Origin of the sequence: Streptomyces sp. NBC_00287, from assembly GCF_036173105.1 — a bacterium.
Lineage (GTDB): Bacteria > Actinomycetota > Actinomycetes > Streptomycetales > Streptomycetaceae > Streptomyces.
The window spans coordinates 4,782,614-4,840,284 of sequence record NZ_CP108053.1; the positions used below are offsets into that span (position 1 = coordinate 4,782,614).

General features: G+C 68.7%; 49 protein-coding genes and 2 tRNA genes (2 of these 51 running past the window's edge). 29 read left to right on the forward strand and 22 right to left on the reverse strand.

Annotation, left to right across the window (positions count from 1 at the left end):
• On the reverse strand, positions 1–25 hold the 5' portion of the coding sequence (locus OHT76_RS21815) for a single-stranded DNA-binding protein (RefSeq protein WP_328872530.1). Its footprint begins 575 nt before the window's first position; 25 of the gene's 600 nt are visible here — the first part of the coding sequence; its start codon is at positions 23–25; its stop codon lies beyond the left edge, outside the window.
• Between the two features lie 80 nt (positions 26–105).
• On the reverse strand, positions 106–396 hold the full coding sequence (gene rpsF, locus OHT76_RS21820) for a 30S ribosomal protein S6 (RefSeq protein ID WP_005482942.1): 291 nt from the start codon (positions 394–396) through the stop codon (positions 106–108).
• 264 nt (positions 397–660) lie between these two features.
• On the opposite strand from rpsF, the gene OHT76_RS21825 reads away from it, so the two are divergent.
• The 3 genes from OHT76_RS21825 (at position 661) to OHT76_RS21835 (ending at position 3,381) form a co-directional block, all read left to right on the forward strand.
• The gene (locus OHT76_RS21825) at positions 661–975 is read left to right on the forward strand and encodes a hypothetical protein (RefSeq protein WP_328872531.1); all 315 of its coding nucleotides are present in this window, start codon (positions 661–663) and stop codon (positions 973–975) included.
• A gap of 178 nt (positions 976–1,153) precedes the next feature.
• On the forward strand, positions 1,154–2,275 hold the full coding sequence (gene femX, locus OHT76_RS21830; protein WP_328872532.1) for a peptidoglycan bridge formation glycyltransferase FemX: 1,122 nt from the start codon (positions 1,154–1,156) through the stop codon (positions 2,273–2,275).
• Between the two features lie 74 nt (positions 2,276–2,349).
• The gene (locus OHT76_RS21835; protein WP_328872533.1) at positions 2,350–3,381 is read left to right on the forward strand and encodes an alanine racemase; all 1,032 of its coding nucleotides are present in this window, start codon (positions 2,350–2,352) and stop codon (positions 3,379–3,381) included.
• A gap of 104 nt (positions 3,382–3,485) precedes the next feature.
• On the opposite strand, the gene OHT76_RS21840 is transcribed toward OHT76_RS21835, so the two are convergent.
• Positions 3,486–4,994 carry a glycosyltransferase family 87 protein gene (locus OHT76_RS21840; protein ID WP_328872534.1) on the reverse strand — a complete coding sequence of 503 codons (1,509 nt, stop codon included), beginning with the start codon at positions 4,992–4,994 and terminating at the stop codon, positions 3,486–3,488.
• A gap of 135 nt (positions 4,995–5,129) precedes the next feature.
• On the reverse strand, positions 5,130–7,835 hold the full coding sequence (locus OHT76_RS21845) for a transglycosylase domain-containing protein (protein ID WP_328872535.1): 2,706 nt from the start codon (positions 7,833–7,835) through the stop codon (positions 5,130–5,132).
• Between the two features lie 355 nt (positions 7,836–8,190).
• On the opposite strand from OHT76_RS21845, the gene OHT76_RS21850 reads away from it, so the two are divergent.
• The 4 genes from OHT76_RS21850 (at position 8,191) to OHT76_RS21865 (ending at position 11,955) form a co-directional block, all read left to right on the forward strand.
• Positions 8,191–8,874 carry a PadR family transcriptional regulator gene (locus OHT76_RS21850; RefSeq protein ID WP_328872536.1) on the forward strand — a complete coding sequence of 228 codons (684 nt, stop codon included), beginning with the start codon at positions 8,191–8,193 and terminating at the stop codon, positions 8,872–8,874.
• 44 nt (positions 8,875–8,918) lie between these two features.
• A complete protein-coding gene (locus OHT76_RS21855) occupies positions 8,919–10,001 on the forward strand; it encodes an inositol-3-phosphate synthase (protein WP_328872537.1) in 1,083 nt (360 codons plus the stop codon).
• A 90-nt stretch (positions 10,002–10,091) separates the two neighbouring features.
• On the forward strand, positions 10,092–11,354 hold the full coding sequence (locus OHT76_RS21860) for an MFS transporter (RefSeq protein WP_328872538.1): 1,263 nt from the start codon (positions 10,092–10,094) through the stop codon (positions 11,352–11,354).
• Between the two features lie 124 nt (positions 11,355–11,478).
• Entirely contained in the window at positions 11,479–11,955 is a 477-nt protein-coding gene (locus OHT76_RS21865; RefSeq protein WP_328872539.1) for an LppU/SCO3897 family protein, read from the forward strand.
• A 149-nt stretch (positions 11,956–12,104) separates the two neighbouring features.
• Here OHT76_RS21865 and OHT76_RS21870 read toward each other — a convergent pair whose 3' ends face one another.
• A complete protein-coding gene (locus tag OHT76_RS21870) occupies positions 12,105–12,509 on the reverse strand; it encodes a hypothetical protein (RefSeq protein ID WP_328872540.1) in 405 nt (134 codons plus the stop codon).
• A 186-nt stretch (positions 12,510–12,695) separates the two neighbouring features.
• Positions 12,696–14,144 (reverse strand): CCA tRNA nucleotidyltransferase, encoded by a 1,449-nt coding sequence (locus OHT76_RS21875; protein WP_328872541.1) that lies wholly within the window; start codon positions 14,142–14,144, stop codon positions 12,696–12,698.
• A gap of 212 nt (positions 14,145–14,356) precedes the next feature.
• Here OHT76_RS21875 and OHT76_RS21880 point away from each other — a divergent pair, with 212 nt between their 5' ends.
• From OHT76_RS21880 to trxA, 7 genes are all read left to right on the forward strand, one after another.
• Positions 14,357–16,726, forward strand: coding sequence for a DUF6049 family protein (locus OHT76_RS21880; RefSeq protein ID WP_328872542.1), 2,370 nt, complete (start codon positions 14,357–14,359; stop codon positions 16,724–16,726).
• 44 nt (positions 16,727–16,770) lie between these two features.
• Positions 16,771–19,035 (forward strand): murein biosynthesis integral membrane protein MurJ, encoded by a 2,265-nt coding sequence (gene murJ, locus OHT76_RS21885; RefSeq protein ID WP_328872543.1) that lies wholly within the window; start codon positions 16,771–16,773, stop codon positions 19,033–19,035.
• Positions 19,036–19,153: 118 nt separating this feature from the next.
• Positions 19,154–20,854, forward strand: coding sequence for a protein kinase family protein (locus OHT76_RS21890; RefSeq protein WP_328872544.1), 1,701 nt, complete (start codon positions 19,154–19,156; stop codon positions 20,852–20,854).
• 106 nt (positions 20,855–20,960) lie between these two features.
• Positions 20,961–21,659: an RNA polymerase sigma factor SigM gene (sigM, locus tag OHT76_RS21895; protein ID WP_328872545.1), complete on the forward strand. Its 699-nt coding sequence runs from the start codon at positions 20,961–20,963 to the stop codon at positions 21,657–21,659.
• Positions 21,656–22,570, forward strand: a complete 915-nt coding sequence (locus OHT76_RS21900; protein ID WP_328872546.1) for an anti-sigma factor family protein — start codon at positions 21,656–21,658, stop codon at positions 22,568–22,570. The genes sigM and OHT76_RS21900 overlap by 4 nt, the downstream gene beginning before the upstream one ends.
• Before the next feature lie 182 nt (positions 22,571–22,752).
• Positions 22,753–23,721, forward strand: coding sequence for a thioredoxin-disulfide reductase (gene trxB, locus OHT76_RS21905; protein WP_328872547.1), 969 nt, complete (start codon positions 22,753–22,755; stop codon positions 23,719–23,721).
• A 40-nt stretch (positions 23,722–23,761) separates the two neighbouring features.
• On the forward strand, positions 23,762–24,094 hold the full coding sequence (gene trxA / locus OHT76_RS21910) for a thioredoxin (RefSeq protein WP_186287959.1): 333 nt from the start codon (positions 23,762–23,764) through the stop codon (positions 24,092–24,094).
• Positions 24,095–24,173: 79 nt separating this feature from the next.
• On the opposite strand, the gene OHT76_RS21915 is transcribed toward trxA, so the two are convergent.
• From OHT76_RS21915 to rpmH, 9 genes are all read right to left on the reverse strand, one after another.
• Positions 24,174–24,791, reverse strand: coding sequence for a GNAT family N-acetyltransferase (locus OHT76_RS21915; RefSeq protein ID WP_328872548.1), 618 nt, complete (start codon positions 24,789–24,791; stop codon positions 24,174–24,176).
• A gap of 318 nt (positions 24,792–25,109) precedes the next feature.
• Positions 25,110–26,213, reverse strand: a complete 1,104-nt coding sequence (locus tag OHT76_RS21920; protein ID WP_328872549.1) for a ParB/RepB/Spo0J family partition protein — start codon at positions 26,211–26,213, stop codon at positions 25,110–25,112.
• Positions 26,210–27,283, reverse strand: a complete 1,074-nt coding sequence (locus OHT76_RS21925) for a ParA family protein (RefSeq protein WP_328876591.1) — start codon at positions 27,281–27,283, stop codon at positions 26,210–26,212. Before OHT76_RS21925 ends, OHT76_RS21920 begins: the two co-directional genes overlap by 4 nt.
• 280 nt (positions 27,284–27,563) lie before the next feature.
• On the reverse strand, positions 27,564–28,280 hold the full coding sequence (gene rsmG, locus OHT76_RS21930; protein WP_328872550.1) for a 16S rRNA (guanine(527)-N(7))-methyltransferase RsmG: 717 nt from the start codon (positions 28,278–28,280) through the stop codon (positions 27,564–27,566).
• A 128-nt stretch (positions 28,281–28,408) separates the two neighbouring features.
• A complete protein-coding gene (locus OHT76_RS21935) occupies positions 28,409–28,921 on the reverse strand; it encodes a Jag family protein (protein ID WP_015659255.1) in 513 nt (170 codons plus the stop codon).
• Positions 28,922–28,936: 15 nt separating this feature from the next.
• Positions 28,937–30,208 (reverse strand): membrane protein insertase YidC, encoded by a 1,272-nt coding sequence (gene yidC / locus OHT76_RS21940; RefSeq protein WP_328872551.1) that lies wholly within the window; start codon positions 30,206–30,208, stop codon positions 28,937–28,939.
• Between the two features lie 3 nt (positions 30,209–30,211).
• Positions 30,212–30,565, reverse strand: a complete 354-nt coding sequence (yidD, locus tag OHT76_RS21945) for a membrane protein insertion efficiency factor YidD (protein ID WP_328872552.1) — start codon at positions 30,563–30,565, stop codon at positions 30,212–30,214.
• Positions 30,562–30,933, reverse strand: coding sequence for a ribonuclease P protein component (gene rnpA, locus OHT76_RS21950; RefSeq protein WP_328872553.1), 372 nt, complete (start codon positions 30,931–30,933; stop codon positions 30,562–30,564). The genes yidD and rnpA overlap by 4 nt, the downstream gene beginning before the upstream one ends.
• A gap of 21 nt (positions 30,934–30,954) precedes the next feature.
• Entirely contained in the window at positions 30,955–31,092 is a 138-nt protein-coding gene (gene rpmH, locus OHT76_RS21955) for a 50S ribosomal protein L34 (protein WP_015659252.1), read from the reverse strand.
• A 363-nt stretch (positions 31,093–31,455) separates the two neighbouring features.
• Here rpmH and dnaA point away from each other — a divergent pair, with 363 nt between their 5' ends.
• The 9 genes from dnaA (at position 31,456) to OHT76_RS22000 (ending at position 44,083) form a co-directional block, all read left to right on the forward strand.
• Positions 31,456–33,396 (forward strand): chromosomal replication initiator protein DnaA, encoded by a 1,941-nt coding sequence (gene dnaA, locus OHT76_RS21960; RefSeq protein WP_328872554.1) that lies wholly within the window; start codon positions 31,456–31,458, stop codon positions 33,394–33,396.
• A gap of 858 nt (positions 33,397–34,254) precedes the next feature.
• The gene (gene dnaN / locus OHT76_RS21965; RefSeq protein ID WP_328876592.1) at positions 34,255–35,385 is read left to right on the forward strand and encodes a DNA polymerase III subunit beta; all 1,131 of its coding nucleotides are present in this window, start codon (positions 34,255–34,257) and stop codon (positions 35,383–35,385) included.
• 131 nt (positions 35,386–35,516) lie between these two features.
• Positions 35,517–36,392, forward strand: a complete 876-nt coding sequence (gnd, locus tag OHT76_RS21970) for a phosphogluconate dehydrogenase (NAD(+)-dependent, decarboxylating) (protein WP_328872555.1) — start codon at positions 35,517–35,519, stop codon at positions 36,390–36,392.
• A 39-nt stretch (positions 36,393–36,431) separates the two neighbouring features.
• Positions 36,432–37,553 (forward strand): DNA replication/repair protein RecF, encoded by a 1,122-nt coding sequence (gene recF / locus OHT76_RS21975; RefSeq protein ID WP_328872556.1) that lies wholly within the window; start codon positions 36,432–36,434, stop codon positions 37,551–37,553.
• The gene (locus OHT76_RS21980) at positions 37,550–38,080 is read left to right on the forward strand and encodes a DUF721 domain-containing protein (protein WP_328872557.1); all 531 of its coding nucleotides are present in this window, start codon (positions 37,550–37,552) and stop codon (positions 38,078–38,080) included. Before recF ends, OHT76_RS21980 begins: the two co-directional genes overlap by 4 nt.
• 376 nt (positions 38,081–38,456) lie before the next feature.
• Positions 38,457–40,520 (forward strand): DNA topoisomerase (ATP-hydrolyzing) subunit B, encoded by a 2,064-nt coding sequence (gene gyrB / locus OHT76_RS21985; RefSeq protein ID WP_328872558.1) that lies wholly within the window; start codon positions 38,457–38,459, stop codon positions 40,518–40,520.
• A 42-nt stretch (positions 40,521–40,562) separates the two neighbouring features.
• Complete coding sequence (gyrA, locus tag OHT76_RS21990) at positions 40,563–43,154, forward strand: DNA gyrase subunit A (RefSeq protein ID WP_328872559.1); 2,592 nt, start codon at positions 40,563–40,565, stop codon at positions 43,152–43,154.
• 17 nt (positions 43,155–43,171) lie between these two features.
• Positions 43,172–43,897: a DUF3566 domain-containing protein gene (locus OHT76_RS21995; protein ID WP_328872560.1), complete on the forward strand. Its 726-nt coding sequence runs from the start codon at positions 43,172–43,174 to the stop codon at positions 43,895–43,897.
• A 112-nt stretch (positions 43,898–44,009) separates the two neighbouring features.
• Positions 44,010–44,083, forward strand: a tRNA-Ile gene (locus OHT76_RS22000).
• A gap of 197 nt (positions 44,084–44,280) precedes the next feature.
• On the opposite strand, the gene OHT76_RS22005 is transcribed toward OHT76_RS22000, so the two are convergent.
• Entirely contained in the window at positions 44,281–48,249 is a 3,969-nt protein-coding gene (locus OHT76_RS22005; RefSeq protein WP_328872561.1) for an nSTAND1 domain-containing NTPase, read from the reverse strand.
• A 428-nt stretch (positions 48,250–48,677) separates the two neighbouring features.
• Here OHT76_RS22005 and OHT76_RS22010 point away from each other — a divergent pair, with 428 nt between their 5' ends.
• Together OHT76_RS22010 and OHT76_RS22015 are read left to right on the forward strand one after the other, a co-directional pair.
• Positions 48,678–49,892, forward strand: a complete 1,215-nt coding sequence (locus tag OHT76_RS22010) for an amidohydrolase family protein (RefSeq protein WP_328872562.1) — start codon at positions 48,678–48,680, stop codon at positions 49,890–49,892.
• Positions 49,893–49,942: 50 nt separating this feature from the next.
• Positions 49,943–50,137, forward strand: a complete 195-nt coding sequence (locus OHT76_RS22015) for a ferredoxin (RefSeq protein WP_328872563.1) — start codon at positions 49,943–49,945, stop codon at positions 50,135–50,137.
• Here OHT76_RS22015 and OHT76_RS22020 read toward each other — a convergent pair.
• From OHT76_RS22020 to OHT76_RS22030, 3 genes are all read right to left on the reverse strand, one after another.
• Positions 50,110–50,889 (reverse strand): glycosyltransferase family 2 protein, encoded by a 780-nt coding sequence (locus OHT76_RS22020; protein WP_328872564.1) that lies wholly within the window; start codon positions 50,887–50,889, stop codon positions 50,110–50,112. The two genes, OHT76_RS22015 and OHT76_RS22020, sit on opposite strands and share 28 nt — an antisense overlap.
• Positions 50,886–51,470, reverse strand: coding sequence for a UTRA domain-containing protein (locus tag OHT76_RS22025; protein ID WP_328872565.1), 585 nt, complete (start codon positions 51,468–51,470; stop codon positions 50,886–50,888). Before OHT76_RS22025 ends, OHT76_RS22020 begins: the two co-directional genes overlap by 4 nt.
• Positions 51,471–51,588: 118 nt before the next feature.
• Positions 51,589–51,945, reverse strand: a complete 357-nt coding sequence (locus OHT76_RS22030) for a DUF6344 domain-containing protein (protein WP_328872566.1) — start codon at positions 51,943–51,945, stop codon at positions 51,589–51,591.
• 329 nt (positions 51,946–52,274) lie between these two features.
• Here OHT76_RS22030 and OHT76_RS22035 point away from each other — a divergent pair, with 329 nt between their 5' ends.
• Positions 52,275–52,403, forward strand: coding sequence for a DLW-39 family protein (locus OHT76_RS22035; RefSeq protein ID WP_003999697.1), 129 nt, complete (start codon positions 52,275–52,277; stop codon positions 52,401–52,403).
• 97 nt (positions 52,404–52,500) lie between these two features.
• Positions 52,501–53,856, forward strand: a complete 1,356-nt coding sequence (locus tag OHT76_RS22040) for a hypothetical protein (protein WP_328872567.1) — start codon at positions 52,501–52,503, stop codon at positions 53,854–53,856.
• A gap of 85 nt (positions 53,857–53,941) precedes the next feature.
• Here OHT76_RS22040 and OHT76_RS22045 read toward each other — a convergent pair whose 3' ends face one another.
• Both OHT76_RS22045 and OHT76_RS22050 read right to left on the reverse strand, forming a co-directional pair.
• The gene (locus OHT76_RS22045) at positions 53,942–55,240 is read right to left on the reverse strand and encodes a serine/threonine-protein kinase (RefSeq protein ID WP_328872568.1); all 1,299 of its coding nucleotides are present in this window, start codon (positions 55,238–55,240) and stop codon (positions 53,942–53,944) included.
• Between the two features lie 208 nt (positions 55,241–55,448).
• Positions 55,449–55,997, reverse strand: a complete 549-nt coding sequence (locus OHT76_RS22050) for a helix-turn-helix domain-containing protein (RefSeq protein ID WP_328872569.1) — start codon at positions 55,995–55,997, stop codon at positions 55,449–55,451.
• Between the two features lie 183 nt (positions 55,998–56,180).
• Between OHT76_RS22050 and OHT76_RS22055 the strand changes: the two genes are divergently transcribed.
• Positions 56,181–56,253: transfer RNA gene (locus OHT76_RS22055), tRNA-Ala, on the forward strand.
• 160 nt (positions 56,254–56,413) lie between these two features.
• On the opposite strand, the gene OHT76_RS22060 is transcribed toward OHT76_RS22055, so the two are convergent.
• The gene (locus tag OHT76_RS22060) at positions 56,414–57,112 is read right to left on the reverse strand and encodes a DUF5324 family protein (protein ID WP_328872570.1); all 699 of its coding nucleotides are present in this window, start codon (positions 57,110–57,112) and stop codon (positions 56,414–56,416) included.
• A gap of 277 nt (positions 57,113–57,389) precedes the next feature.
• Between OHT76_RS22060 and OHT76_RS22065 the strand changes: the two genes are divergently transcribed.
• Positions 57,390–57,671: the 5' portion of a peptidylprolyl isomerase gene (locus tag OHT76_RS22065; protein ID WP_328872571.1), read on the forward strand. Its footprint extends 246 nt past the window's final position; 282 of the gene's 528 nt are visible here — the first part of the coding sequence; its start codon is at positions 57,390–57,392; its stop codon lies beyond the right edge, outside the window.

The window sequence follows — 57,671 nt, forward strand, 5'->3', positions numbered from 1 at the left end:
CCGTGATGACGGTCTCGCCTGCCATGGGGGAACCTCTCGGCGGGTTTGCTGCTGGCTGCTTGGTGCTGCTGCTACTCGGATCCCGAGATCAGCTGAGCGGGATGCTCAGTGGGTCTCGGGGCGGAGGACCTTGGTCCGGAGGACCGACTCGTTCAGGTTCATCTGGCGGTCGAGCTCCTTGACGACCGCAGGCTCGGCCTGCAGGTCGATGACCGAGTAGATGCCCTCGGGCTTCTTCTTGATCTCGTACGAGAGACGACGACGGCCCCAGGTGTCGACCTTCTCGACCTTGCCGTTGCCCTCACGGACGACGGAGAGGAAGTTCTCGATCAGGGGGGCGACAGCGCGCTCCTCCAGATCGGGGTCGAGGATGACCATCACCTCGTAGTGACGCATGTGGAACCCACCTCCTTTGGACTCAGCGGCCACGGTCGTTCCGTGGCAGGAGGGTCGTGATGCGTACGCAACGGTATCCGCCGCCACTGACAATCGGGGTCCCCTCTCGGGAGCCCCGGTCGTGACATGGGCAGACACTGCTGCAGACGGTACAGAGTACCCGCACACCCGCTTCCGGTTGAAATCCGGCCGTGAGCGCCGACAATCTGGATACATCGGGTGTGTATGGCGCTACGATGCGCCGCCTTCCGCAGGAGGTGCCCTATGGCACAGACAATGCGACCCAACACCGTCGGAGGCCTCTTCGCCACGGACGGAAAGCCCCACCCGCTCCAGGACACCCTGCTCGCGGTGACCCTGGTGCTGGGGATCACGTCTTTCGTCACGGCGATGTTCCACGACCTGCATCTGCTCAGCTCCTGGACCGGCCTGGTGGGGCTCGCCACCGGTGCCTACGGCCTGTGGGTCTCGGAGACGACGCGGGAGCGCTTCGGCCTGATCCTGGGTCTGGGCGCCTCGGGCGTCGGCTTCTTCCTGGGCATGGCGCACGGCGGTCTCTTCGGCGGGGTCGTTGGCTGACGCCATAGACACCGTCCTCGGACGCCTCTGACACCACCGCACAGCGCCTCGGCGGCCGACAGGCCGGGGCGAAGCTTCCGTACGCCCAGCCGGGGCGCTCGCGAGGCGCAGTAGGCTTCGGCGCGAGAGCCGGAGCCCCTGAACCCATGGGGACACACCAGCCCGAGGAGCGCCCCGAATGAGCCTGACCCTGAGGACGATCAGTCGCGAGCAGCATCTGGCATACATCCAGAGCCTGCCGGCGGCGAGCCACATGCAGGTTCCGGCCTGGGCCGACGTCAAGGCGGAGTGGCGCTCCGAGAGCCTCGGGTGGTTCGACGACCGCACTGGTGAGATGGTCGGCGCGGGCCTGGTCCTCTACCGCCAGCTGCCCAAGATCAAGCGCTACCTCGCCTATCTGCCCGAGGGCCCGGTTATCAACTGGTTCGCGCCAAATCTGACCGACTGGCTGGAACCGATGCTCGCGCACCTCAAGCAGCAGGGTGCCTTCTCCGTGAAGATGGGCCCGCCGGTGATCATCCGGCGCTGGGAGGCCAACTCCATCAAGCAGGGCATCCAGAACCCCGACGTGAAGCGGCTGCGCGACATCGAGGCCGACTTCATCGAGCCGCGCGCCTTCGAGGTCGCCGACAAGCTGCGCCGTATGGGCTGGCAGCAGGGCGAGGACGGCGGCGCCGGCTTCGGCGACGTCCAGCCCCGCTACGTCTACCAGGTGCCGCTGGCCAACCGCTCCCTGGAAGAGGTCCACAAGAACTTCAACCAGCTGTGGCGCCGCAACATCAAGAAGGCCGAGAAGGCCGGTGTCGAGGTCGTCCAGGGCGGCTACCACGACCTTGAGGAATGGCAGCGGCTGTACGAGATCACGGCCGTGCGCGACCACTTCCGGCCCCGCCCGCTGGGGTACTTCCAGCGCATGTGGACGGCCCTCAACACCGAGGACCCGAACCGCATGCGGCTGTACTTCGCCCGGCACAACGGCGTGAACCTGGCCGCCGCGACGATGCTGGTGGTCGGCGGGCACGTCTGGTACTCCTACGGCGCCTCCGACAACATCGGCCGTGAGGTCCGGCCCTCGAACGCGATGCAGTGGCGGATGCTGCGCGACGCCTACGCGCTCGGCGCGACCGTCTACGACCTGCGGGGCATCTCCGACTCGCTGGACGAGTCCGACCACCTCTTCGGCCTGATCCAGTTCAAGGTGGGCACGGGCGGCCAGGCCGCCGAGTACCTCGGCGAGTGGGACTTCCCGCTGAACAAGCTGCTCCACAAGGCGCTCGACATCTACATGTCGCGCCGCTGAGCCACGGGCATTTGCTTCGATAGCTTCCATACCTCTGATACACCGCAGCCACCCGAAAGGTTCCAGGTCCGGCCATGGCGCTCACGCTCTACGTCGACACCGCGCGCTGGCGGGCGCACCACAAGCACGTGCAGGAGCAGTTCCCGGGCCTCGTCCCGGTCTGCAAGGGCAACGGCTACGGCTTCGGGCACGAGCGCCTCGCCGAGGAGGCCACACGGCTCGGCTCGGACGTCCTCGCCGTGGGCACGACGTACGAGGCCGCGCGCATCAAGGACTGGTTCGGCGGTGACCTGCTGGTGCTGACGCCGTACCGGCGCGGCGAGGAGCCGGTGCCGCTGCCGGACCGGGTCATCCGCTCGGTGTCCTCGATCGACGGCGTGTACGGCCTCGTGGGGGCCCGGGTGGTCATCGAGGTGATGTCCTCGATGAAGCGGCACGGTGTGAGCGAGCAGGACCTGCCGCAGCTGCACTCCGCCATAGAGAACGTCCGCCTGGAGGGCTTCGCCATCCACCTGCCGCTGGACCGCACCGACGGCTCGGACGCCGTCGAGGAGGTCATCGGCTGGATGGACCGGCTGCGCGCGGCGCGGCTGCCGCTGCACACGATGTTCGTCAGCCACCTCAAGGCCGAGGAACTCGCCCGGCTCCAGCAGCAGTTCCCGCAGACCCGCTTCCGCGCCCGCATCGGCACCCGGCTGTGGCTGGGGGACCACGAGGCCACGGAGTACAGCGGCGCGGTCCTGGACGTCACCCGTGTCTCGAAGGGCGACCGCTTCGGCTACCGGCAGCAGAAGGCGGCCTCCGACGGCTATCTGGTCGTCGTGGCGGGCGGAACGTCGCACGGGGTGGGTCTGGAGGCCCCCAAGGCGCTGCACGGCGTCATGCCGCGCGCCAAGGGCGTCGCCCGGGCCGGTCTCGCCACCGTCAACCGGAACCTTTCTCCGTTCGTCTGGGGCGGCAAGCAGCGCTGGTTCGCCGAGCCGCCGCACATGCAGGTCTCCATCCTGTTCGTGCCGTCGGACGCACCGGAGCCGAAGGTCGGCGACGAGCTGGTGGCCCATCTGCGCCACACCACCACCCAGTTCGACCGCATCGTCGACCGCTGATCCACCCTCCCCAGGGCAACAGAAAGGCCGTGCACGGGTTTTCCCGCGCACGGCCTTCGGCGTTCTCCAGCCCCTGCGTCTACGGCCCTTCGGACCGCGTTCGCTCAGAGCGAACGGTCCTCCACCCCCGGGCTGCCCCATTCCACCTGCGGCCCGTCGAAGTGGGCCGCGTGCTTGGGCGGATGGGCCGCGGCGCCGAGCACGAAGACATCCTCCGCCCCGTCGAGCACACCGCCCGAGGGGTCGTCGTCGCCCGCCCGGCGCACCACGTCCCGCTCGGGCATGAGGATGTCGCGGACGATCACGGCGCACAGGTAGAGCGTGCCCAGCAGATGCACGCCGATGGCCCAGTGGTAGCCGTCGGTCGGCAGTCCCTTGTGGGCGTCTCCGCTGGTCGTGTACGCGAGGTACATCCAGATCCCGAGGAAGTACGCCACCTCGCAGGCCTGCCAGATCAGGAAGTCCCGCCACTTGGGCCGGGCCAGCGCGGCCAGCGGGATCAGCCACAGGACGTACTGCGGTGAGTAGACCTTGTTGGTGAGGATGAACGCCGCGACGATCAGGAACGCGAGTTGTGCAAAGCGCGGCCGGCGCGGAGCGGTCAGGGTGAGCGCGGCAACACCGGCGCAGCACAGCAGCATCAGCAGCGTGGCAAGCGTGTTGACGGTGTCGGTGCTGAGCGGGTTGTCGGAGTTCTGGGCCAGGATCAGCCAGAAGGAACCGAAGTCGACGCCCCGCTCCTGGCTGAACGTGTAGAACTTCGACCAGCCGTCGAAGGCGAGGAGCATCACCGGGCCGTTCACGACCACCCAGGCGACGGCCGTACCGCCCAGCGCCTTTCCGAACTCCCGCCATTTGCCCGCACGCCAGCACAGCACGAACAACGCGCCCAGCAGCAGGACGGGATAGAGCTTGGCGGCCGTGGCGAGCCCCAGGAGGACGCCGAAGGCGAGCGGACGGCTCCGTGCCCACATCAGCATCGCGGCGGCCGTCAGAGCGACGGCCAGCAGGTCCCAGTTGATGGTCGCGGTCAGCGCGAAGGCCGGTGCCAGCGCGACCAGCAGGCCATCCCAGGGGCGCCGGGCATGCGTGCGGGTCACACAGACGGCGATGACGGCCGCGCAGGCCATCAGCATCCCCGCGTTGACCATCCAGTACCACTGCTCCTGGTCCTGGATGCTGCCGCTGCCCGGCGTGAGCCAGGAGGCCACTTCCATGAACACACCGGTCAGCACCGGGTACTCGAGGTACTCCATGTCGCCGGAGAGCTTGTCGAAGTACGGCACCAGGCCGTCGGCGAAGCCGCGCCCCTGGTACAGGTGCGGGATGTCGGAGTAGCAGGCGTGCGTGTACTGCGAGCTGGCGCCGAAGAACCAGGCGCCGTTGTAGCAGGGCGCCTTCTGGACCAGGCCGAGGGCGAACATACCGATCGCCACGAGCGCGATGACCCGCACCGGGGTCCACCACGACGTCCCCAGCAGGGCACGCCGTCCGATGGGGCCGCCGATCAGCTCACTGCCGCTGCGGGCCACCTCGTCGTCCTTGGTCGGCCGCACCGGGTCCGGCTCGTGCACGCTCGATTGCGTCGTCTCTGCACTGGGCATGGGGCACATCCTGCCGTACGCGCCTGGGTATACGCCGTGGGCCGCCGCACCTGTTCGGTGCGGCGGCCCATGTTTCACGTGAAACACCCTCGCCGGGCGATATGGCACCCAACCGGGCGCCCACCGGATTCCCGGCCGGTCGGGCTAGCCGGTGGAGTCACTGCCTCCGAAGAGGCCTCCGTTGCCGTTGCCATTGCTGTTCCCGGTATCGCTGGTGTCCGTGGGCGTGGGGGATGTGGTCACGCCCCCGTCCGTGCCGCCGTTGTCGGTCCCGCCAGTGGTTTCCTCGCAGCCGAAGAAGCCACAGTCCGGCAGAGACTCCGAGGGCTTCGGGTTGGGCTTGGTCTTGCTCGGCGTCGGGGTCGGCGTGGGGCTGGACTCCTCCGTCTCGCTGACCGTGGGAGTCGGCGTCGGGGACGGAAGGTCGTTGATGACCTCGCCAATGGGCTCCGGAGTCGGGAAGTCCTTCGCCGGCTCGCCCTTCAGCGCCTGCTCCATGTAGTCGTGCCAGATCTCGGCCGGGAACGACGCACCGTGGATCGAGTCCTGGGCGCCCGTGCCGTACATCTTCAGGAACTTGCGGTTCTTGATGGTCTCGTCATCGGGGTACCGGAACATGCTGATCGCGGTCGACAGCTGCGGGGTGTACCCGACGAACCAGGCCGACTTGTTGCCGTCGGTGGTACCGGTCTTGCCGGCCACCTCACGTCCGGTCAGCTGGGCGTTGGTACCCGTACCCTTCTCGACCACGGTCTTCAGGACGTCGGTGACGTTGTCGGCCACCTGGGCGGTGAAGGCCTGCTGCGTCTCGTCCTTGTGCGTGTAGACCGTGCCCTCCGCGCTCTTGACCTCGGTGACGGAGTATGGATCATTCTGCTTGCCGCTGGCCGCGAACGTGGCGTACGAGCCCGCCATACGGATCGCGCTGGGCTCGGAGATGCCGATGGAGAAGGACGGGAAGGTGGTACCGGTCAGGCTGTCCGGATGGAGGCCCGCGTCTTCGGCGGCCTCCTTCACCTTGTCCAGACCGACGTCCATGCCGAGCTGCACGAAGGCGGAGTTCGCCGAGAACTGCATCGCGGTGCGCAGGTCGACCTGGTAGTTCGGCGGGTCGCCGAGCGACTCCTCACCGTCGTTGGCCTGGAGCCACTCCTTGCCCTTGTCGTCCTGCCAGACCGTCCCGTCGTAGTTCTTGATCTTGAGGTCGTTCTCGCCGCTGTACAGGCTCTTCGGGGACACCTTGGTCCGCTCGTCCTGTGGCTGTGTCTCGAGGCCTTCCGGGTCCCGCACGCCCCACTTCATGGCGGCCGCGAGGACGAACGGCTTGAACGTCGAACCGACCTGGGCGCCGGTGACATCGGCGTTGTTGGTGAAGTGCTTGGTCGCGTCCGCACCGCCGTAGATCGCCTTGATGGCACCCGTCTCCGGGTCCACCGAAGCCCCGCCGAACTGGACGTGCGTGTCCGTCTTCGGCCGCTTCTTGGGGTCGATGTTCTCCTTCTCGACCTTCTTCACCGCGGCCTCGAGCGCCTTGACCTTCTTCTTGTCGAAGGTCGTGTAGATCGAGTAACCGCCCTGCTGGAGGTCGTTCGCGGTGATGTTCGTGTTGTTGATCACGTACGCCTTGGCGAGGTCGACGAGATAGCCGACCTGGCCGCCCAGCGCGGTGTTCGAGCGAGGGTTCTGGACCGTCGGAAGATCCTTGTACTTGGCCCGCTCGGTGGGGTCGAGGTGGCCGTACTCGACCATCTTGTCCAGCGTGTCCTGCATCTGAAGCTTGGCACGCTTGCTGTTGGCCTCGGGCGTCGCGGCCGTATCGACGGAGGTCGCGCCGGCCGGGTCGTAGTAGGTGGCGCCCTTGAGCATGGCCGCGAGGAAGGCACACTGCCCGGGGTTCAGGTCGACCGAGTCCTTGTTGAAGTACGCCCGCGAGGCCGCCTGGATGCCGTAGGCACCGCGGCCGTAGTACGCGGAGTTCAGGTAACCGGCCATGATCTCGTCCTTGGAGAACTTGGCGCCCACCTTGACCGAGACGAAGATCTCCTGGAACTTACGGGAGATCGTCTGCGACTGGTCGTCCAGCATCGCGTTCTTGACGAACTGCTGGGTGATCGTCGATCCACCCTGGGTCTCGCCGCCCCGTGCCATGTTGAACACGGCGCGGGCGATGCCCTTGGGGTCGATGCCGCTGTCGGTCATGAAGGTCTTGTTCTCCTGGGAGATGACCGCGTTGCGCATCTCCTCGGGAATCTGGTCCAGCTTGACGATCTGGCGGTTCGTCTCGCCACCCGTGGCGACCATCGGGGAGCCGTCGGACCAGTAGAAGACGTTGTTCTGCGCCTCGGCCGTATCCGCCACGTTGGGGACGCCCACCATCGCGTAGCCGATGCCCGCGATGGCCACCAGGCTGCCGAAGAAGCCGATGCACAGGCCGGACACGAGCTTCCAGGAGGGCACCCAGCGGCGCCAGCCGTACTTGCCCGCGCGCGGATAGTCGATGATCCGCTTCTTCACGGGCCCCGAGGCCCGCCCGCGGCCCCGGCCGGGACCGGTCGGTCCGCCGGGAGCACCCCGTCGGCCACCGCGGCCCGGCTCGGCCGCTCTACGGCGGCCGCCCCCGCTTCTCTGGGCCGCACGCCGGGCTTCGGCGCGGCCGCCGTACGGACGCTCCTCACCACCCGGACCATACGACTCCGACCCATGGGAGCTCGTCCCATAGGAGTCGGCGGAAGACCCGGTGGCGCCTCGCGGTGCCGCGCGGCGGCCGGAGGACGAGCCGGACTGGCCGCGTCGGGCCGCGGCACGTCCGCCTTCCTGCGGCTGCGGCGGTTTGCGACGGTGCTCGCTCATCGAACGACTACTCCTCGGGCAGGCGCACCCGTGTGACGCGCCTGGAAACGGCGGCAGGTTTCCGGTCCCCCCGAAGTACGGATGTGGTCGCTTCCGCATTCACCCGTACTGCACCGGGGACGACGACGCCCCCAGACGTCACTTGGTTCCCGGTGGTGTGCATGGCGCACAGACTACGCACCGTCAAAACCCGCCTAGCCCCGAAGTTCACCCCAAATCAGGCAACTCGCTTCCCATGAATCAGTGATGTGATCCCGTTCACCTTCCTCCCTCTTGTCGCATCCGGAAGGTCGTTCTATCGTCGTGATGTATCGAGTCGATACATCAGGGCGACATAAGACGAGGAGGCGAGAGGATGAGCCGGCGTTCCGGGATCCTTGAGTTCGCTGTCCTCGGCCTGCTCCGGGAATCCCCGATGCACGGCTATGAGCTGCGCAAACGACTCAATACGTCACTGGGAGTGTTCCGTGCGTTCAGCTACGGGACCCTCTACCCCTGCCTCAAGACGCTGGTCGCCAACGGCTGGTTGATCGAAGAGCCGGGGAACGCCCCCGAGGACGCCCTCGCCGCGCCCCTCACCGGCCGCCGCGCCAAGATCGTCTACCGGTTGACGGCGGAAGGTAAGGAGCACTTCGAGGACCTGCTCTCCCAGACCGGCCCCGACGCGTACGAGGACGAGCACTTCGCCGCTCGGTTCGCCTTCTTCGGGCAGACCTCGCGCGATGTCCGTATGCGCGTGCTGGAGGGCCGTCGCAGCCGCCTGGAGGAGCGCCTGGAGAAGATGCGCGCCTCGCTGGCGCGCACCAGGGAGCGCCTCGACGACTACACGCTTGAGCTCCAGCGCCACGGAATGGAGTCCGTGGAGCGCGAAGTGCGCTGGCTGAACGAGCTCATCGAGAGCGAGCGGGCCGGGAGGGACCTCAAAGGGTCCGCCACCGGGGGTCCCGCTCAGCAGGACACCACATCTGGATCGACGGGCGGCCTGCCCCGTCCCGGGGACGACCCCGGGACGGATTCGCCCGACGACACCGCCACGTGAGAGCTCGCTTTGGGCCTCACTCGTACACACAGGGAGCAACCGGAATGGGTTCGGTTCGCGTAGCCATCGTCGGCGTGGGCAACTGCGCCGCGTCGCTGGTGCAGGGCGTCGAGTACTACAAGGACGCCGACCCGGCGTCCAAGGTCCCGGGCCTGATGCACGTGCAGTTCGGCGACTATCACGTCGGTGACGTCGAGTTCGTCGCCGCCTTCGACGTCGACGCGAAGAAGGTCGGCCTCGACCTCTCGGACGCCATCGGTGCCAGCGAGAACAACACCATCAAGATCTGCGACGTCCCGAACAAGGGCGTCACGGTCCAGCGCGGTCACACCCTCGACGGTCTCGGCAAGTACTACCGCCAGACCATCGAGGAGTCCGCCGAGGAGCCGGTCGACGTCGTCCAGATCCTCAAGGACCGCCAGGTCGACGTCCTCGTCTGCTACCTGCCCGTCGGTTCCGAGGACGCGGCGAAGTTCTACGCCCAGTGCGCCATCGACGCCAAGGTCGCCTTCGTCAACGCCCTTCCGGTCTTCATCGCCGGTACCAAGGAGTGGGCGGACAAGTTCACCGAGGCGGGCGTCCCGATCGTCGGTGACGACATCAAGTCGCAGGTCGGTGCCACCATCACGCACCGGGTGATGGCGAAGCTGTTCGAGGACCGCGGTGTCCGTCTCGAGCGCACCATGCAGCTCAACGTCGGCGGCAACATGGACTTCAAGAACATGCTGGAGCGCGACCGCCTCGAGTCCAAGAAGATCTCGAAGACCCAGGCCGTCACCTCGCAGATCCCCGACCGCGACATGGGCGAGAAGAACGTCCACATCGGTCCCTCGGACTACGTGGCCTGGCTGGACGACCGCAAGTGGGCGTACGTCCGCCTCGAGGGCCGCGCCTTCGGTGACGTTCCGCTGAACCTGGAGTACAAGCTCGAGGTCTGGGACTCCCCGAACTCGGCGGGTGTCATCATCGACGCCCTGCGCGCCGCGAAGATCGCCAAGGACCGCGGTATCGGCGGCCCGATCCTCTCCGCGTCGAGCTACTTCATGAAGTCTCCGCCGGTCCAGTACTTCGACGACGAGGCTTACGCCAACGTCGAGAAGTTCATCAAGGGCGAGGTCGAGCGCTAAAGCCGCTCAGCAAGTCTGCTCCTGCCAGGGCCGAGAAGGGTCCCCGGGTCATACGGCCCGGGGACCTTCCCGTATGTGAGGCTGAGCCCCATGTCCGTCGCCCGCGACCTGCGCATCCTGCTGCGCTTCGGCAACTTCAGGCGTCTGCTCGCCCTCCGGGTGCTCTCCCAGGGCGCCGACGGCGTCTATCAGGTCGCGCTCGCCACCTACGTCGTCTTCTCCCCCGAGAGGCAGACCTCGGCCGCCGCGATCGCCTCCGCGATGGCGGTCCTGCTGCTGCCGTACTCCCTCGTCGGTCCCTTCGCCGGCGTCCTCCTCGACCGCTGGCGGCGTCGCCAGGTCTTCCTCTACGGCAGCCTGCTGCGCGCCCTGTTGGCGACGGCGACGGCCGTGCTGATGCTCAGCCCCGTCCCGGACTGGCTCTTCTACATCTCCGCCCTGTGCGTCACCGCCGTCAACCGCTTCGTCCTCTCCGGCCTGTCCGCCGCCCTCCCGCGCGTGGTCGACGAGGAGCGGCTGGTGATGGCCAACTCCCTCTCCCCGACGGCCGGAACGCTCGCCGCGACCGTGGGCGGCGGCCTCGCCTTCGTCGTACGGCTGCTGGTGGCGGACTCCGACGCGGCCGTGGTGCTTCTCGGCGCGGCCCTGTACCTGTGCGCGGCGCTGGCCTCACTGCGGATGTCACGGGAACTGCTGGGCCCCGACCCCGAGTTGGTGCAGCCCGGACTGCGGACGGCGATCGCCGGCACAGCGCGCGATCTGGGGGCGGGCGTACGTCATCTGGCCACACCGGCCCGCCGGGAGGCAGCGTGGGCGCTCGCCACAATGACCCTGATGCGCTTCTGCTACGGCGCCCTGCTGGTGATGCTGCTGATGCTGTGCCGGTACTCCTTCTCCACGACCACGGACGACGGACTCGCCTTGCTGGGCGTGGCGTTGGGCGTCTCCGGCGCGGGCTTCTTCGCGGCGGCCGTGCTGACGCCCTGGGCGGCGCGCCGGCTCGGCCCCGGCCGCTGGATCGTGGTGTGCGCCGGCGTCGCGGCCGTACTGGAACCGGCGTTGGGGCTGCCGTTCGCCACCGTTCCCATGCTCGTCGCGGCGTTCGTCCTCGGGTTGACCACCCAGGGCGCGAAAATCGCCACCGACACGATCGTCCAGTCCTCGGTCGAGGACGGCTTCCGCGGCCGCGTCTTCTCCTTCTACGACGTCCTGTTCAACGTCGCCTTCGTCGGCGCCGCGGGAGTGGCGGCCCTGATGCTGCCGCCGGACGGCCGCTCGGTGCCGCTGGTGGTAACGGTCGCCGTTATCTACGGAGCGGTTGCGGTGGCTATGGCCCGCTTTGAACGCCGGTAAGTGTCACATCAGTGCCACAGAGCCCCTCCTGACTACTGGTGTGTCAGTGCGGCCCGATAACTTACGTGGGTCTTATGCGCGCTCCGTTCGCGTCACTCACCCATGTTCTTAGGGGGACCCCCAAGTGACCACTCCGCCGCCCCAGGGCCAGAACCCGTTCGCTCAGGGCCAGAACCCGTATGCCCAGCAGCCCCAGGGCCAGGCTCCGTACCCGCAGCAGCCGGGCTTCCCGCAGCAGGGTGCGGCCCCGTACGCCCCGGTCCCGCCGGAGCAGCCCCGCCGCAAGCTCAGCTTCAAGACGATCAAGAACGTCGTCATTGGCGTTGCTGTGGTCTCCGTTGTCATCGGCGGCTACATAGCCAGCCGGGACGACGCCAACACGGCGAAGGTCGGCGACTGCATGAGCATCTCCGACCCGGACAGCACTACCGACCCGGGCCTGGAGGTCGTGGACTGCAGCGACTCCAGCGCCAAGTACAAGGTCGCGGAGAAGAAGGAGGGCACGACGGAGTCGTGTGACCGCACCAAGTACTCGGAGTACACGGAGACCGGGGGCAGCGACGACTTCACGCTCTGCCTCTCGGACTACAGTCCCAAGTAGGCCAGCGAATCCACAGGGGCGATGTTTCACATGAAACATCGCAAGCTGCAGGTTGTGGATTGCACCCCGAGAGCACTTATTTTGGAACCCAAAGAGGGTGCGTCCGCTTGCTGACGCACCCTCAAAGGGATCGAGGCTAATTCATCCCTCTACCAGTTCGGGTTCGCAATCTTGCCACTGTTGCACAGGTTCATGATGGTGCTGCCTTCCATCCTGGCTACCTGGATCTCGGCCTTCGTGATTCCTGCGGAGTCAGAGGCATATGTGTTCCAGACTTGCATGATGTCGACACCCTCATAGTTGTGGTGCCATCCCCAGTGATGGATCGTCCCGTCGGCTCGATTCGTTACGAGGCGCACTGCAACGTGGTGACCGTCCCCCAACTGATCTTCAACCATCAGCTTGAGCGGATCTATACGGTACTTACCACTCCAGGAGAATTTGAGCCACCCCTCAGCCCCTGTCGTTGCACAGCTGTCCTCCGCAGCGGCGGCAGGCGTTGCGATGGCAGGCACCAGAAGGGCTGCAGCTACGGCAGCCAGAGCCACGGTCACGCGTCGCTTGAGAAACAAACTCCCACCCCTTCATGAAATCTTCATGATCACGTTAAGAGGTGGTCATGAACGGTTCAAGCAGGTTTCCAGACATGCCTGAATCAAGCCAGACGGTCCGCGAGGCATCCATCCCGAGCTGAACCCAGGGGTCATGTTTCACGTGAAACATGACCCCGTTTCACAGCCTCAGCTCTGCTCCTCCGCGGCCCACCACTCCTTGAGGGCGGTCACCGCGGCGTCGTGCTCCATCGGGCCGTTCTCCAGCCGCAGCTCCAGCATGTGCTTGTACGCACGACCGACGACCGGGCCCGGGCCGACGCCAAGGATCTGCATGATGTCGTTGCCGTCGAGATCCGGGCGGATCGAGTCCAGCTCCTCCCGCTCCTGGAGCTGGGCGATGCGGTCCTCCAGACCGTCGTACGCCCGGGACAGCGCGGCCGCCTTGCGCTTGTTGCGGGTCGTGCAGTCCGAGCGGGTCAGCTTGTGCAGACGGTCGAGCAGCGGACCCGCGTCCCGGACATAGCGGCGGACCGCGGAGTCCGTCCACTCCCCGGTGCCGTAGCCGTGGAAGCGCAGATGGAGTTCGACCAGCCGCGCGACGTCCTTCACCAGATCGTTGGAGTACTTCAGGGCCGTCATGCGCTTCTTGGTCATCTTCGCGCCGACCACCTCGTGGTGGTGGAACGAGACCCGGCCGTCACTCTCGAACCGCCGGGTGCGCGGCTTGCCGATGTCGTGCAGCAGCGCGGCCAGCCGGAGGGTGAGGTCGGGGCCGTTCTCCTCCAGGGCCATCGCCTGCTCCAGGACGATCAGCGAGTGCTCGTAGACGTCCTTGTGCCGGTGGTGCTCGTCACTCTCCAGCCGCAGGGCCGGCAGCTCGGGCAGGACATGATCGGCGAGACCGGTGTCGACGAGGAGCGTCAGACCCTTGCGCGGGTTCGCGGACAGGATCAACTTGTTCAGCTCGTCCCGCACCCGCTCCGCCGAGACGATCTCGATCCGCTCGGACATCTCGTTCATGGCCGTGACGACCTCGGGAGCCACCTCGAAATCGAGCTGCGCAGCGAACCGCGCGGCCCGCATCATCCGCAGCGGATCGTCGGAGAAGGACTCCTCGGGAGTGCCCGGGGTGCGCAGCACACGCTCCGCGAGGTCGCCGAGCCCGCCGTGCGGGTCGATGAACTCCTTCTCCGGCAGCGCGACGGCCATCGCGTTCACCGTGAAGTCACGGCGGACCAGGTCCTGCTCGATGGAGTCGCCGTACGACACCTCGGGCTTGCGCGAGGTCCGGTCGTACGCCTCGGACCGGTAGGTCGTGACCTCGATCTGGTAGCCGTCCTTCTGGACACCCACCGTGCCGAAGGCGATCCCGACCTCCCACACGGCGTCCGCCCACGGGCGCACGATCTTGAGGACGTCCTCGGGCCGGGCGTCGGTCGTGAAGTCGAGGTCGTTGCCGAGCCGGCCGAGCAACGCGTCCCGTACCGACCCGCCGACCAGGGCGAGTGAGAACCCGGCCTCCTGGAAACGGCGGGCAAGGTCGTCGGCGACAGGCGCGACCCGCAGCAGTTCACTCACCGCGCGGTGCTGCACCTGACTCAGGACACTGAGGTTGTCTTCGTTGGCGTTCGGCACAACAAAAGAGGGTACGTGGCCGCAACGGCCCCCTGCGCCTCCATTAAACGTGCACAAACCCGCTCCCTTTTATACGGGCACATACGGGACAGCCCGGGAGTACGAGCCGATCTTGTGGCGCAGTCCGCGGCACTTCCCCTCAGCGCGCATCGTTACCATGCGTGGACGCACATTCCGACGACCACTGACGACGACGAGGGACGGGCGAGCGCGTGGCCGAGGCGGCAGACTTCCAGGGGACGACTCCCTCACCTGCCCGTCGGTGGCTGCGGCGCACCGGGGCAGTGCTCGCCGGCGCCCCCCTGCTGGCGGGGCTGCTCCAGCTGTCCGCCGCGGCTCCCGCCGAGGCCGCCACCGGCTCCGAGACGGTCGCCGTGGCTGTTGACTCCCTCACTCCGAGCGTGCCCACGGACGGCGACACGCTGACGGTGTCCGGCACGGTGACGAACAACGGCAAGCAGGCGGTCACCGACGCCCAGGTGGACCTGCGCGTGGGCCAGGAGCTGACCACCCGCTCCGGCATCGACACCGCCGCCAAGACCACCGGCTACCAGCAGGGCACCGACGGGACGCCGGTCGGCGGGAAGTACATCGAGAAGTTCTCCAAGCTCACTCCGGGCGTCTCCGAGTCCTTCAGCATCTCCGTACCGGTCGACGACCTGGACCTGGGCGGCAACGGGATCTACCAGTTCGCGGTCTCCCTGTCCGGCGAGACCTCCGCACAGCCGTGGCCCCAGGTGCTCGGCGTCCAGCGGACCTTCCTGCCGTGGCAGCCGGACGGAGCCGACACGCAGACGAAGACGACGGTGCTGTGGCCGCTGATCTCCAGCGCCCACATGACCGCGCAGACGGGGTCGAACGAGTCGCAGACGCCGGTCTTCCGTGACAACGACCTCGCCAAGGAGCTCGCGCCGGGCGGCCGCCTGGAGCAGATGGTCTCCCTCGGCAAAGACCTCGACGTGACCTGGGTGGTCGACCCGGACCTGCTGGCCTCCGTCGACGCCATGACGCGCAGCTACCGCGTCCAGGGTGAGAACGACACCACCACCGCCGGCACCCGCGCCGATCAGGAGCTCGCCAAGCGGTGGCTCGCCGCGCTGCAGGGCGCGGTGGCGGACAACGAGGTCGTCGCGCTGCCCTTCGCCGACCCCGACCTGGCCTCCCTCGCCCACAACGGAACGGCCGTCACCGGCTCGCTGGGCCACCTCAAGGAAGCGACCGACGTCGCCGCCGACACCGTCGACTCGATCCTCCACGTGGAGCCGACCACCGACTTCGCCTGGCCCGTGGACGGCGCCGTGGACCCGTCGATCGTGAAGGTCGCCACATCCGCCGGCGCGGACAAGGTGATCGCGCGCAGCGACAGCCTGGAGGAGACGGCAGGCCTGACCTACACACCCTCCGCGGCCCGCCCCATCGGCGGCGGTACGACGGCGGTGGTCGCGGACGCCCGGCTGTCCACGCTCTTCCGGGGCGACATGACGAGGGCGTCCACCTCGACGCTCGCCGTCCAGAGGTTCCTGGCCCAGAGCCTGGCGCTCAATCTCCAGACCGACAAGCAGCGCAGCATCGTCGTTGCCCCGCAGCGCATGCCGACGGCCGGCCAGGCCCGGGCGCTGGCGGAGGCGGTGACGGCCCTCGAGGGCGGCGGCTGGACCGAGTCCCAGGACCTCACCGAGGCCGCCACGGCCAAGCCCGACCCGGGCGCGACCACCAAGGTCCCGTCGGCGTCCGACTACCCCTCCGCGCTGCGCAAGCAAGAGCTCCAGCGGTCGGCGTTCGAGCAGATCGCGGCCACCCAGGACAAGCTCGACAAGTTCAAGGTGATCCTCAGCGACGAGTCCCGGGTCGTGACCCCCTTCGGTCGCGCCATGAACCGCGAGATGTCCACGTCGTGGCGCGGCCGCGGCACCGAGGCGGCCGTCTACCGCAACGACGTGGAGACCTACCTGCAGTCCCTGGCCGACCAGGTCACCCTCATCGAGAAGTCGGAGACCAAGCTCTCCGGCCGCAGCGCCACGATCCCCGTGACCGTGCAGAACAACCTGGTCCAGGGCGTCGACAACCTGGTGCTGCGGCTCACCTCGACCAGCCCGAGGCGCCTGAAGATCGGCGGCGGCGCCTATGACGAGCAGCCGGTCACGGTCTCCGGCGGGCACGCCCAGACGGTGAAGTTCACCACCTCCGCCGAGGCCAACGGCCAGGCCGAGGTGATCGCCCAGCTCTACACGGAGGACGGGCAGAAATACGGCGACCGGGTCAAGTTCGATGTGAAGGTCACCGAGTTCACCGCCACCGTGATGCTGGTCATCGGCGGCGGCTTCCTTCTCCTCGTCCTCGCCGGCCTCCGGATGTACACGCAGCGCAAGCGCGCCGCCCGGGCGGCCGAGGAGAACGGCCCCGACACCTCGGGCGAGACCGCCGACGGTCCGGAGAACCCCGAGGGCCCCGACGACCGTCCTACGGAGGAGTCCGGATCCGGTGCCGGGGCAGCCGACCCGGAGCAGCCGAGTGACCCGTCACCGGACACCCCAGCGGAAAGCGCCGACCCGTCCGGCACGGGTGAGAGAGTGGACCGTTGAGGATGTCGTGGCCGGTGGGCCCGGGACGATGAGGTGGGGTAACCATGAACGCGCCGTACGACGGTGACCGCGGCCAGGGCGCGGGCAGCTCGGGCTACCCCGAAGGCCCGCCGCCCGAGCACGGCCAGGTGCCGTCGCAGCCCCCCGCGGACATGTACCTCCAGGACGCCTACGACCAGGACCCCTACCGCGCCCAGGACCTCTCGGCCCAGGACCCGGTCGCCGAGGCGCTCTACGACCGCGCCGCGCACCCTCCGCCCCCTCCGGGCACGTACGCGCCGCAGCAGCCGTTGTACGCCCAGCCTCAGCAGTCGCCGTACGCCCCCGACCCGAATGTGTGGGCCCAGACCCCGGCGCCCGAGCCGGACGGCGCCACCCAGTACCTGCCCTACGGCGACGACCCGCGCACCACGCAGTACGTGGGCGTCGACGACCTGGTCACCCATTCCTCCGACGAGCGCCACGAGCCCGACGCCTTCGCGCACCTGTTCAGGGACCAGCAGCAGGGCGGTCGCCCGCCCTACGAGCAGCCGTCGGTGCCGGGCCCGGCAGCGGAGCCCGGGCAGTACCAGCAGCCGCAGACGCCCGCCGCACCCCCGGCCGACGCGACCATGAACCTCGGCACCGCACCCGTACCGCCCCCGGCCTCACCGGCTTCCGCGGCTCCCGCCAAGCAGGGCGGGAAGGCCGGAGGCCTGCTGAAGTCGAGCGCGGTGATGGCGGCGGGCACGATGGTGTCCCGGCTGACCGGGTTCATTCGCTCGGCGATGATCGTGTCGGCCCTCGGTGTGGGTCTGCTCGGCGACACCTTCCAGGTCGCCTACCAGCTGCCGACGATGATCTACATCCTGACCGTCGGCGGCGGCCTCAACTCCGTCTTCGTGCCGCAGCTGGTGCGCGCGATGAAGGACGACGAGGACGGCGGTGAGGCGTACGCGAACCGTCTGCTGACCCTGGTGATGGTGGCGCTCGCCACTCTCACCGCACTCGCGATGTTCGCCGCGCCGCTCCTGGTCCGCGCGCTGTCCACCCCCGTCGCCAACAACGCCGCCGCCAACGACGTGGCGGTCACCTTCACCCGCTTCTTCCTGCCCTCGATCTTCTTCATGGGCGTCCATGTGGTGATGGGTCAGATCCTCAACGCGCGCGGCAGGTTCGGCGCGATGATGTGGACGCCGGTCCTGAACAACATCGTCATCATCGTGACGCTCGGGATGTTCCTCTGGGTGTACGGCACCGCGGAGCGCTCCGGCATGGCGGTCACCAGCATCCCGCCCGAGGGCCAGCGACTTCTCGGCATCGGTGTGCTGCTCGGCCTGGTCGTACAGGCCCTGGCGATGATCCCGTACCTGCGCGAGACGGGCTTCCGGCTGCGGCTGCGCTTCGACTGGAAGGGTCACGGCCTCGGCAAGGCGGCCATGCTCGCCAAGTGGACGATCCTGTTCGTCCTGGCCAACCAGGCGGGTGCGCTCGTCGTCACCCAGCTGTCCACCGCCGCAGGCATCGACGCCGACGTCGACGGAACCGGCTTCGCCGCCTACGCCAACGCCCAGCTGATCTGGGGTCTGCCGCAGGCCATCATCACCGTCTCGCTGATGGCCGCCCTGCTGCCGCGGCTCTCGCGCTCGGCGGCCGAGGGCGACCGCGGCGCCGTCCGGGACGACATCTCCCAGGGCCTGCGGACAACAGCGGTCGCGATCGTCCCCATCGCCTTCGGATTCGTGGCCCTGGGCATCCCGATGTGCACGCTGATGTTCGGCACCTCGGGCACCAGCGAGGCCACCAACATGGGCTACATGCTGATGGCCTTCGGCCTCGGCCTCATCCCGTACTCCGTGCAGTACGTGGTGCTGCGCGCCTTCTACGCCTACGAGGACACCCGAACTCCCTTCTACAACACGGTCATCGTGGCGGCCGTCAACGCCATCGCCTCGGCCGTCTGCTTCTTCGTCATCCCGGCCCGCTGGGCCGTCGTCGGCATGGCCGCCTCGTACGGCCTGGCCTACGCGATCGGCGTCGGCGTCGCCTGGGCCCGACTGCGCAGGAAGCTGGGCGGCGACCTGGACGGTGCGCGGGTGATGCGTACGTACGCGAGGCTCGCCATCGCCTCGATCCCGGCCGCGCTGCTGAGCGGCGCGGCCTGCTACGGCATCGCCCAGAGCCTCGGCCAGGGCGTCGTCGGCTCCTTCGCCGCCCTCCTGGCGGGTGGCGCCGTGCTGCTCGGGATGTTCTTCGTCTTCGCCCGCAAGATGCGCATCGAGGAGTTGAACTCGCTGGTCGGGATGGTCCGCGGGCGTCTGGGGCGCTGAGGCGGGGGTAAGCGCACAACCATCGTCCGCCATCGCGTGTCGTGCATAGCGGCGGACTGTGGGCACAATTGGTTTCGGCGTCTCATAGCGCGCAACGGATGGGGAGGCAGGAGCGACGGTGGCGGAACGGAGCACGGCTGCCGTCGACGTGGCAGACAACAGCGGCGACGAGCCGCTGACCGCACAGGCGGACCAGTCCACGGCCGACGGGGTGGCCAAGAATCGGGAGCGGGACACGGACACCGACGAGGCACAGGGGAGTGGCGGGACCGAGGGTTCCGGGAAGGCCTCACCACCCGAACTGCACAGCGGCCACAAACTCGCCAGACGCTACCGGCTGGAGGAGTGCGTCACCCGTCTGGACGGTTTCAGCAGTTGGCGTGCGGTGGACGAGAAGCTGCGGCGCGCCGTCGGCGTCCACATCCTGCCGGCGGACCACTCACGGGCCCGCTCCGTACTGGCTGCCGCCCGCTCCTCCGCGCTGCTCGGCGACCCCCGTTTCGTCCAGGTGCTCGACGCCGTCGAGGAGAACGACCTCGTCTACGTCGTCCACGAGTGGCTGCCCGACGCCACCGAGCTGACCACGCTGTTGTCCTCGGGCCCGCTGGAGCCGTACGACGGCTACCAGATGGTCGCCCAGGTCGCCTCCGCCATGGCCGCCGCGCACCGTGAGGGCCTCGCCCATCTGCGGCTGAACCCCAACGCGGTGCTGCGCACGTCGAGCGGGCAGTGGCGCATCCGCGGACTGGCCGTCAACGCCGCGCTGCGCGGCATCAGTTCGGACACCCCGCAGCGCACCGACACGGAGTCGATCGGCGCCCTGCTGTACGCGGCGCTCACCCAGCGCTGGCCGTACGAGAACGACGCCTACGGTCTGTCCGGGCTGCCCAAGGACGTCGGCCTGATCGCCCCCGACCAGGTACGGGCCGGTGTCCACCGCGGTCTGTCCGAGCTGTCCATGCGCGCGCTCGTCAACGACGGCGCGACCGCCTCCCGGCACGAGGCCGCGTGCACGACGCCGGAGGAGCTGGTGAAGGCGATCAGCGAGATGCCCCGCATCCGCCCGCCGGAGCCGGCGTTCACCGCACCGCCGGAGTACCAGCGCACGACGTACCAGCAGGGCACCTACGGCCGCCAGTCCCCGCACCCGGGCGCCACCCAGCCGGTCCCCGCCCCGCCGCCCCCGCTGCAGAGCCGCACGGGCAGGGCGCTGAAGTGGGCCGTCTCGGCCCTCCTCATCGCCGCCCTGGGCCTGGGCAGCTGGCAACTGGCGGACGCCCTCATGGAGCACGGCAATCCGTCGGGCGAATCGGAGCAGACGCAGACGACGGACGGGGACGACAAGAGCCCGAACAAGCCGTCGGCAGGCAAGCCGGTCGCCATCCAGGAAGCCCATGCCTTCGACCCGTACGGCGACGACGGTTCGGAGTACCCGGAAGACGTGGACAAGGTCTACGACGCCGACCCGAAGTCGTACTGGCAGACGAGCTACTACGAGGGCGCCAACTTCGGAAACCTGAAGTCGGGCGTCGGCGTCATCCTCGACCTCGGCAAGGCCCAGAAGGTCGGCAACGTGGCGGTCAGCTTCATGGGGAGTACGTCCGTCGAACTCCTTGCCGCTTCCGGTGACGACGGTGTGATGCCGACGTCGTACGAGGGCTACACCAAGGTCGCCGAGGGTTCGGGCACGACGGTGACGCTCAAGCCGGACAAGAACCTCAACTCCCGTTACCTGCTGGTGTGGCTGACCGAGCTGCCGATACAGGCCGACGACGGCAAGTGGCGCGGCAGGGTCATGGACATCAAGGTGACCAGCTGAGCGAAGGGGCCACGAACTCGTTTCTGTTGAGTTCGACTGCAGCTACTACGCTCGGAGCGATGGCTGGAGGGAGGGGACACCGTTGGGCGACGCCACGAGTGACGCCATGAGCGATCACGATCTCCTCGCTCGCCATGTCGAGGGCGACCCCGAAGCCTTCGCCGAGCTCGTACGGCGGCACCGGGACCGGCTGTGGGCCGTGGCCCTGCGCACCCTGGGCGACCGCGAGGAGGCCGCTGACGCCGTCCAGGACGCGCTGGTCTCCGCCTACCGTGCCGCCCACACCTTCCGTGGCCAGTCGGCCGTCACGACCTGGCTGCACCGGATCACGGTGAACGCCTGCCTCGACCGGGCCCGTAAAGCTGCCTCCCGGAAGACGTCCCCTGTCGATGACACCGAGCGGCTGGAGCAGCTCCTGGAGCCGCACGAGTCGGCTGCGGCACCGGCGGAGCGGAACGATCTGCATCGGCAGTTGCTGGAAGCCCTCGGCACGCTTCCGCCCGATCAGCGGGCCGCCCTCGTCCTCGTGGACATGCAGGGGTATCCCGTCGCCGAGGCCGCCCGGATCCTCGATGTCCCCACCGGCACCGTGAAGAGCCGGTGCGCGCGGGGCAGAGCCAGACTGCTGCCGCTCCTCAGTCATCTGCGGCCGGAAAACGCCGGTGGCGGCAAGAAGCCGAGCGAGCGGCGGAACCGCACGGAGGGGACATCCGTCCCACCGGCAGCGGGACCAGGTGCCGCAGGTCCGGGCGATGCCGGGCCAAGTGATTCAGCTGCTGTGAAGGGCGGAGGTGGGCGAGCGTGACGTCGACGACAGACACGGCCGGGCACCCGGAAGTCACCGAGCTCTCCGACCTCACCGAGGGCCTCCTGCCCGCCTCCCGGAGCGCGGCCGTACGACGGCATCTGGCCGAGTGCGAGCTGTGCGCGGACGTCTACGCCTCACTGGAGGAGATCCGGGGCCTGCTGGGAACCCTGCCGGGCCCACCACGGATGCCCGCCGATGTCGCGGGACGGATCGACGCAGCCCTCGCCGCGGAGGCACTGCTGAACGCCACGGCTCCCGAGGACACGAAGGCCCCGGTGCTCCTCGTCACACCCCAGGGCTCCGACGACGACACGCATGTTTCACGTGAAACATCGGTCACGGCAGGCCGTCCCTCGGGCCACGCCCGTACCTCCACCACCGGCCCCGGCCGCAAGGACCGCCGACGGGGCGGACGCCGTCGTATCGCCGTCCTCGGCACCGTCTTCACGGCGGCCGCCCTCGGACTCGGGTCCGTACTACTCGCCTCGTTCAACGACGGATCAAACGGCGGCTCCGACGGTGGCCAGTCCACCTCTGACACCTTCGCCGCGAGCACCCTGGAGCGGCAGGTCACCGATCTCCTCGCCGAGACGTCCGCGGCCGACGGCCGTACCCCGCGCAGCAGCATGGGCGTGAATTCCGCTCCCAGCTCAGACGAACACCATGTCTTCAAGCAGCCCACGGTTCCCGGCTGCGTCCAGGAAGGCATCGGGCGCAAGGACGCCGACACTGCCCTGGCGACCGAGAACGGCACCTACAAGGGCACCGAGGCGCTGCTCGTGGTGCTGCCCGACGCCTCTGATACCACCAAGGTCACCGCCTACATCGTCGCCACGGCCTGCGTGAGTGACCCCTCCGTGGGCAAGGCCGAGGTTCTGCTGACCAACACCTACACCCGCACCTCCTGAGCACCCGCTCCCGGCGCGAACGCTTCGTCTCCGCCCCGCGTGGTATGCGCTACGGTGTCGCCCCTTCGTGTGCCCGGACACAGCGGGAATGCGCGCCCCTTAGGATCCGTTGGGTGGGGTGAGAGTCCCGAAAGGGGCTCCCACCGGACCTATGACGCAGTCCAGAGACGAGGAATCAAGCCGTGAGCGACGTCCGAAACGTGATCATCATCGGCTCCGGGCCCGCCGGCTACACGGCGGCGCTCTACACCGCGCGCGCGTCGCTGAAGCCGCTGGTGTTCGAGGGTGCCGTCACCGCAGGTGGCGCCCTGATGAACACCACCGAGGTCGAGAACTTCCCCGGCTTCCAGGACGGCATCATGGGCCCCGAGCTCATGGACAACATGCGCGGCCAGGCCGAGCGCTTCGGCGCCGAGCTCGTTCCGGACGACATCGTGTCCGCCGATCTCTCCGGTGAGATCAAGACCGTCACCGACACCGCGGGCACCGTGCACCGGGCCAAGGCCGTCATCGTCGCCACCGGCTCCCAGCACCGCAAGCTCGGCCTGCCGAACGAGGACGCCCTCTCCGGCCGCGGCGTCTCCTGGTGCGCCACCTGTGACGGCTTCTTCTTCAAGGACCAGGACATCGCCGTGATCGGCGGCGGCGACACCGCGATGGAGGAGGCCACCTTCCTCTCGCGTTTCGCCAAGTCCGTGACGATCGTCCACCGCCGTGACACCCTGCGCGCCTCCAAGGCGATGCAGGACCGTGCCTTCGCCGACCCGAAGATCAAGTTCGTCTGGGACAGCGAGGTCGCCGAGGTCCAGGGCGACCAGAAGCTCTCGGGTCTGAAGCTGCGCAACGTCAAGACCGGCGAGCTCTCCGACCTTCCGGTCACCGGCCTGTTCATCGCGATCGGCCACGACCCGCGCACCGAGCTCTTCAAGGGCCAGCTGGAGCTGGACGAGGAGGGCTACCTCAAGGTCGACGCCCCCTCGACCCGCACCAACCTCACCGGTGTCTTCGGCGCCGGCGACGTGGTCGACCACACCTACCGCCAGGCGATCACCGCGGCCGGCACCGGCTGCTCCGCCGCCCTCGACGCCGAGCGCTTCCTCTCCGCCCTCGCGGACGAGGAGAAGGCCGAGCCCGAGAAGACCGCTGTCTGACCTCCACCCGCCCCACGCACCAACAGTTAAGGAGCCCGCCGTGGCCGGCACCCTGAAGAATGTGACTGACGACTCCTTCGAGCAGGACGTCATCAAGAGCGACAAGCCCGTCCTGGTGGACTTCTGGGCCGCCTGGTGCGGTCCGTGCCGCCAGATCGCGCCGTCCCTTGAGGCCATTGCCGCCGAGTACGGCGACAAGATCGAGATCGTCAAGCTGAACATCGACGAAAACCCGGGTACGGCCGCCAAGTACGGCGTCATGTCCATCCCGACGCTGAACGTCTACCAGAACGGCGAGGTCGCCAAGACCATCGTCGGCGCGAAGCCGAAGGCCGCGATCCTCCGCGACCTCGAGGACTTCATCGCCGAGTAACCGAGCAGTCGTTGTTTCACGTGAAACACGAATGGGCCAGCCCCTGAGGGGCTGGCCCATTCGCTTGCCCGAAGAGACTTCACAGCGGCCGCAGCGCCGGTTCCTTCTGTACGGCCCCCAGCAGCCGGTCCAGCGCCATCTCCACGTCTTCCTTCCAGGAGAGCGTCGTCCGCAGCTCCAGCCTCAGCCTCGGGTACGTGGGATGGGGCCGCACGGTCTTGAAGCCCACGGCCAGCAAGTGATCGGCAGGGAGCACACAGGCGGGCTCCTTCCAGCGCGCGTCCCCGAAGGCCTCGATCGCTTTGAAGCCCCGCCGCAACAGATCCTTGGCGACCGTCTGGACCATCACCCGCCCCAGCCCCTGCCCCTGATACCCCGGCATGATGAACGCCGTCATCAACTGCACGGCGTCGGGAGACACCGGGCTCGTGGGGAACGCGGTCGAGCGAGGGACATAGGCCGGAGGCGCGTACAGCACAAAGCCCACGGGGACATCGTCGACGTAGACAACCCGGCCGCAGGATCCCCAGTCCAGCAGAACGGCGGAGATCCAGGCTTCCTTCTCCAGCGCTGGAGTGCCGGCGGCTACCGCGGCCTCGCCACTGACTGGATCCAGCTCCCAGAAGACACACGAGCGGCAACGCTTGGGAAGGTCCTGAAGGTTGTCCAGCGTGAGCGGTACGAGCCGACGCCCCATGAAGGCTGATCCTCGCTTCCCTCGCCCGCTGCATCACGGGCGGCTGTCAGGGCGCTCCTTTCCCTGAGCAGGCTGCCGACGAACCCGCCGACCGCGCCCAGGCCGAGGCCCGCGCTCACCAGTCCGGTCCGGCTCACCGTTCGCATGGCCCCCGCCTCCCCTAAGAGGTGCCGCCAGGTGGATGCGCCATACCGATCGCATCGTATCCACGATGCGATTCCATCGATACCGCCAGAAAGCAAAGGGCGGGCCGTGTTCCGGTACACACCGGATACGGCCCGCCCTTTGTCGGCCCACCATGGAACAAGGCCCAGGAGCTCAGTCCTCGGTGTCCTCCGCGTCGTCGTCCTCCAGAAGGCTCTTCTGGAGAGCGAGCCGCTCGCCCGGCGCGAGGGTGTTCAGGATGCGCTCAAGGTCGTCCGGCGAGGCGAACTCGACGGTGATCTTGCCCTTCTTCTGCCCCAGCTCGACCTTCACCCGCGTCTCGAAGCGATCCGAGAGCCGGGTCGCGAGATCGGTCAGCGCCGGGGAGACCCGGGCACCGGCGCGCGGCCCCTTGGCCCTCGGCGCCTTCTGAGCCCGCGAACCCATCAAGGTGACGATCTCCTCGACGGACCGGACCGAGAGGCCCTCGGCCACGACCCGGTAGGCCAGCCGCTCCTGCTCCTCCGGGTCCTCCACCGAGAGCAGCGCCCGCGCATGCCCGGCGGACAGGACGCCCGCCGCCACCCGGTTCTGGACCTTGGGCGAGAGCTTCAGCAGCCGCAGGGTGTTGGAGACCTGCGGGCGGGACCGGCCGATCCGGTCCGCCAGCTGGTCGTGCGTGCAGTTGAAGTCCTTCAGCAACTGGTCGTAGGCGGCGGCCTCTTCCAGCGGGTTCAGCTGAGCGCGGTGCAGGTTCTCCAGCAACGCGTCCAGAAGGAGCTTCTCGTCCTCCGTGGCCCGCACGATCGCCGGGATCGCCTCCAGGCCCGCCTCACGGCACGCCCGCCAGCGCCGCTCGCCCATGATGAGCTCGTAGCGGCCCGGACCCAGCTGCCGTACGACGACCGGCTGGAGCAGACCGACCTCCTTGATGGAGGTGATCAGCTCCTGCAGCGCGTCCTCGTCGAAGACCTCACGCGGCTGGCGCGGGTTCGGCTTGATGGAGTCGAGGGGGATCTCGGCGAAGTAGGCGCCCATGGGAGGCGCGGGCACCTCCGCCATGCCGTTCAGCGACGGCTCCTCGGTTTCATGTGAAACAGGCGGCAGCGCGGTCACCTTCGCCGCGGCCACGCCCCGGTCGGTGGTCAGCACCGGGACAGCCGTCGGCGACGCGGGTGCGGCACCTCCCGCGGCAATCGGGGCCGCCGTGCTGTCTGCCGGACCAGGGATCAGTGCGCCCAGGCCACGGCCCAGACCAATCCTCCGTCGATCGCTCACTGGATCCCCTCCACCATGCTCGGGTCGCTCTGTGCGCCAATGTGGGCGTGCGTCGCGTCGTAGCTGACGCCGACACCCCTCAGCGCGATTTCTCGTGCCGCCTCAAGATAGGACAGCGCCCCACTGGAACCCGGATCGTAGGTCAGCACCGTCTGTCCATAGCTCGGCGCCTCGGAGATCCGGACCGAGCGGGGAATGCTCGTCCGCAGCACCTCCTCGCCGAAGTGGCTACGCACCTCGTCCGCGACCTGGGACGCGAGACGCGTCCGGCCGTCGTACATGGTGAGCAGGATCGTCGACACATGCAGGGTGGGGTTGAGGTGTCCCCGTACCAGGTCGACATTGCGCAGCAGCTGGCCCAGGCCCTCCAGCGCGTAGTACTCGCACTGGATCGGGATCAGGACCTCCTCCCCGGCCACCAGGGCGTTGACCGTCAACAGGCCGAGGGAGGGCGGGCAGTCGATGAGGATGTAGTCCAGCGGCTGCTCGTACGCCTGGATCGCCCGCTGAAGCCGGCTCTCGCGTGCCACCAGGGACACCAGCTCGATCTCCGCACCGGCGAGATCGATCGTGGCGGGCGCACAGAAGAGACCCTCGACATCGGGGACCGGCTGGACGACTTCCGCGAGCGGCTTGCTCTCGACCAGCACGTCGTAGATCGAAGGAACTTCGGCGTGATGGTCGATTCCCAGAGCAGTGGACGCATTGCCCTGGGGGTCGAGGTCGATCACCAGGACACGAGCACCGTGCAGAGCGAGCGACGCGGCAAGATTGACGGTCGTCGTCGTCTTGCCCACACCGCCCTTCTGGTTGGCGACCACCATGACCCGGGTCTGCTCGGGCCGAGGGAGACCCTCACCGGCACGGCCGAGAGCCTCCACTGCCAGTTGGGCAGCACGACCGATGGGAGTGTCGTCCATCGGGGGCGGTGTTTCACGTGAAACATCCTCCCCCATCGACTCGGTACGGGGACCGGGGACCGGATCGGTCATCGGTCCCGCGATGTTGGCGTCGGACCGCAAGGATTCACTCTCCTCGACTTCAGGCTCGCAATGAACAGAGCCTCCCATGTCTTCGGGGTCGTGAACCAGTGAGCCCTGGTGTTCTGTGGAGAAATCCACCTCTGTGGACAACTCCGTTACCTCTCCGAGTGACCCGAGAGGCTTCCGGTCGCGCGGTTCGGCCGCGGCGCGGCCCCGGCTGATGATGCCGTGCAGCAATGAGCGACGTTTCACGTGAAACACGATGCACAGCAGCCGAGGCCGATCTGTCGCCGACACTCCGGCATGCATAGGTTTGGCAGCTTGTGTGGAGTACGTCTCGTCCTCAGGACGGATCAGCAGCCACGGATCAGCGCCGCCGACGTGCCCGTCCCGTACGGGCCGCCTTCGCCCGCTTCGCCGCGAAGCGCACACCACCGGGGCTCTCCCCGACCTCAACCCGCACCACCGTCGAGAGCGGGTCCACAACGCCCTCACCGACATGCAGAACGGAAGTCCCCACCGCGCCGAGCTTGCTCAGGGCCGTCGCGGCGCTCTTCAGCTCCTCCTCGGCGGTGTCGCCCTTGAGCGCGAGCATCTCCCCGTAGGGACGCAGCAGCGGAATGCCCCACGCAGCCAGACGGTCCAGCGGGGCCACGGCCCGTGCCGTGACCACATGGACCGGCTGGAGGGTGCCCATGACCTCCTCGGCACGGCCACGGACGACCGTCACATGGTCCAGGCCCAGCAGCTCGACCACCTCGGTCAGGAAGGTCGTCCGCCGCAGCAGCGGCTCCAGCAGCGTGATCTTCAGGTCCTCCCGGACCAGGGCCAGCGGAATGCCGGGCAGCCCCGCACCGGAGCCGACATCGCACACCGTCACACCCTCGGGCACGACCTCCGAGAGCACGGCGCAGTTCAGCAGATGCCGCTCCCACAGCCGGGGCACCTCACGCGGCCCGATCAGACCGCGCTGCACACCCGCCTCCGCGAGCAGCTCCGCGTATCGGACCGCGTCCGCGAAGCGATCACCGAATACCTCACGCGCCTGTTCGGGCGCGGGGGGAAGCTCCGCTGCCTCCGTCACGGGGGACCGTCCTTCCGTACCGCGTGGGCGCCAACCGGACGCCGACACCAGAACCACCAGAACTATCAGGCTGACAAAGTTCGGCCCCGCCTGCCGGGCAGACGGGGCCGGAGGAACGTACGGACCGGTCAGGCAGGCAGCACGACGACGAAGCGCTGCGGCTCCTCGCCCTCGGACTCGCTGCGCAGCCCCGCGGCCTTGACCGCGTCGTGCACAACCTTGCGCTCGAACGGGGTCATCGGCTTGAGCTTCACCGGCTCGCCGGTGTTCTTGACGTCGGCCGCGGCCTTGGCGCCCAGCTCGGAGAGCTCGGCACGCTTCTTGGCGCGGTAGCCGGCGATGTCCAGCATCAGCCGGCTGCGGTCGCCGGTCTCCCGGTGGACGGCCAGGCGCGTGAGCTCCTGGAGTGCCTCCAGCACCTCACCGTCGCGACCGACCAACTTCTGCAGGTCGCGGCCCCCCGAGTCGCTGATGATCGACACAGCGGCGCGGTCGGCCTCGACGTCCATGTCGATGTCGCCGTCGAGATCGGCGATGTCGAGCAGACCCTCGAGGTAGTCCGCCGCGATCTCGCCCTCCTGCTCCAGGCGGGTCAGGGTGTCTGCACCCTCGGCAGCGGCGGAGGTGGTGCCTTCCGTCACGGGATGGACTCCTTCTTACTTCTTGGACGGGGACTTGGGCCGCTGCGGGCCCTTGCGCTGTCCGGACTGGGCCTTGCTGCGGGTTCCGGAGCCGGGCTTCTGGGCGCCCTTCTTGGCAGCGGAGGGCTTGGCGTCCTCCGGAGCGTCGGACTTGGTCAGCGACGTCTTGGTGTCGGGCTCGCCGGCCACCTTCGCAGCACCGGACTGACGCCGGGACTTGCTCTGCCGCTTGGGCTGCTGGCGCTTGGGCGTCGCCGTCGTGGGCGTACCGTCCTCGGTCTCGACGGCGACAGCCGTCTCGCTCTTCAACACAGTGCCGTCGCTCTGCGCGGCGAGACCCGCCTTGTTCAAGCCGTTGATGAACTTGCGCTCGTACTCGTTACGGTCGCGGCCCTTGGCGACGATCGCCTTGACGATGACGCGCTCACTGCGCCGACGCACCTTGCCGTGGTGCGTGACGTGCTTGGTCAGACGCTCCAGGTAGGCGGACTGGGCCTTGGAGCCCGGGGTCGGGTTGTTGCGGATGACGTACATCTGCTGGCCCATGGTCCACACGTTGGTGGTCAGCCAGTAGACGAGGACACCGACCGGGAAGTTGATGCCGAAGACGGCGAACATGATCGGGAAGATGTACATCAGCATCTTCTGCTGCTGCATGAACGGCGTCTTCACCGTGGTGTCGACGTTCTTCGTCATCAGCTGACGCTGCGTGTAGAACTGCGACGCCGACATCAGGACGATCATGACCGCGGTGACGATGCGGACGGTGGTCAGCGAGGCGTCCAGCGCCGCGACGTCCGAGGAGCTGTCGGTGAACTTCGCGGCCAGCGGGGCACCGAAGATGTGTGCCTTCTGAGCGCTGTCCAGCAAGCTCTGGTTGATCGCACCGACGGTGTCGTTGTTCGCGATGCTGTTCAGCACGTGGTACAGCGCGAAGAAGAACGGCGACTGCGCCAGGATGGGAAGGCACGAGGAGAGCGGGTTGGTACCCGTCTCCTTGTACAGCTTCATCATCTCTTCGGACTGGCGCTGCTTGTCGTTCTTGTAGCGCTCCTGGATCTTCTTCATCTCGGGCTGCAGCGTCTGCATGGCCCGGGTCGCCTTGATCTGCTTCACGAAGAGCGGGATCAGGCAGATACGGATCAGAATCACCAGGGACACGATGGACAGGCCCCAGGCCCACCCGGTGTCATCGCCGAAGAGGGCGCCGTACACCTTGTGGAACTGGACGATGACCCAGGAGACAGGTGTCGTGATGAAGCTGAAGAGGCTGGCAATCGTGTCCACTAATCATGCTCCTTGGGCATGGGACGGGGTCTCTGCGGCCGGGCTCGAAGAAACATTGTCCTCGGTGGCCGTTTCGGCGGCGGAGGGCCCGCCCTTGCGTGCGCGCCATGCGCCCCGCAGCAACTCGTGCCATCTCGGGCGCTTGCGCGGCGGGACATGGTCCACACCGCCCAGCGACCACGGATTGCAGCGCAGGATGCGCCAGGCCGTGAGCGCCGTGCCCTTGACCGCACCGTGCCGGTCGATGGCTGTGTACCCGTAGTGGGAACACGACGGGTAGTACTTGCACACCGGCCCGAGCAACGGACTGATGGTCCACTGGTAGATCTTGATCAGAGCCAGCAGCGGGTACTTCATCGCGCGCCCCCTCCCAGCAGCCGCTGCAGAGCGGCGTCCAGGTCTTGGGCCAGCTGTGCATGGTCGGCGTCACCCGCACCGGGCAGCGCTCGTACGACTACCAGGCTACCGGGGGGAAACACATCGACTCGATCGCGCATCAGATGGCGAAGCCTGCGCTTCACCTTGTTGCGTACGACCGCGCCGCCGACGGCCTTGCTGACGACGAAACCCGCACGCGTCGGGGGAGCGCTCTCCCCAGGCGCGTGCGGGTCCGTGGCACCGCTACGAAAGTGGACGACGAGAGTCGGGCGCCCGGCCCGGCGTCCTCGTCGTACCGCGGTCGCGAAGTCCTCGCGCCGCCTCAGCCGGTTCTCGGTGGGCAGCACGACGGCATGACCTGACCGGGATCAGGCGGACAGGCTGGCGCGACCCTTGGCACGACGGTTCGCGAGAATCGCGCGACCGGCACGGGTGCGCATCCGCAGGCGGAAGCCGTGGGTCTTGGCGCGACGACGGTTGTTCGGCTGGAAGGTGCGCTTGCTCACTCGGGGGCTCCAGAAATTAATCGGTGGTGGCGGGTGCCGTCCTGGCTGTCACCGTGCGCCCACGAGTAGCTCGCATCACGCCCGAGTGCACCGCTTCCCGATCACCTTCAGCGATCTGTGCCCATCGGAGGCAGGCGGCAGCAGCCATCGACAACTCGACCTGGTTACGGTACGCGGGGCTACGCCATCCGGTCAAACCAGGGGGCACCGGGAGACACTATCCACAGCCTGGGGACAACAACTTGAACCGCACCCGTCGCCCTGACTACCTTGGCTGAACTCCGATTCGCCCGTCCCACCCGATTTGAATCCCGACCCGTCCCACAATCACACGTTCGTGGGACCCGTGAGAGAGCGTGCCCTGTGGCTGACGTACCTGCCGATCTTGCCGCAGTGTGGCCACGAGTACTCGAGCAACTCCTCGGCGAGGGCCGCGGCCAGGGGGTCGAGGCGAAGGACGAGCACTGGATCCGCCGCTGCCAGCCGCTGGCGCTCGTCGCGGACACCGCCCTGCTCGCCGTACCGAACGAGTTTGCGAAGGGCGTACTGGAGGGCCGTCTCGCGCCGATCGTCAGCGAGACCCTGAGCCGCGAGTGCGGCCGCCCGATCCGGATCGCGATCACCGTCGACGACTCCGCGGGCGAGCCCCCGGCCCCGCCGGCACCCCCCGCCCGCCCCCAGCAGCGCTACGAGGAGCCCGAGCTCCCCTCCGGCCAGTACGAGGGCTACGGCCGCCACCGCGGCGCCGACGGCGACGCCTACCCGGCCCGCCCCGACCAGGGCGACCAGCTCCCCACGGCCCGCCCCGCCTACCCCTCCGAGTACCAGCGCCCCGAGCCCGGCGCCTGGCCGCGCCCGCAGCAGGACGAGTACAGCTGGCAGCAGCAGCGTCTGGGCTTCCCCGAGCGCGACCCCTACGCGTCGCCCTCCCAGGACTCCTACGGCCAGGACACCTACGGCCAGCCGCAGCAGGACTACCGCCCGCAGTCGATGGACCGCCCGCCCTACGACGGCCAGCGCTCGGACTACGACGGCCAGCGTTCCGACTACGACAGTCAGCGCCCCGACTACGACAAGCCGCGCGGCGACTACGACCAGGGCCGCTCCGACTACGACCAGCGCGACGCCCGCCGGGACCTCCCCGAGTCGTCGCCCGGCCCCGGTCCGGGCCGACGGCACCGCGGACCGGGCGGCTCCTCGCTGCCCTCCTCCAGCGGTGCCCCGGGTCCCCTGGCCGCGCAGCCCGCGCCGGCGACCGGGCCCGGTGAGCCGACCGCGCGTCTGAACCCGAAGTACCTCTTCGACACCTTCGTCATCGGGGCGTCGAACCGTTTCGCCCACGCGGCCGCGGTCGCCGTCGCCGAGGCCCCCGCGAAGGCGTACAACCCCCTGTTCATCTATGGGGAGTCCGGGCTCGGCAAGACACACCTGCTGCACGCGATCGGCCACTACGCGCGGAGCCTCTACCCCGGCACGCGCGTGCGCTATGTGAGCTCGGAGGAGTTCACCAACGAGTTCATCAACTCCATCCGCGACGGCAAGGGCGACAGCTTCCGCAAGCGGTACCGCGAGATGGACATCCTGCTCGTCGACGACATCCAGTTCCTCGCGGACAAGGAGTCGACGCAGGAGGAGTTCTTCCACACCTTCAATACGCTCCACAACGCCAACAAGCAGATCGTTCTCTCCAGCGACCGGCCGCCCAAGCAGCTGGTCACGCTGGAGGACCGGCTGCGGAACCGTTTCGAGTGGGGACTGATCACCGACGTCCAGCCGCCCGAGCTGGAGACGCGGATCGCGATCCTGCGCAAGAAGGCGGTACAGGAGCAGCTCAACGCCCCGCCGGAGGTACTGGAGTTCATCGCCTCCCGCATCTCGCGCAACATCCGCGAGCTGGAGGGCGCGCTGATCCGGGTGACGGCGTTCGCCTCGCTCAACCGGCAGCCGGTCGACCTGGGCCTGACCGAGATCGTCCTCAAGGACCTGATCCCCGGTGGCGACGACGCGACCCCGGAGATCACCTCGACGGCCATCATGAGCGCGACCGCCGACTACTTCGGTCTCACGGTCGAGGACCTGTGCGGCAGCTCGCGCGGCCGCCAGCTCGTCACCGCCCGCCAGATCGCCATGTACCTGTGCCGCGAGCTGACGGACCTCTCCCTGCCGAAGATCGGCGCGCTCTTCGGCGGCCGCGACCACACCACGGTGATGCACGCGGACCGCAAGATCCGCAATCTGATGGCCGAGCGACGCTCCATCTACAACCAGGTCACCGAGCTCACCAACCGCATCAAGAACGCCTGACAGAGGCAGAGTTACGACACCGAGGGCGCCCTCCGGAGCAGATCCGGGGGGCGCCCTTCGTTGTGCCGGGGTCACCCGGTGTTCGAATAATCGCCGGGTTACGGCCACTCTCCACAGATTCGGGGACTTTCTTCCGTCCACATCCTGGGGACTGCGGAGTTGTCCAGAAAGTGTCCACAGGCTGTGCTGTTGAAAGACCATCAGCCCAGCTCAGCCGCCTGTGGATTCGTGGATGAAGGATCTCCACAGACTGTGGACAGCGAGCTGATCCACAGGGTGTGCATGAAGTTGTCCACCGGCAACCCACAGGCTGAGGCGAGTTGTCCCCAGCGATCCCCAGCTTCTCCACATCACTGTCCACTGTTCGGCAACGCGACGCGCCTTCTCACCGAGTCGAGTGAAAGGCGTCACACGAAGGTGCCGGGTTGGCCTGTGGGAAAGGTGGGTAAACCTGGGGACGGCGCTGGGGAGAACTCGCCTCACCCTGTGCACGGTGTGTGCAGAACTTTCTGTTCTCCACAGATACGCCCGGTTGTCCACTGCCTCCACCCACAGGACCGGTGGACAAAATTCCCGCTCTGAGCTGGGCAAACGTGGTTATCCACGGTTTCCACAGGCCCTACTACTACTCCCAACTAGAGAGAGCTGGGAATCCGTTTCGAAGTGGGTCCTGTGCACAACTCGCTGTCCGGCTCCCGGCTGCCCCTCGTCACGACTTGACCCCGAGAGGCACCTACTGTCAGTGCCGTGCGTCAGACTGTTCCCGGTGTCCTTCCCGTCACAGGGACCGACGACACCGAGACAGACGACGAAGCCAGGCAGGCCGAGAAGCGCCGGCAACAGCAGGAGGCGGCAACAGTGAAGATCCGGGTGGAACGCGACGTACTCGCGGAGGCCGTGGCCTGGGCGGCGCGTAGCCTCCCGGCCCGCCCGCCGGCGCCTGTCCTCGCCGGCCTGCTGCTGAAGGCCGAGGACGGCCAGCTGAGCCTGTCCGGCTTCGACTACGAGGTCTCCGCGCGCGTGTCGGTGGACGCCGAGGTCGAGGAGGAGGGCACGGTCCTCGTCTCCGGCCGGCTGCTCGCCGACATCTGCCGTGCGCTGCCGAACCGTCCGGTGGAGATTTCCACAGACGGTGTACGGGCGAGCGTGGTCTGCGGGTCCTCGCGATTCACACTCCACACCCTGCCTGTGGAGGAGTACCCGGCGCTGCCGCAGATGCCGACGGCGACTGGCACCGTTCCCGGTGAGGTCTTCGCCTCGGCCGCCGCGCAGGTCGCCATCGCCGCGGGCCGTGACGACACGCTGCCGGTGCTGACCGGTGTGCGCATCGAGATCGAGGGCGACCGGGTCACCCTGGCCTCCACCGACCGCTACCGCTTCGCGGTCCGTGAGTTCCTGTGGAAGCCGGAGAACCCGGACGCGTCCGCGGTCGCCCTGGTGCCCGCCAAGACGCTCCTGGACACCGCCAAGGCGCTCACGAGCGGCGACAGCGTGACGCTGGCGCTGTCCGGATCCGGTGCCGGTGAGGGTCTGATCGGTTTCGAGGGCGCCGGTCGTCGTACGACGACGCGTCTGCTGGAGGGCGATCTCCCGAAGTACCGCTCGCTGTTCCCGACGGAGTTCAACTCCATCGCCGTGATCGAGACCGCCCCCTTTGTGGAGGCCGTCAAGCGCGTGGCCCTGGTCGCCGAGCGCAACACTCCTGTGCGGCTGAGCTTCGAGCAGGGCGTGCTGATCCTGGAGGCCGGTTCCAGCGACGATGCACAGGCTGTGGAGCGGGTCGACGCCCAGCTGGAGGGCGACGACGTTTCGATCGCCTTCAACCCGACCTTCCTGCTGGACGGCCTGAGCGCCATCGACTCCCCGGTCGCCCAGCTGTCCTTCACGACGTCCACGAAGCCCGCGCTGCTCAGCGGCAAGCCGGCGCTGGACGCCGAGGCGGACGAGGCCTACAAGTACCTGATCATGCCGGTGCGTCTCAGCGGCTGACCTGGGCCGAGGCCGACCGGGGGTGGGTCATATGAGCGCCTATGCCCACAGTTGTGCGTGAGCGTCCGGGTTTAGGCTCGGACGTGGGTACGAAGGTGCCACTCACGCCACAGCAACCTAAGGAACAACTGATGGAGCTCGGTCTCGTCGGCCTCGGCAAGATGGGCGGCAATATGCGCGAGCGGATCCGCCGCGCAGGCCACACCGTCGTCGGATACGACCGCAACCCGGACCTCGCGGATGTCCACAGCCTGGAAGAGCTTGTGGGCAAGCTCAAGGGCCCGCGCGTGGTCTGGGTCATGGTCCCGGCGGGTGCCGCCACCCAGTCGACCGTCGACGAGCTCGCCGAGCTCCTGGAGCCCGGTGACGTCGTCGTGGACGGCGGGAACTCCCGCTGGACGGACGACGAGAAGCACGCCGAGGAGCTGGCAGCCAAGGGCATCGGCTTCGTGGACTGCGGTGTCTCCGGCGGCGTCTGGGGCCTGGAGAACGGCTACGCGCTGATGTACGGCGGCGACGCGGAGAACGTCGCCAAGGTGCAGCCGGTCTTCGACGCGCTCAAGCCCGAGGGCGACTTCGGCTCGGTGCACGCCGGCAAGGTCGGCGCGGGGCACTTCGCGAAGATGGTCCACAACGGCATCGAGTACGCCATGATGCAGGCCTACGCCGAGGGCTGGGAGCTGCTGGAGAAGGTCGACTCCGTGACGGACGTCCGGGAGGTCTTCCGCTCCTGGCAGGAGGGCACGGTCATCCGTTCCTGGCTGCTGGACCTGGCCGTGAACGCCCTCGACGAGGACGAGCACCTGGAGAAGCTGCGCGGTTATGCACAGGACTCCGGCGAGGGCCGCTGGACTGTGGAAGCCGCCATCGACAACGCCGTGCCGCTGCCCGCGATCACGGCCTCCCTGTTCGCGCGGTTCGCCTCGCGTCAGGAGGACTCTCCGCAGATGAAGATGATCGCGGCGCTGCGGAACCAGTTCGGCGGCCACGCGGTCGAGACGAAGTAACCAGCGAGAACAAGCACCGGGGGAGGTCGGCGCACCACCATGCACGTCACGCATCTGTCGCTCGCCGACTTCCGCTCGTACGCCCGGGTCGAAGTTCCGCTCGACCCGGGCGTCACCGCCTTCGTGGGCCCCAATGGTCAGGGCAAGACGAATCTCGTCGAGGCCGTCGGCTATCTCGCCACCCTCGGCAGCCACCGAGTCGCCTCCGATGCCCCCCTGGTGCGCATGGGAGCGGACCGGGCGATCATCCGGGCGCAGATCAAGCAGGGCGAGCGGCAGCAGCTGGTCGAGCTCGAGCTGAACCCCGGCAAGTCGAACCGCGCCCGGATCAACAGGTCCTCGCAGGTCAGGCCGCGGGACATCCTTGGCATCGTGCGGACGGTGCTGTTCGCGCCGGAGGATCTGGCCCTCGTGAAGGGCGACCCCGGTGAGCGCCGCCGATTCCTGGACGAGCTGATCACCGCGCGCTCCCCGCGTATGGCGGGCGTGCGCTCCGACTACGACCGGGTTCTCAAGCAGCGCAACACCCTGCTGAAGTCGGCCGCGCTCGCGCGACGGCACGGCGGTCGTTCGATGGACCTGTCCACTCTCGACGTCTGGGACCAGCACCTCGCGCGCGCGGGCGCCGAACTGCTCGCCCAGCGCATGGACCTGATCGCCGCGATCCAGCCGCTGGCGGACAAGGCGTACGAGCAACTGGCGCCCGGCGGCGGCCCGCTGGCGCTGGAGTACAAGCCCTCCGCGCCCGGTGAGGCACACACGCGTGAGGATCTGTACGGGCAGTTGATGGCCACGCTCGCGGACGCCCGCAAGCAGGAGATCGAGCGGGGCGTCACCCTCGTAGGACCGCATCGGGACGATCTGCAGCTCAAGCTGGGGCAGTTGCCCGCCAAGGGGTACGCCTCGCACGGCGAGTCCTGGTCCTATGCGCTGGCGCTGAGGCTTGCCTCGTACGACCTGTTGCGGGCCGAGGGCAATGAACCGGTGCTCGTGCTCGACGATGTCTTCGCCGAGTTGGACACGCGTCGCCGGGAGCGTCTTGCCGAGCTGGTCGCGCCCGGGGAGCAGGTGCTGGTGACGGCGGCGGTCGACGACGATGTGCCGCACGTACTGACAGGGGCGCGGTACACGGTGTCCGAGGGGACGGTGGAGCGCGTATGACTGCCGAGGAACCCAAGAAGGCCCCCGAGCCGTCCGGTGTCGACCTCGCGCGCGTGGCGTTGCGCGCGGCGAAGGAACAGGCACGCGCGCGGGGGGACGCGGCGCAGCAGAAGAAGCAGGCCCGGCGCGGCGGCGGTCTGCGCTCCGGCGCGCACTCCGACGGCCGCGACCCGATGGCGCTGGGCGCCGCCATCAACCGGCTGATCACCGAGCGCGGCTGGGAGACGCCGGCCGCGGTGGGCGGCGTGATGGGCCGCTGGCCGCAGATCGTGGGGCCGGATCTGGCGAACCACTGTGTGCCGCAGACCTACGACGAGGACGAGCGGGTGCTGGTCGTGCAGTGCGATTCCACGGCCTGGGCCACTCAGCTGCGCCATCTCGCGCCCACGCTGGTCGCCCGTCTCAACGAGGACCTGGGGCACGGCACCGTGCGGATGATCAAGGTGCTCAACCCCGGCGGCCCCGCCCGTCGCTACGGCCCCCTGCGGGCCCCGGGGAGCACCGGACCCGGCGACACCTACGGGTGACGTACGTCACGTATCAGTGGGTCGGCGTCGGCCGCGTCGTACATCTGCACGCGGTTGCGGATCCCCTTGCGCGGTCGACCTGACTCCCAAGTAGCAAAGGGTTGACACTCCGAAGCGCTGAGTGCCTCTGTGAGCCTCTTGGAGCCCCGCTCCGCATATGGGGAGTCGGGAGACGCCGGTTCAGGGCGGCACATGCGGACTCAGGTACCGGCAAACCCCCATCACTGTCGGCGCTACCGGTAGACTGGAAGCTAATCCCGCCCCATCCGTGGGGACCGTCGGGACACGCTGAGCAACGCTGATCAAGGCTTACCAACGCAACATGCCGCAGCCGCTCCGGCAACCCTCCCCCAGAGGGGGTCTCAGAGCCTGGCTTGTGCTGTGCCAGAAAGGGCGCTTCGTGGCCGATTCCGGCAACCCCAACGAGAACATCCCGTCCACCGACGCCGCTGCGAACGGCGAGGTCACCGCCTCGTACGACGCAAGCGCCATCACCGTCCTCGAGGGTTTGGACGCGGTCCGCAAGCGACCCGGTATGTACATCGGCTCGACCGGCGAGCGCGGACTGCACCACCTCGTGTACGAGGTGGTCGACAACTCCGTCGACGAGGCACTGGCCGGCCACGCGGACACCATCGAGGTGACGATCCTCGCCGACGGCGGCGTGCGTGTCGTCGACAACGGCCGTGGCATCCCGGTGGGCATCGTCCCCTCCGAGGGCAAGCCGGCCCTTGAGGTCGTGCTGACCGTGCTGCACGCGGGCGGCAAGTTCGGCGGGGGCGGCTACGCGGTCTCCGGTGGTCTGCACGGCGTGGGCGTCTCCGTGGTGAACGCGCTGTCGTCGAAGGTCGCCGTCGAGGTCCGCACCGACGGCCACCGCTGGACGCAGGACTACAAGATGGGCGTCCCCACGGCACCGCTCGCCCAGCACGAAGCCACCGCGGAGACCGGCACCTCGGTCACCTTCTGGGCCGACAGCGACATCTTCGAGACCACGGACTACTCCTTCGAGACGCTCTCGCGGCGCTTCCAGGAGATGGCGTTCCTCAACAAGGGTTTGACGATCAAACTCACTGATGAGCGCGATTCGGCGAAGGCCACCTCCGGGGCGGACGAGGCCGGTGCGGACGAGACCGCCGAGGTCAAGACGGTCACGTACCACTACGAAGGCGGCATCGTCGACTTCGTGAAGTACCTCAACTCCCGCAAGGGGGACGTGGTGCACCCGTCGGTGATCGACCTCGAGGCCGAGGACAAGGACAAGGCCCTCTCCCTCGAAATCGCCATGCAGTGGAACAGCGGCTACAGCGAGGGCGTGTACTCCTTCGCCAACATCATCCACACGCATGAGGGCGGTACCCACGAAGAGGGCTTCCGTGCGGCGCTGACGAACCTGATCAACAAGTACGCGCGCGACAAGAAGCTGCTTCGCGAGAAGGACGACAACCTCACGGGCGACGACATCCGCGAGGGTCTCACCGCGATCATCTCGGTGAAGCTGAGCGAGCCGCAGTTCGAGGGCCAGACCAAGACCAAGCTGGGCAACACGGAGGCCAAGACCTTCGTCCAGAAGGCGGTCTACGAGCACCTCAACGACTGGCTGGACCGCAACCCGGTGGAGGCCGCGGACATCATTCGCAAGGGCATCCAGGCGGCCACCGCGCGCGTGGCGGCCCGCAAGGCGCGCGATCTGACCCGTCGTAAGGGCCTGCTGGAGTCGGCTTCGCTGCCGGGCAAGCTCTCCGACTGCCAGTCGAACGACCCCACCAAGTGCGAGATCTTCATCGTCGAGGGTGACTCCGCCGGCGGCTCGGCCAAGTCCGGCCGCAACCCGCAGTACCAGGCGATCCTCCCGATCCGAGGAAAGATCCTCAACGTCGAGAAGGCGCGGATCGACAAGATCCTGCAGAACCAGGAGATCCAGGCGCTGATCTCGGCCTTCGGTACCGGAGTCCACGAGGACTTCGACATCGAGAAGCTGCGCTACCACAAGATCATCCTGATGGCGGACGCCGACGTCGACGGCCAGCACATCAACACCCTGCTGCTGACCTTCCTGTTCCGCTTCATGCGGCCGCTGGTCGAGGCCGGGCACGTGTTCCTCTCGCGTCCCCCGCTGTACAAGCTCAAGTGGGGCCGGGACGACGTCGAGTACGCGTACTCGGACCGCGAGCGCGACGCGCTGATCGAGATGGGCCGGCAGCGCGGAAAGCGCGTCCGGGAGGACTCGATCCAGCGCTTCAAGGGTCTCGGCGAGATGAACGCCGAGGAGCTGCGCATCACCACGATGGACCAGGAGCACCGCGTCCTCGGCCAGGTCACCCTCGACGACGCCGCCCAGGCCGACGACCTGTTCTCGGTCCTGATGGGCGAGGACGTCGAGGCCCGCCGCCAGTTCATCCAGCGCAACGCCAAGGACGTCCGCTTCCTCGACATCTGAGTCGGTCTCAGCTGACCGCACCAGGAAGGATCTTCACCAGCAATGGCCGACGAAAGCACCCCTGTCACCCCTGAAGAGGGCGGCGTCATCGCCCAGCGTGTCGAGCCCGTCGGGCTCGAAACGGAGATGCAGCGCTCGTACCTCGACTATGCGATGTCCGTCATCGTCTCGCGTGCGCTGCCGGACGTCCGGGACGGCCTCAAGCCCGTCCACCGCCGTGTGCTGTACGCCATGTACGACGGCGGCTACCGCCCCGAGCGCGGCTTCTACAAGTGCGCCCGTGTCGTCGGCGACGTCATGGGCAACTACCACCCGCACGGCGACTCCTCGATCTACGACGCCTTGGTGCGCCTCGCGCAGTCGTGGTCGATGCGGATGCCGCTGGTGGACTCCAACGGCAACTTCGGCTCTCCGGGCAACGACCCGGCGGCGGCCATGCGCTACACCGAGTGCAAGATGGCGCCGCTGTCGATGGAGATGGTCCGTGACATCGACGAGGAGACCGTCGACTTCACGGACAACTACGACGGCCGCTCCCAGGAGCCGACCGTCCTGCCGGCCCGCTTCCCGAACCTGCTGATCAACGGCTCGGCCGGTATCGCGGTCGGTATGGCGACCAACATTCCGCCGCACAACCTGCGCGAGGTCGCGGCCGGTGCCCAGTGGTACCTGGAGAACCCGGAGGCCTCGCACGAGGAGCTCCTGGACGCGCTGATCGAGCGCGTCAAGGGTCCGGACTTCCCGACCGGCGCGCTCGTCGTGGGCCGCAAGGGCATCGAGGAGGCGTACCGCACGGGCCGCGGCTCGATCACCATGCGCGCGGTCGTCGAGGTCGAGGAGATCCAGAACCGCCAGTGCCTGGTGGTCACGGAGCTGCCGTACCAGACCAACCCCGACAACCTCGCGCAGAAGATCGCCGACCTGGTGAAGGACGGCAAGGTCGGCGGTATCGCGGACGTCCGGGACGAGTCCAGCTCGCGCACCGGTCAGCGTCTGGTCATCGTGCTGAAGAGGGACGCGGTCGCCAAGGTCGTACTGAACAACCTCTACAAGCACACCGACCTGCAGACGAATTTCGGCGCCAACATGCTGGCGCTGGTCGACGGCGTCCCGCGCACGCTGTCGCTCGACGCGTTCATCCGCCACTGGGTGACGCACCAGATCGAGGTCATCGTCCGCCGTACGAAGTTCCGGCTGCGCAAGGCCGAGGAGCGGGCGCACATCCTGCGCGGTCTGCTGAAGGCCCTGGACGCCATCGACGAGGTCATCGCGCTGATCCGGCGCAGCGACACCGTCGACATCGCGCGCACGGGCCTGATGGAGCTCCTGGAGATCGACGAGATCCAGGCCAACGCCATCCTCGAGATGCAGCTGCGCCGACTGGCCGCCCTGGAGCGCCAGAAGATCATCCAGGAGCACGACGAACTCCAGGCGAAGATCGCCGAGTACACCGAGATCCTGGCCTCGCCGGTCCGCCAGCGCGGCATCGTCAGCGCGGAACTCGCCGCGATCGTCGAGAAGTACGGCGACGACCGCAAGACCATGCTGGTGCCCTACGACGGTGACATGTCCATCGAGGACCTGATCGCCGAGGAGGACATCGTCGTCACGGTCACGCGCGGCGGTTACGTCAAGCGGACCAAGACCGTCGACTACCGGGCGCAGAAGCGCGGCGGCAAGGGCGTACGCGGCACGAAGCTCAAGGAAGACGACATCGTCGACCACTTCTTCGTGTCCACGACCCACCACTGGCTGCTGTTCTTCACCAACAAGGGTCGCGTCTACCGCGCGAAGGCCTACGAGCTCCCCGACGCCGGCCGGGACGCGCGCGGCCAGCACGTGGCGAACCTGCTCGCCTTCCAGCCGGACGAGGCGATCGCCGAGATCCTCGCCATCCGTGACTACGAGGCGGCGCCGTACCTGGTGCTCGCCACGAAGGGCGGTCTGGTGAAGAAGACCTCTCTGAAGGATTACGATTCGCCGCGCTCCGGAGGCGTCATCGCCATCAACCTGCGGGAGCGGGAGGACGGTTCCGACGACGAACTGATCGGAGCTGAGCTCGTTTCGTCCGAGGACGATCTGCTGCTGATCAGCAAGAAGGCGCAGTCGATCAGGTTCACGGCAACGGACGACGCGCTGCGGCCCATGGGCCGTGCCACCTCGGGTGTGAAGGGCATGAGTTTCCGCGAGGGGGACCAGCTGCTCTCGATGAATGTTGTTCGACCCGGTACGTTCGTGTTCACTGCAACCGACGGTGGGTACGCGAAGCGGACTCCCGTCGACGAGTACCGCGTCCAGGGCCGCGGCGGCCTCGGTATCAAGGCCGCCAAGATCGTTGAGGACCGTGGATCGCTCGTCGGCGCGCTGGTGGTCGAGGAGACCGACGAGATCCTCGCCATCACGCTCGGCGGCGGTGTGATTCGTACGCGAGTCAACGAGGTCAGGGAGACGGGCCGTGACACCATGGGCGTTCAACTGATCAATCTGGGCAAGCGCGATGCCGTGGTCGGCATCGCACGTAACGCCGAGGCGGGGCGCGAGGCGGAGGAAGTCGAGGGCGACCTCGACTCCGACTCCGCGGAGGGCGCCGACGTCACCGGCACGGACGAGGGTGAGGCGCCCTCGGCCGAGTAGCACGAGGAGTGAGTCACGTGAGCGGAGCCACGGGCGCCGGATCGGCCGGTACCTCTACGGGTACGGACACGGACGGCGGCGGCCGTGGCTCCGCCGCGCAGACCACCGACTCACCCTCGCCCGACTCTCATGGATCCCAGGGGGGAACTGTGACGGACACCCGAGGCCCGCAGGCCCAGCAGTACGCGGGCGGCCAGGCCCCGGCGGCCCAGCAGCAGCCGGCGCAGCCCGCGCCGTCGGCGTCGCCGCTGCCCGGCGAGCGACAGCCGCAGCCCTCCTCCGGGCCCTACCACCCGCCGCAGGCCTACCCGGCGGCGGCCACCGCGGCGAGCGCGGTCCGCAGGCCGCGCACGGGAGCCCGGACGATGCCGCGCACCCGCAAGGCCCGCCTGCGCGTGGCCAAGGCGGACCCGTGGTCGGTGATGAAGGTCAGCTTCCTGCTCTCCATCGCGCTCGGTATCTGCACCATCGTCGCGTCGGCGGTGCTGTGGATGGTCATGGACGCCATGGGTGTCTTCTCGACGGTCGGCGGCACGATCTCCGAGGCGACGGGATCGAACGAGTCGAACGGCTTTGACCTGCAGTCCTTCCTGTCGCTGCCGAACGTCCTGATGTTCACGTCGATCATCGCGGTCATCGACGTCGTCCTCGCGACGGCCCTCGCCACCCTCGGCGCGTTCATCTACAACCTCTCCGCCGGCTTCGTGGGCGGCGTGGAGCTGACGCTGGCCGAGGACGAGTGAACGCCGTTTCAAACCTCTCCTGACGCCTCCCCGACAACCGATTTTGGGACTGCGCACGTCGTGCGCTAATCTTCAGGAGTCAGCGCGCGGGACACACACCGCAGAGCGCGGCGGGGCTATAGCTCAGTTGGTTAGAGCGCATCCCTGATAAGGATGAGGCCACAGGTTCAAATCCTGTTAGCCCCACAGCATGAAGACCCCCGGTCCAGCAGGACCGGGGGTCTTTGGCATTCACGAACGGCGCGGCGCATGAAAAGACCCGATCGCTGGCGACGGGGGATGCACCAGCGATCGGGCTGTGCCCCACAGTAACAAGGCTGGTTGAACGGCGGGAGGCGGCCGTTCCCTGACGGGTGGGGGTTGTGAGCGGGATCACGTTCCCGTCAGCGGTCGCACGGGGGGTCGTAGGAGAGGCGGGAGAGGTATTCGTGCCACTTCTCCTCCGTCAGGACGCCTCGGGTGGTGGCGCAGATACGGCGGACGGCTCGGTCGACGTCCAGGTTCCACAGGCGGACCGTGTCGGTGCCGCTGGAGACGCCGAGCATGTTGCTCTTGGGGCTGAAGGACAGGAAGTTGCCCGTCTTGGCGTTGGGGCTCATCGACTCGCCGATGGGGGCGGCCTCGGAGGGGGTGGCGACCTTCCACAGGCGGACCGTGTTGTCGTTGCCACCGCTGGCCAGGGTGCGGCCGTCCTGGCTGAACGTCAGGGAGACGACCGCCTCCGTGTGGCCGGTCAGCGTGGCGGCCGGGCGCCGGGTCCCGGCCGGGTCCGTGACGTCCCACAGGCGGACCGTGTCGTCGTCGCTGCCGCTCGCGATCGTGCGGCCGTCGGGGCTGTAGACGAGGACGTTGACGGGGCCCTCGTGGGCGGTGAGCGAGGAGCCGAGCGGGGTCGCGTGCCGGGGGTCGGTGGTGTTCCACAGCCGGATCGTGCCGTCTGCGCTGCCGCTGGCGAGGGTGCGGCCGTCGGTGGAGAAGGCGAGGGTGTTGACGTAGCCGTGGTGGCCGGTGAGCGGGGGGCCGTACGGGGTCGGGCGGTGCGGGTCGGAGATGTTCCACAGCTGGAGGGTGCGGTCGTCGTAGGCCGTGGCGAGGGTGCGGCCGTCAGGGCTGAACGCCAGCGCGTCGGGGCCCATGAAGCGGGTGCGCAGGGTCAGGGGCGGGCCGTAGGAGACCGGGCGGGTGGGGTCGGAGACGTCCCAGAGGTAGACCGCGCGGTTGCCCGTGAGCACCGCGAGGGTGCGGCCGTCGGGTGAGAACAGCAGGGAGCGCTGGCCGCCGTCGTCGGGCATGAAGGGCTTGTTGAGGCCCGCGGGGCGGTCCGGGTTCTGCACGTTCCACAGCCGGACGCTGCCGTCGCGGGCGGCCGTGGCGAGGACCCGTCCGTCGGGGCGGAAGGCGCCGCTGCGGCCGAACATGTCGGACGTCGGGATCGACCACAGCCGCACCTTGCTGTCGCCGCTTCCGGTCGCCAGGGTCTTCCCGTCCGGGCTGAAGCCCAGCGCGTACATCTCGCCGCTGCTGCCCGCCAGCGGCTCGCCGACCTGGGAGGGATAGGCCGGGTCGCTGACGTTCCACAGGCTCGCGGTGCTGTCCGCGCTGGCCGCGCCGAGCGTGGAGCCGTCGGGGCTGAAGGCCACCGACCAGATCGGTCCGGTATGGCCGGTCAGGGGCGAACCGAGCGAGGTGGCGCGGCCGGGGTCCGCCACGTCCCACAGGCGGACGGTGTCGTCGGCGCCGCCGCTGGCCAGGGTGCTGCCGTCGGGGCTGAAGGCGACGGAGTGCACCAGGTCCGTGTGACCGGTCAGCCGGGTGTCGTACGACGTGGGGCGGCGCGGGTCGGCGACGTTCCACAGCTGGATCGTGTCGTCGTCGCCGCCCGCGGCCAGGGTCTCGCCGTCCGGGCTGAACGCCACCGAGCGCACGGCGGCCTTGGCGCCCGTCAGGGTGCTGACGGTCTTCGGGCGGTCCGGCCCCGAGACGTCCCACAGCCGGACCGTGCGGTCCTCGCTCGCGGAGGCCAGGGTGCGGCCGTCCGGGCTGAACGCGATCAGGTAGATCGTCCCCTTGTGGCCGGTCAGGGGGGTGCGCAGCGGCTTGGGCCGGCTGGGATCCCGTACGTCCCACAGCCGGATCGTGCCGTCGTCCGCCGCGCTCGCGAGGGTGCGGCCGTCGGGGCTGAAGACCGCGCTGCTCACCCAGCTCGTATGGCCGGACAGGGGTTTGCCGAGCGGCTTCGGGCGGCCCGGGGCGCTCACGTCCCAGAGCCGGACCGTGCGGTCGTAGCTGGCGGTCGCCAGGAGCTTGCCGTCGGGGCTGAAGGAGGTGAGGTAGACGGCGCCGGTGTGGCCGAGGAGCGGAGTGGCCAGCGGGGCGTTCACGATGGAGACCAGCCGGTTGTTGGTGCCCTCGTCGTCCGGGCGCAGCCGGTGCGCCACCAGGTCGAGCTGGGCCGACAGTGACGGATCCGTGTACTGGACGCGGTCCGCCTCGGCGACCACCTGCTCGAACACGGCGTCGTTGCGCTGCTGCCAGGCCACCACCGCCGAACCGACGGCCACCAGCGCCAGCACCACCAGCGCCGACACCGCGCCCCGGCTGATCCACAGGGTGCGCCTGCGCAGCCGTACCGAAGCCGCCAGGAACTCCACCGCGCTGCGGGTCAGGAAGGTGTCGCCCGCCGACTTCGCCCAGCTGTGGGCCTGTTCCAGCCGGGAGCCCCGGTAGAGCAGGGAGGAGTCGCGGTGGGAGTCCTCCCAGGAGCGGCCGTCCTCCTCAAGGCGCTGGCGCAGCAGGTTGCCGCCGCGGTCCTCGTCGATCCACTCGCGCAGCCTCGGCCAGGCGTGCAGCAGCGCCTCGTGGGTGATCTCCACGGTCTCCGCGTCGAGGGTCACCAGTCGGGCCTGGACCAGCGCTTCGAGGGACTCCTCCGTCTTGCCGGGGTCCGTCGACTCCGCCGCCAGTTGCCGCCGGGTCCCGCGCCTTCGGGTGGCCTGGGTGTCCTCGCCGAGCCGCACCAGCCGGAGCAGCAGCAGCCGTGCCGCCGTACGGGCCGCCGGGTCGAGCCCTGACCAGGCCCGCTCGGCGGTCGCCGCGACCGCGCCCTGGATTCCGCCGGCGGCGCGATAGCCGGCCAGGGTCAGCCGGCCGGACTTGCGGCGCTGCCAGGTGGCGAGGAGGGCGTGCGAGAGGAGCGGCAGCACGCCGGCGTCATGGGCGCCGCGCGGGCCGTCGGCGCTGACCTCACGGATGATCAGTTCGGCGAGCCCGGGTTCGAGTTCGAGGCCGACCGCCTTGGCCGGGCCTGTCACCGCCTCGCGCAGCTCGGTGCCGGTCAGCGGGCCGAGCACCATGTGCCGGTGCTGGAGGGCGTCGGCGAGTTCGGGATAGCCGAGACACTGTTCGTAGAAGTCGGCGCGTATGCCGAGGACGACGAGTGCGGGGGCCGGGCCGCCGTCGGCGGCGGGCGAGGAGGCGGCGTGCAATATCTGGATGAAGGTGTGCCGATCCCGCTCGTCGGCGCAGAGGGTGAACGCCTCCTCGAACTGGTCGACGATGAGCACCGGGCGGCGGTCGGAGAAGGCTGTGATGGCCTCGCGTACGGCGGCCGCGAACTCCGGGCTGCCGGGTTCGTGTTCTGGCGCAGGGGTGGATGTTTCACGTGAAACACCGGGTGCCGCTCCGGCCAACTCGGGGATACGGCCGCTCAGCTCCGCCAGCGGATCGGCTCCCGGGACGAGCTGAAGCACGTCCCGCGCCTCACCCAGGGCGCCGTTCTGTACGGCCGTCACCAGACCGGCGTTGAGCAGTGACGACTTTCCGGCACCTGAGGCGCCGACCAGCATCAGCAGCCCGCCGGTCCGCTCGGCCGCCCGGAGCTGGTCGACGAGCGCGGCGGTGCTGCGTTCCCGGCCGAAGAACCAACGGGCGTCCTGCTGACGGTAGGAGGCAAGCCCCCGGTACGGGCAGACGCTCACCGCGGGGGGCGGCTCCTCGGCCTCCTCGGAGGCGACCGGGTCGGCCACCGCCCGCTCCCACAGCAACTGCCACTGCGGCAGGTCGTACAGACCGGGGGACACCGGCGCGGGACGAGCGCGCCGCGCCTGCGGGATCAGGACATGGAGTACGGCGGCCAGGGCGGCGAACTGTGCCGGGACGTTCTTCGCGCGTCGCCAGTCGCTGATGCGCTGTGCGGACACCCGTACCGGACGGCCCCGTTCGTCCATCCGCTGGAGCTGGACGACCGCTTCGGAGACCCGCTTGAGCGGCGGGTTGCCGGCCTCCCGGTACAGGAGCGCAAGGCGTTCCGCGAAGGCTGTGCGTGCCCCTGAGTCGGAACTCAAGGCCTCCACCCCTTACTTTCCCCGCACCTGGACGTCCGGACCGGAAAACTCACTCTATACGGCTGACCTGCGCTAAAGCCCTGTACGGAAAACCGCAGCCTCCTCCGGAAGGGCCCCAACTGGCAGGATCACACCGCGTAGCCAGTCAACCGCGCGTCGTCCGGAGAGGCTGCCGGCGTCCGCCGCCTTTGCCGCAGTGACGGAGAACGATCCCCGTCATCCGCGAGCCCGCAGACCTTCCGAGCCTTCGGTCCCCGCTCCGGCGTGGACCGACTCCAGCGCGTCGTTTGGCACCGGTCCCCGCGAGGGGAGGGACCGGTGCCGAACGACGCGGCATTCGTTCCCCCTCGCACGGCGCCTGACGCTTGCCGCTTTCACCCCGGGGCCGTACCGTCATTTCTGACGAACCGTCAGATGCGAGGCGGGAGGTAGCCGGCGTGGTCGAGGTCGTGAACGGCACCAGGGAACTGCCCAAGGTCATCAGCGTGGACGATCATGTGATCGAGCCCGCGCATCTCTTCGAGACCTGGCTTCCGGCCAAGTACCGGGACAAAGGGCCCAAACCATTCACCGCCGGGATCGGCGAGCTCGAATACGTGGGCGGGAAGTACCGGTTCACCACCGATCCGGACGGCCAGATCACCGACTGGTGGGAGTACGAGGGCGAGTTCTTCCCGTACAAGCGGATCATCGCGGCGGTCGGGTTCTCCCGGGACGAGATGACGCTGGACGGGATCACCCGTGAGCAGATGCGGCGGGGCTGCTGGGACCCCAAGGCCCGCCTGGAGGACATGGACATGAACCATGTCGAGGCCTCGCTCTGCTTTCCCACCTTCCCGCGCTTCTGCGGCCAGACCTTCGCGGAGGCCAAGGACAAGGAGGTGGGGCTCGCCTGCGTACGCGCCTACAACGACTGGATGGTCGAGGAGTGGTGCGGCGACAGTGGCGGCCGCCTCATCCCGCTCTGTCTGATCCCGCTGTGGGACATCGACCTCGCGGTCGCGGAGATCCATCGCAACGCCGCCCGCGGGGTACGGGCGGTGACCTTCAGCGAGATCCCCACCTATCTGGGCCTGCCCTCCATCCACTCCGGCTACTGGGACCCCTTCTTCGCGGCCTGCGAGGAGACCGGGACCGTCGTGAACATGCACATCGGGTCCTCCTCCCAGATGCCGGCGGCCTCCCCCGACGCGCCGCCCGCCGTCCAGGCCTCGCTGAGCTTCAACAACGCCATGGCGTCGATGATGGACTTCCTCTTCTCCGGGGTCCTGGTGAAGTTCCCACGGCTCAAGCTCGCCTACAGCGAGGGGCAGATGGGCTGGATCCCGTATGCCCTGGAACGCGCCGACGACGTCTGGGAGGAACACCGGGCCTGGGGCGGGGTGAAGGACCTGATTCCGGAGCCGCCCTCGACGTACTACTACCGGCAGATCTTCTGCTGCTTCTTCCGCGACCGGCACGGCATCGAGGCGATCGACACCGTGGGGGTGGACAACGCCACCTTCGAGACGGATTATCCGCACGTCGACTCGACCTGGCCGCACACCAAGGAGGTCGCGGCCGAGCATGTGGCGGGGCTGTCGGACGAGGTGACGTACAAGCTGATGCGCGGGAACGCCATCCGGATGCTCGATCTGCCCTTCGACCGCTGATTGACGGCCCCGCGCCAGGGGCAGTCACCCGGTGAGAGACGGGAGTGCAGATGACGAAGGTCTCCGTGGACCCCGAGCGGTGTTACGGCTCCGGCGAGTGCGTCTACCGGGTGCCGTCCGTCTTCACGGTGGCGGACGGGTTCGGGGCCGTCAGGGCGGGGCGTGAGGACAGTGGGGGCGAGCCGGAGGTGCGGGAGGCGGCGGAGCTCTGCCCGTCTCAGGCGATCGTGATCGGCGAGTCGTAGGTCCATCGGGTGGCGGCGAGCGCACGCGCGCGTGCCTCCGCCACCGCCATCCGCGCCGCCCGCTCCGCCGGATCGATGTGCGAGGCCTGGCCCGTGGCCTGCCCCTCCCACTTCCGGTACAGCAGCCCGACCTCGGCCGAGAACCAGCCGCGGCTGACCGCGTTCAGGGCGAGCAGCAGCCCGGTGTCCTCGGACGCGGGCAGCGCCATCCAGCCGCCGAGGGCGAGCAGCAGATCCCGGCGGACGCAGAGCGAGGCCGGGTGGACCTGGGCGCGGAAGTCATTGGCCCGCCAGAAGTCGAGCACCGCGCCCCGCTCGATCGGTCCCTCCTCGGGGTCGCCGGGAAAACCGGCGGTGGAACCGTCGGGCAGCAGATCCAGCACCCGCGAGGTCACCCATCCGATGCCGGGATTGGCCTCCAGCACCGCCAGATCACGGGCGAGCGCCCCCGGCGTCAGCCGGTCGTCGGCGTCCAGCACCTTCACATACGGCCCGTCCGCGTGCGCGAGCGCGATGGTACGGGCGACCCCGGGCCCGCCGGACCTGCCCTGCCGGAAGGCGACGCGGGCGTCGTCGGGGACGTACGGCGCGACGGCCTCACTCCTCCCGTCCTCCTGCACGACCCAGTGCCACTCCCAGCCCTCGGGCAGCTCCTGCGCGCACAGCGACGCGTAGGCCTCCGGCAGAAAGCGGGCCGACGGGCCGTGGACAGCGGTGACGATGATGACGCGCCGGCGCACTGCGGCACTCACCACCTTTCCAGGTGAGTGGTGAACAACAGCTCGGTGCGGTCGCCGGGCAGCGTGACAAGGGAGACCTCCACGACACGGTCATGGATGTCGTACGACGTCTTGCACAGGACCAGCACCGGGGCGCCGGCGGGCAGTTCCAGTTCCCGCGCCTCGGCGGGCGTGGGCGGACGGGCCGTGACGCGTTCCTCGACGCGGTCCACCTCGATGCCCACGGTGTGCAGTTGGTGCTGCGTGCCGCCGGGCCAGGGTTCGCCCGCCGGGTCGAGGAGGTCGGGGTTCGCCGCGATCAGGTCGCGCCGGAGATAGGACGTGATCAGGCTGAAAGGGGCGCTCTCGGCGGCGCGGCGCGTGCGGTAGGAGCGCTTGAGGAGCGGGGTGCCTACGGGGACGCCGAATACTTCCGCGAGTTCCTCGCTGGCGTCGGTGTTGTCGTACTCGGCGTGGAAGACCAGATCGGAGCATTCGAGCCCGGTGTCGTGCTCGGTGGCTCCCCTGCCGGCCCGCTCGGATCGCGGGCGGCGCACCCGGTTCTTCTCCCACTGGTGGCGCCGGCTGTCGCGGACCGCGGGCGTGCGAGGCATGGGTCCAGGCTACGACGAGGCCCGGCCACTCGATCGAGTGGCCGGGCCCGGGTTGAGGGCGGAGCTGTACGCAAGTTCGCCGGGATGGGCAGGGGGATATGGGGCGGTACGGGTCCTGTCAGCGTTGGAGCGGGATGTGCGTGTCCTCGGCCGGGGGTACCTCGGAGTCGCAGTCAGCGGCGGCCGCTTCCTCTTCCGTGTCCGCGGGCGGGCGGTGGCGGCAGCTCGGTGTCTTGCCGTGCGCCTCGGCGCGGATGCGCTGCTTCATCGTGGGGGGCAGTGACCTGGCGTAGGACCAGGCCCAGTGGGACATCGCCGGCACCGTGATCTGCGCGGTGCTGTCGCTGTTGCGGGTCGTCTCGGTCCGGGGTACGGCCGCGGCGGCGGTCGTGGTGACGAGTCCGAGCGCCGTGCACAGCGCGAGGAAGGCGGTGACGATGGCGGTCCACAGCTTCATGACCTTGTTCCGGGCCATGGCCCCTCACTTTCGGGTTGGGCGATTTGCGTACTTTCCTCATGATGTGTATGGGGGCCGCGAAGTGGTGGACCTACGCCCGTGGCGCGTCGATGTTCAGATGAACACCACTCGGATGGGTGCAAGGAGGTGGAAAAGCGGAGAAGAGCGCCCAAAGTCACCGTCTGTAGGGGTGTGATCACCCTCAGATCGGAGCGCCGAGTTCCGGTCCTACTGCGGTCCACCTGTGGGCAGTTGGGGGGTCCGCACAGGGTCACCGATCGATATCGGTCGGTGTGTATAGTCGGGCGCCAGAGGTCCCCTACGTCAACGAAAGACGAGGTCGCGCGGTGAAGAAGCTTCTCCTGGTCGCACTGGCCGCCATCGGCGGGCTCCTCGTGTACCGCCAGATCCAGGCGGATCGCGCCGAGCAGGATCTGTGGACGGAGGCGACTGACTCCGTGCCCACGGGTTCGTGAGTATCGACAACCTGATCTGAGAACAGACCCCGACCGTATTGCGGTCGGGGTTTTGTGTTGCCGATTGTGGGGGTGCCGTGCGGCCGGGGTGGGCAGGATGGGGCACGTTCCGCGGTCCGGCGGCTGGTTCGGTGACGAGAAGGGGTGGCGCGTGATGGGGCGGCGTACGGCATGGTGGCGTGCGGTGTGCCGCGTGGCCGTGGTGGGGGCGGTGCTGTGCGGAACCGGAGCCGGGGCCGGCGGGTCCGCGGTTGCGGCGGGGACGCCGACGCCTTATGCCTTCTCGCCGGACGCCACCACCGTCCCGGGCGTCGGGAGCACCGCGGACGCCGTACGGCTTGAATCCGGTCGGACGTACCGGAGCTCCCTCCCGGTGAGCGAAGACGTCTACTACCGCCTCGAGCTCGACGCCACCTCCAGCGCGTACGTCTCCGCCACCGCGGTCCCCCCGGCGGACGCCGTCGTCTCCGCCTCCGACGGGATCCGGGTGTCGGTGCAGGATGCCGACAGCCGCTCCTGCAACTCCGAGACGGAGAACTTCGGCGGCGGCAGCAGCGCACGTCCGATCACTGCCGTGGCGATGCGGGAGCGGTCCGCGACGCGTACGCGGTGCGGGGAGGCGGGCACGTACTACGTGGTCGTCGAGCGGGTGGGCACGACGACCGCCGACGATGTCGACTGGGACCTGGAACTCGCCACGTTCTCGGAGCCCCCGCTGGCGGAGGCCGCACCCAGTAGTGCCCCCGAGGCCTGGGACTCAGCCTCTCCCACGCCGCAGACGGGCGAGGCGGTACGGCGGTCCGGTGGCGCGGGGTTCGCCTCGGCCGTCTCCGTGGGGCAGGGCGTCTGGCGCTCGGATATCTCACCCGGCCAGACCGTCTTCTACAAGGTGCCGGTCGGCTGGGGGGAGCGGCCGCACGCGTCGGCCGAGCTGGCGAGTTCGGGAGAGGGCTCCCGGGTGGTCGTGGGGGCGCTGGAGCTGTCCGTCCACAACCCTGTGCGTGCGCCTCTGGACGACGTCAGTCTCAACTACAACGGCAGCCAGCGGTCCGCCTCGCTCGATCCGTTGCCGCCGGTGGCGTACGAGAACCGGTACGGGAGCACCGACCAGGTCAAGGGGATGCGGTTCGGGGGGTCCTACTACCTGGTCGTGCACCTGGGCGCGCAGGTGGCTGAGCGGTTCGGGGACGGGCCGTTCGTTTTGACGCTGCGGGTGCGGGTCGACGGCTCGAAGGGGGGCGGTCCGGTTTATGAGGGGCGGTTCCGGCCGCAGGATGTGTTCGCGTCGCCTGTGGGGGTGGGGGAGCCCGGTGTGGTGCCTTCCGGGGGCGGGGGCGCGGGGGACGACGACGCCTTGATGACGGTGGTCGCGGTGAGCGGCATCGGGGGTGGGACGGTGATTCTGGCCGTGCTCGGGGTGTGGACGGGCCTGGGGCGGCGGAGGGCGTCCTAGCGTCCTGGCGTCGGGCCGGGGGCGCCCTCGGGTCCTGGCGTCCGAGCGTCCGAGCGTCCGGTGGAGGGCGTCCTGGCGTCCGCGTTCAGATACGGGCCAGGGCCCAGAATCCCGTGGCGTAGCAGGCCAGGGCGAACAGCAGCAGGGGGATCGCGACCTTCGCGGGCGGTCCGGGGCGGCGGGCGGCCATACGGGCGGCTCGGCGGCGGGCGGTGCGGTGGCCTGTCGTCGGAGTGGGAACCTCCGGGACCTGAGCGGTGTACGAAGCAGTAGAGGCAGTTTCGGAACTCCGGTGCGGAACCGGGGTGGGGGGCTGCGTGGGGTACTGCGGGACGTACGAACGGGGGCTGGACAGGACATGGGTGGGGCCGTACGGGGATTGCTCCTGTTCCTGGAGCTGATGCTGGGGTGGTGCCTGAGGTGGCGGCAGGGGGAAGCTGCCGGTGTCCGACATGCTGGGCATGGGTTTCGGCGGGGTGGCGGGTTCCACTCCCGGCGCCTGCTTGAGCGGCCCATGGGGCCCGAACCCCTCCGGCAGCGGCCCGACTTGGTCGAAGATCTCGATGACATCATCGTCAGGGCTCGGCTGCGGCAGGAGCTCGGCCGCCGAGGCGAGCGCCTTGCGGGCCCCGGTCGCCGTGCGGAACCGCGACTCGGGATCCGGCTGCAGCAGCGTCGCCACGACCTGCCACAGCGGCTCGGGAATCCCCTTGGGCGCCCCCGGCGTGCCATGCGCCGCGAAATACTCGATGAGCGCCTTGGCATCCGGCTTGGCGCCCTCCAGCAGATACAGCGCCACCAGACCTACGGCGAACAGGTCCGCAGGGAAGTCCGGTTCCGCGCCCAGCAGTTGCTCGGGCGCGAGGTAACCAGGCGTTCCCACCACGAGGTTGGTCTCGGTCAGCCGTGGTTCGCCCAGCCGCATCGCGATGCCGAAGTCGGAAAGACGCAGCCGCGGCCGACCCGTGCCGGTGGCTTCCAGCAGCACATTGGCAGGCTTGATGTCGCGGTGCACGACGTCCTCCGCATGCACCGCGGCGAGCCCCGACAGGAGTTGGTCGAGCAGGGTGCAGACGAAGGGCGGCGGCAGGGGGCCGTAGTCGCCGACCAGATGGACCAGCGAACCGCCGGCGACCAGGTCCATGGTGAACAGGACCTTGTCGTCGTCGGCGGCCCAACTGGCGGGGGCGAGCACATGGGGGTGGTCGATCCGGAGAGCCTGCTCGCGCACGAAACGCAGCAAGGAGTGCGCGTCGCTCTGCTGGAGCACCTTGGCGGCCACATACCGGCGGCGGCGGTGATCCCAGGCGCGCCATACGGCGCCCACCCCTCCGCGTCCGATCGGGTCGACCAGTTCGTACCGCCCGGCGAAGACCTCACCCATGGCTGTGCGTCGCTCCTCCCCCTCCGCTTACCCCCCTTGCTTCCCCCTCGACGAGCGATACGACTCCCCCTCACGCCGTGAGATACCGCGCGCTGCGATTCCCTTCAGCCCTGAGGCGGGACCCCTCCCGCCGTAAGACGCGAACCCCCTCGCGTCTTACCTCCGCCTCCCCCTCCGCCGAACCCCCTCCGGCGACCGGGACGCGGGGTCAGCTCTGGTGGGACTGGTAGTGCGCGACCGCGTCGGAGGTGCGGCCCGCGCCGTACACCCGCAGGAACTCCGCGAGCTCCGGGTGCGTCGGGGCGAGAGTGTCGGCGGCATCGATGATGTCGCCGGCGGCGGCGACCGAGCGCAGCAGCGACTGGATCTCGCGGACCACCCGCTTGACCGTGGGCGCCCCCGAACTGTTCGTCGACTGTGCGGTGTTGCTGAGCACCGAGCCCCCCTGCGACTTCTTGATCTCGTCCATGCGCTCGGTGGCCTCGGCCGCACTCACACTGCCGTCCGCGACCTGCCCCGCCAGGTCCTGCAGCAGCTGCACCCGCTGCACCACGGCCGGATTGCCGATCTTCGCCCGCTGACCGCTCATCAGCTGCGACAGCATCGGTGCGGACAGTCCCAGTACCCCCGCCAGACGAGCCTGGTTCAGACCAAGATCGTCTATAAGCTTACGGAAGAGCGCCCCCAGCGGCTCCCCGTACCAGTTCCGCTGCAGTTCCCGCGCTCTCGCGGTCGCTTCCTGCTGTGCGGCGTCCATTGCGTCTCCCCATCGCTTCCCCAGAACCGCGGTTCGCTGTCGCGAACCACGCGGAGCATCTTACGGAGAGTGGTCGGCCATCGGGACCCCCAATCTTTTTGCGAGATACCCCGGGCGACCCGGTACTCTGGTTCGCGGCGCCCACCGGATGCGTGGTTCTTCCGGCTGGCCGTCACCCATCCCGGGGCCTTAGCTCAGTTGGTAGAGCGCTGTCTTTGCATGGCAGATGTCAGGGGTTCGACTCCCCTAGGCTCCACAAGTAACGCCCCTGACCTGCGGTAACGCGAGGTCAGGGGCGTTTTTGTGCGCGGTGGCCGACATCTGGCGCCGGGTTTCACGTGAAACAGCCCCGCGGGGCGGGAAACCCCCGACAGGTCTCCCGCCCCACGGGGCGCTGTGCTCAGAACGCCGTCAGCTCACGGGCGTTCCTCGCGATTCGCGGCCTCCTCGGCCTCCTTCGCCTCGACCTCCGGGTCGAGGACCGAGGGGGCACTGCCGTCCACCGAGGTGAGGTGGCCCGATTCAGGGACATCGGTCGCGGCCGGGGGCTCGACCAGCCAGTCCGGGTTGGCCTGCTTGTCCCACCACTTCCAGGCGGCGAAAGCAGCGCCCGCCAGCGCACCCGCGACCAGCAGCGCCTTCGCCAGCCGGCCGGCCCGTGCCCGGCGATCGTGCTTGCGGGCCAGCTTCTGGATCTCCTCCGGCGAGACCTGACCGCGCAACGCGGCCAACGCGGCCACACTGCGCGCCGCAGCCTCGTCCTTCATGGGCCCGGCCACCGCCACCGCATGCTCCAGCCTCGGCCGCGAATAGTCGGCCGCCTGCCGGGCAGCGATACGGGTGCGCAGAGCGGCCTCATGAGCGGCATGGTCGACCTTCGGCGGCACATGGGTGCGGGCCTGCTCCAGGCGCGGCACGACGTGGGCGTCGTACTGCACACGGGCCTGCTCAGCGGCCTGGGACACCTTCGGCGCGAGCCGTACGCGTGCCTCGTGTGCATAGTGCGTGGCCGAGTCCTTGGCTGTGCCGGCGTAGGGCGCCACCACTTCCGCGGCGTGCCGCACGCTGTCCTTCGCCGAGCCGGCTGCGGCGCGCACGCTGTCTTTGCGGGTCACGGTTCCTCCTCCTCGGTGGCGTTACGTATTTCGACTTTCCACCCTTTTAGGGATCATGCCTGTCAATGAGCCCGGGAGCATGTGAGGGCGGGCATCCGGGTCACACGGCCGCATCCGGGTCACGCAGCGGCATCCAGGTCACAGAGATGAATACAGGGCAACAGGAGCTTGTCGTCGACAATGCCACGGATCGCCGATCCGCGCCCCCGGCCCGGGGCCACTCGACCGGATTTCTGCAAGGATCGAAGACTCACCAGAAGACCAAGGAAGGCACATCGTGGCCGAGCAGCTCTACGCCACCCTCAAGACCAACCACGGCGACATCGAAGTGCGGCTGCTGCCGAACCACGCGCCCAAGACGGTGCGGAACTTCGTCGAACTCGCCAAGGGCGAGCGTGAGTGGACCAACCCCGCCACCGGCGAGCGGTCGACCGACCCCCTCTACGACGGCACGATCTTCCACCGGGTGATCAGCGGCTTCATGATCCAGGGCGGCGACCCGCTGGGCAACGGCATCGGCGGCCCCGGCTACCAGTTCGGGGACGAGTTCCACCCCGAC

Coding starts and splice junctions, on each gene's coding strand:
- rpsF (WP_005482942.1), bottom strand. CDS start 396: ATGCGTCACTACGAGGTGATGGTCATCCTCGACCCCGATCTGGAGGAG.
- OHT76_RS21825 (WP_328872531.1), top strand. CDS start 661: ATGGCACAGACAATGCGACCCAACACCGTCGGAGGCCTCTTCGCCACG.
- femX (WP_328872532.1), top strand. CDS start 1,154: ATGAGCCTGACCCTGAGGACGATCAGTCGCGAGCAGCATCTGGCATAC.
- OHT76_RS21835 (WP_328872533.1), top strand. CDS start 2,350: ATGGCGCTCACGCTCTACGTCGACACCGCGCGCTGGCGGGCGCACCAC.
- OHT76_RS21840 (WP_328872534.1), bottom strand. CDS start 4,994: ATGTGCCCCATGCCCAGTGCAGAGACGACGCAATCGAGCGTGCACGAG.
- OHT76_RS21845 (WP_328872535.1), bottom strand. CDS start 7,835: ATGAGCGAGCACCGTCGCAAACCGCCGCAGCCGCAGGAAGGCGGACGT.
- OHT76_RS21850 (WP_328872536.1), top strand. CDS start 8,191: ATGAGCCGGCGTTCCGGGATCCTTGAGTTCGCTGTCCTCGGCCTGCTC.
- OHT76_RS21855 (WP_328872537.1), top strand. CDS start 8,919: ATGGGTTCGGTTCGCGTAGCCATCGTCGGCGTGGGCAACTGCGCCGCG.
- OHT76_RS21860 (WP_328872538.1), top strand. CDS start 10,092: ATGTCCGTCGCCCGCGACCTGCGCATCCTGCTGCGCTTCGGCAACTTC.
- murJ (WP_328872543.1), top strand. CDS start 16,771: ATGAACGCGCCGTACGACGGTGACCGCGGCCAGGGCGCGGGCAGCTCG.
- sigM (WP_328872545.1), top strand. CDS start 20,961: ATGAGCGATCACGATCTCCTCGCTCGCCATGTCGAGGGCGACCCCGAA.
- OHT76_RS21915 (WP_328872548.1), bottom strand. CDS start 24,791: ATGGGGCGTCGGCTCGTACCGCTCACGCTGGACAACCTTCAGGACCTT.
- OHT76_RS21925 (WP_328876591.1), bottom strand. CDS start 27,283: ATGGGAGGCTCTGTTCATTGCGAGCCTGAAGTCGAGGAGAGTGAATCC.
- yidD (WP_328872552.1), bottom strand. CDS start 30,565: ATGAAGTACCCGCTGCTGGCTCTGATCAAGATCTACCAGTGGACCATC.
- gnd (WP_328872555.1), top strand. CDS start 35,517: ATGGAGCTCGGTCTCGTCGGCCTCGGCAAGATGGGCGGCAATATGCGC.
- recF (WP_328872556.1), top strand. CDS start 36,432: ATGCACGTCACGCATCTGTCGCTCGCCGACTTCCGCTCGTACGCCCGG.
- OHT76_RS21980 (WP_328872557.1), top strand. CDS start 37,550: ATGACTGCCGAGGAACCCAAGAAGGCCCCCGAGCCGTCCGGTGTCGAC.
- gyrA (WP_328872559.1), top strand. CDS start 40,563: ATGGCCGACGAAAGCACCCCTGTCACCCCTGAAGAGGGCGGCGTCATC.
- OHT76_RS22015 (WP_328872563.1), top strand. CDS start 49,943: ATGACGAAGGTCTCCGTGGACCCCGAGCGGTGTTACGGCTCCGGCGAG.
- OHT76_RS22025 (WP_328872565.1), bottom strand. CDS start 51,470: ATGCCTCGCACGCCCGCGGTCCGCGACAGCCGGCGCCACCAGTGGGAG.
- OHT76_RS22030 (WP_328872566.1), bottom strand. CDS start 51,945: ATGGCCCGGAACAAGGTCATGAAGCTGTGGACCGCCATCGTCACCGCC.
- OHT76_RS22040 (WP_328872567.1), top strand. CDS start 52,501: ATGGGGCACGTTCCGCGGTCCGGCGGCTGGTTCGGTGACGAGAAGGGG.
- OHT76_RS22045 (WP_328872568.1), bottom strand. CDS start 55,240: ATGGGTGAGGTCTTCGCCGGGCGGTACGAACTGGTCGACCCGATCGGA.
- OHT76_RS22050 (WP_328872569.1), bottom strand. CDS start 55,997: ATGGACGCCGCACAGCAGGAAGCGACCGCGAGAGCGCGGGAACTGCAG.